The organism is Enterobacter cloacae complex sp. P2B (assembly GCF_014895985.1).
Classification (GTDB): domain Bacteria; phylum Pseudomonadota; class Gammaproteobacteria; order Enterobacterales; family Enterobacteriaceae; genus Enterobacter; species Enterobacter bugandensis.
Map to the genome: position 1 here is coordinate 114,542 of NZ_JADBQQ010000017.1, position 57,671 is coordinate 172,212.

A 57,671-nucleotide genomic window follows, 5' to 3' on the forward strand; every position below is an offset into this window, starting at 1 on the left:
GTCGATGATGCGGGAATCTTTTGCCACGCGGTAGATGTTGATTTTGATCGCCAGCACGTTCGGGTCGAACGAGGCCTGACGCAGCAGCTCCAGCACGTGTTCAAAGGTGTGGTACGGGTAGTAGAGCAGCACGTCGCGCTCGCGGATGGCGTCGAATCCGTTGCGGAACTTATCGAACCAGATATGACGCAGGCGCGGCAGCGGTTTGTTCACCAGATTGGCTTTGCCAACGTTCGGGAAGCCAATGAAGTCTTTAAAGTTGTGGTAACGGCCACCCGGCACGATGGAGTCATAGCGCGAAATGGTCAGCTTCTCGCGCAGCATCTCCACCATGGCGTCCGGCATGTCGCGCTGATAGACAAAGCGCACCGGCTCGGCCGTCAGGCGCTGTTTCAGGCTGGAGGACATCAGCTCCATCAGGCTGGCTTCCATCTCGTGCACCAGGTCATATTCGGCGTCACGGGTCATCTTCATCGAGTAGGCGTTTAACGCATCGTAATCGAAGAAGCCTTTGAAGATGTCGTCCAGGCAGTAGCGCAGGATGTTATCCAGCAGGATCATCGGCTTGCGTCTGCGCGGGGTTTCCGGCGGCAGGTTCACGAAGCGCGGCACCTTGTCGGACGGGATCTCCAGCAGGGCATAACGGATGGATTCACCGCGAATAATTTCCACCGCCAGGTAGGTGTAGTCATCCTTCAGGAATTGCACCAGATCGGTTTCGCGGTTGATGAGAATCGGGGTAATGTGCTGGCGCAGGTACTGTTTAAAGTAGTGGCGCAGCCAGTTTTGTTGGTTAACGGAAAGCTGACGTTCGTTAATCAGGAAGATTTGATTGCGCGCCATCTCCAGCAGCAGTTCGTTATACAGGCCGTCAAATTCCTGATCGGCTTTCAGCACGCGGGACTGGATTTTGCCCAGCAGATGCCGCGAGTGCGAGTTTAAGCCCTGTTCTTCGCTGATGATGATGCGTCTTTTCAGCTCGGCAAAGCGAACCTTGTAGAACTCATCCAGGTTGTTGGAATAAATGCCTAAAAAACGCATGCGTTCGATCAGCGGGTTACTTTTGTCTGCCGCTTCCTGGAGTACACGTTCGTTAAATGCTAACCAGCTTAGCTCTTTCTCGATATATAACTTTTCCTGACCCATTACAGCTCACACTCCAGTTCAATCACAGGACGTGGTAAATCCGTCTCGTCCTTATTATGGCGAGCATTTCCACGATATGTCCAACAGTGCCAGAAAAGTATGACAGTTATTTTTTTTGTTGGGGAATTTAGCGGGTTGGGGGAGGGAATATCGGGTAAGCGAAGCGCCACCCGACATAGCAAACTACTCTTCGGCCGCATAACTCTGCGGGGGCAACTTCACGCCGTCCAGCCAGGCTGCGCCGTCGCGCATTTCGAGACGCCCGTCGACAAACCAGCTTACCACCAGCGGGTAAATGGCGTGCTCCTGCGTCTGCACGCGTTCGGTCACGTCGTCTTCGTTGTCGCCGTCAAAGACCGGGACTTTCGCCTGCAGGATCACCGGGCCACCGTCCAGCTCGTCGGTCACGAAATGGACGGAGGTACCGTGCTCCTCGTCACCGTTTTCCAGCACCTGACGATGGGTATGCAGGCCGGGATATTTTGGCAGCAGGGAAGGGTGAATATTCAGCAGTCGACCGGCGTAGTGTTCGACGAAGGCCGGGCTCAGAATACGCATATAGCCCGCCAGCACCACGAGGTCGGGCGCGTAGGCGTCAATCTCCTGCACCAGCTCGCGGTCAAAGGCTTCACGTCCGGCGAACTGGCTGGCTTCCAGCGCGTGAGCGGGAATGTTCGCTTCCCGCGCGCGCTCAAGGCCGAACGCGTCGGCCTTGTTGCTGAAAACTGCCCGAATGGTGCCATTGATTTTCTTCTGTTTGCAGGCGTCAATGATGGCCTGCAAATTGCTTCCGTTGCCGGAAATGAGCACCACGATGTTTTTCATTCAATGACCACACGCTGTTCGGAATCGGAGGCTTTAATCGTACCGATTTTCCACGCGTTTTCACCTTTCTCGGTCAGCAGCTTAACCGCTTTATCCGCTTCGCTTGCCGGCAGGGCGATAACCATGCCCACGCCGCAGTTAAAGGTACGGTACATTTCGTGAGAGCTTACGTTGCCTGCATTCTGCAGCCAGTTAAAGACGGCTGGCCACTGCCATGAGGATTCGGCGATCACCGCCTGGGTGTTGTCCGGCAGCACGCGCGGGATGTTTTCCCAGAAGCCGCCGCCGGTCAGGTGAGCAATAGCGTGAACGTCAACGTTCTCGATAAGCTCCAGCACGTTTTTCACGTAGATGCGGGTTGGGGCCAGCAGGTGGTCGGCCAGCGGTTTACCGTCCAGCTCGGTGGTCAGCGGATCGCAGCCGCTTACTTCGAGGATTTTACGCACCAGAGAGTAGCCGTTAGAGTGCGGGCCGCTGGAGGCCAGCGCGATCAGCACATCGCCATCGGCCACTTTGCTGCCGTCGATAATTTCTGATTTTTCTACTACGCCGACGCAGAAGCCCGCGACGTCATAATCTTCGCCGTGGTACATGCCCGGCATTTCAGCGGTTTCACCGCCCACCAGCGCACAGCCGGACTGCAGACAGCCTTCGGCGATACCGTTAATGACGCTGGCTGCGGTATCCACATCAAGTTTGCCGGTCGCGTAGTAATCGAGGAAGAACAGCGGCTCTGCGCCCTGAACCACCAGGTCGTTCACACACATCGCAACCAGATCGATACCGATCGTGTCGTGACGTTTTAAATCCATCGCCAGGCGCAGCTTGGTGCCTACGCCGTCAGTACCCGAGACCAGAACAGGTTCACGATATTTTTGCGGCAGCGCGCACAGTGCGCCGAATCCACCCAGACCACCCATCACTTCCGGGCGGCGGGTTTTCTTCACCACACCTTTGATTCGGTCAACCAGCGCATTACCTGCGTCAATATCAACACCGGCATCTTTGTAGCTGAGAGAAGTTTTGTTGGTCACGGCTTAAATCCCCACGCGATTGCATAGCTAGTAAGAAAAATCGGCGCAATTCTAACAGTCCAGGCAAACGTTTGCGAGCCTATTCTGGACGTGGGGATCTTTTTTTCTGTATAGCCCGTAAATGCAGCCAAACTTGACTCCGTTCACGAAAATGAAACCGGTTTCGGCGATCTGCTTGCAACGAATATCCCCTTTGCACATCATCGAACTGAAACCGGTTTCTGTAATTGTTTTTGCAGAAAATAACGCAGAATGAGGGAAAGCGAATGTCAGGATTCAAAGCAGATTTTCTGTGGGGTGGGGCCGTTGCGGCGCACCAGCTTGAGGGCGGCTGGAAAGAGGGCGGTAAGGGCGTAAGCGTTGCCGACGTCATGACCGCGGGCGCCCACGGCGTGCCGCGTGAAATCACCAACGGCGTGCTGGAGGGGAAAAACTACCCTAACCATGAGGCTATCGATTTCTACCACCGTTATAAAGAAGACATCAAACTCTTTGCCGAGATGGGGTTCAAATGCTTCCGTACCTCTATCGCCTGGACGCGTATCTTCCCGAAAGGCGACGAGCTGGAGCCGAACGAGGCGGGCCTCAAATTCTATGACGATCTGTTCGACGAATGCCTGAAGTACGGCATCGAACCGGTTATCACGCTTTCCCACTTTGAGATGCCGTTCCACCTGGTGACGGAATACGGCGGCTGGCGCAACCGTAAGCTGATCGACTTCTTCGTGCGTTTTGCAAAGGTCGTTTTTGAGCGTTACCAGCACAAGGTGAAGTACTGGATGACCTTTAACGAGATCAACAACCAGGCTAACTTCCACGAAGACTTTGCGCCATTTACCAACTCCGGGCTGAAGTACGCGCCTGGTGAAGACCGCGAGCCGGTGATGTTCCAGGCGGCGCACTACGAACTGGTGGCCAGCGCCCTGGCGGTGAAGGCGGGCCGCGAGATTAACCCGTCGCTGCAGATCGGCTGCATGATTGCCATGTGCCCCATCTACCCGCTGACCTGTGCGCCGGACGACATGATGATGGCGATGAACGCCATGCACCGTCGCTACTGGTTTACCGACGTTCACGTGCGCGGCAAATATCCGCAGCATCTGCTCAACTACTTCGAACGTCGCGGCTTCGTGCTGGATATTACCGAAGAAGATAAGGCGGCGCTCACGCAGGGCTGCGTGGATTACATCGGGTTCAGCTACTACATGTCTTTCGCCACCAAAGCGACGGCAGATAACCCGGCGCTGGACTACGACGAGAGCAAGAGCCTGGTCTCCAACCCGTACGTGCAGAAATCCGACTGGGGCTGGCAGATTGATCCGGTCGGGCTGCGCTACTCCCTGAACTGGTTCTGGGATCACTATCAGCTGCCTCTGTTTATCGTTGAGAACGGCTTTGGCGCGATCGACGTGCAGGAGAGCGACGGCACGGTGAACGACCAGTACCGCATCGATTACCTTTCCGCACACATCCGCGAGATGAAAAAAGCGGTGGTGGAGGACGGCGTGGATCTGATGGGCTATACCCCGTGGGGCTGTATCGACCTGGTGTCTGCCGGAACGGGCGAAATGAAAAAACGCTACGGCTTTATCTTTGTCGATAAAGATAACGAAGGTAACGGCACCCTGAACCGCAGCAAGAAGAAATCGTTCGACTGGTATAAGCAGGTGATTGCGAGCAACGGCGACAACCTCTAATTGTCGGGTGGCGCTAACGCTTACCCGACCTACAATACACGTAGGCCAGCGTAAGCGCAGCGCCACCGGGCAAGACCCCGCACCCAAGCCGGAGCCCAGCCTCCGGTTTTTTTGTTTTTGATTGATATACGTCAAGCAAGTTGGGTATGGCGCAATCCGAAAAAAGCGGTATAATCCCGCGATTTTTTTGCGGATGCCACCTCAGAGGAGAAAGAGAATGAAGATTGTGGAAGTGAAACACCCACTCGTTAAACACAAGTTGGGCCTGATGCGTGAGCATGACATCAGCACGAAGCGTTTTCGCGAACTGGCTTCTGAAGTGGGCAGCCTGCTGACCTACGAAGCAACCTCCGATCTGGAAACGGAAAAAGTGACCATCGAAGGCTGGAACGGCCCGGTGCAGGTTGAGCAGATCAAAGGTAAGAAAATTACCGTAGTGCCTATCCTGCGTGCCGGTCTTGGCATGATGGAAGGCGTGCTGGAGCACGTACCGAGCGCGCGCATCAGCGTGGTCGGTATCTACCGTAACGAAGAGACGCTGGAGCCGGTACCTTACTTCCAGAAGCTGGTCTCTAACATCGACGAGCGCATGGCGCTGGTGGTTGACCCAATGCTGGCGACCGGCGGTTCAATGATCGCCACCATCGATCTGCTGAAAAAAGCGGGCTGCAGCAGCATTAAGGTGCTGGTTCTGGTTGCTGCTCCGGAAGGGATCGCGGCGCTGGAAAAAGCGCACCCGGACGTTGAGCTGTACACCGCCTCTATCGACCAGGGGCTGAACGAGCACGGGTACATCATCCCGGGGCTCGGCGATGCCGGCGATAAGATCTTTGGTACGAAATAATCGAATAATGATAAATAAGCCGACTTTGATAGTCGGCTTTTTTTTGAATAAAAACCAACAATACTACACAGAGGAAAACACTATGACGCGCCGTGCTATCGGGGTGAGTGAAAGACCGCCGCTTTTACAGACTATCCCGCTTAGTTTGCAGCACCTGTTCGCTATGTTTGGCGCAACCGTGCTGGTGCCAATCCTGTTTCACATTAACCCGGCTACCGTGCTGTTGTTCAACGGCATCGGTACGCTGCTGTACCTCTTTATCTGTAAAGGCAAAATCCCGGCGTATCTGGGGTCGAGCTTTGCTTTTATCTCGCCGGTGCTGCTGCTGTTGCCGCTGGGTTATGAGGTCGCGCTGGGCGGCTTTATCATGTGTGGCGTGCTGTTCTGCCTGGTCTCCTTCATTGTGAAGAAAGCCGGTACCGGCTGGCTGGACGTGATGTTCCCGCCTGCGGCGATGGGCGCCATCGTTGCCGTCATCGGCCTGGAGCTGGCAGGCGTGGCGGCGAATATGGCTGGTCTGCTGCCTGCTGATGGGCAGTCGCCGGACTCCAAAACCATTATCATCTCACTGGTGACGCTGGGCGTGACGGTATTTGGCTCCGTGCTGTTCCGCGGTTTTATGGCGATTATCCCGATCCTGATCGGCGTGCTGGCGGGCTACGCGCTCTCCTTCGTCATGGGCGTTGTGGATACCACCCCGATTGCCGAGGCGCACTGGTTCGCGCTGCCAACCTTCTACACCCCACGCTTTGAATGGTTCGCCATTTTCACCATTCTGCCTGCCGCGCTGGTGGTAATTGCGGAGCACGTTGGCCACCTGGTGGTGACGGCGAACATCGTGAAGCGCGACCTGATCCGCGACCCCGGTCTGCACCGCTCCATGTTTGCCAACGGTTTCTCCACCATCATCTCCGGTTTCTTCGGCTCCACGCCAAACACCACCTACGGTGAAAACATCGGCGTGATGGCGATTACCCGCGTCTACAGTACCTGGGTTATCGGCGGCGCGGCGATCATCGCCATTCTGCTCTCCTGCGTGGGCAAGCTGGCGGCAGCGATTCAGATCATTCCTGTGCCGGTGATGGGCGGCGTTTCTCTGCTGTTGTACGGCGTGATCGGTGCCTCCGGTATTCGCGTTCTGATTGAATCCAAAGTGGATTACAGCAAGGCGCAAAACCTGATCCTGACCTCCGTTATCCTGATCATCGGCGTGAGCGGCGCGAAGGTGCACATCGGTGCGGCCGAGCTGAAGGGCATGGCGCTGGCGACCATCGTGGGCGTGGGCCTGAGCCTGATTTTCAAGCTGATCTCGGTGATCCGCCCGGAAGAGGTGGTCCTGGACGCTGACGAAAGCGAAAAAGCCCCACACTGATCCATTAACTGGGCGAAGGATCGCCCGGTTCTCTCCTGGCGGGTTCCGTGTTAAACTCATCGTCGATTTTATGTAAGATCTCTGGTTGAGGTATTTCTGAACGGACCGGCACAGCTCTCTCTGCCACTCTATCTCCCTGACGACGAAACTTTTGCGAGTTTCTGGCCGGGTGATAACCCCTCTTTACTGGCTGCACTGCAAAACGTGCTGCGTCAGGATCACAGCGGATACATCTATATCTGGTCACGCGAAGGCGCGGGGCGCAGCCACCTGCTGCATGCCGCCTGTGCCGAGCTTTCGGCGCGCGGCGATGCGGTCGGCTATGTGCCGCTGGATAAACGTACCTGGTTTGTGCCTGAAGTGCTTGAGGGCATGGAACATCTCTCGCTGGTCTGCATCGATAATATCGAATGCGTGGCGGGGGACGAGCCGTGGGAAATGGCGATCTTTAACCTCTACAACCGCATTCTGGAGTCGGGCAAAACCCGGCTGCTGATCACCGGCGATCGTCCGCCGCGCCAGCTTAATCTTGGGCTGCCGGATCTGGCGTCTCGTCTGGACTGGGGACAAATCTACAAGCTCCAGCCGCTATCAGATGAAGATAAGCTGCAGGCGTTACAGCTGCGAGCAAAGCAGCGCGGCTTTGAGCTGCCGGAAGACGTGGGCCGTTTCCTGCTCAAGCGTCTGGACCGCGAGATGCGCACCCTGTTTGATACGCTCGATCAGCTCGATCGCGCCTCCATTACCGCCCAGCGCAAGCTGACCATTCCGTTTGTGAAAGATATTCTTAAGCTTTGAGTTTTTTGCCCGGTGGCGGCTACGCCTTACCGGGCCTACGAAAACCGCTCCCCTTGTAGGCCGGGTAAGGCGCAGCCGTCACCCGGCTAAAGATCCCCCAGCAAGTGCTCCACCAGCAGCGGAATCGGCCTTCCCGACGCCACGCTCCTGCCATTCTCGCGCCACAGCGCCGTGCCGCTGATGTCCAGATGCGCCCACGGGATCGTCTGCGGGCAAAAATGGTGCAGCAGCCACGCCGCCGACGCGCTGATTGCCGCGTTGTTTGTCGGGGTGTTGCACAGATCGGCAATCGCGCTGTCGGTCTGCTTTTTCAGCCGCGCGTCCAGCGGCAGGGACCACACTTCGTCACCGCTCCGCTTACCCGCCTGCGTCAGCGCGGCGCGCAGCGGCTCGTCCTGCGTCATCAGCCCGCTCAGCTCATACCCCAGCGCTTTCACCACCGCACCGGTTAAGGTCGCCATATCAATGATATAGCGCGCCTGCGGATGGCGCTGGCTGGCCCAGGCGATGGCATCCGCCAGCACCAGTCGGCCTTCGGCGTCGGTGTTGTTGATTTCAACCGTCATGCCGTTGCAGGCCGTTGCTACCGAGCCGGGCTGCATGGCGTCCGGTCCGATGGCGTTTTCCGCCAGCGCCAGCACGCCCATGATGCGTACGGGCAGCGCCAGCTCTGCTACGGTCAGCACCAGCCCCAGCACGTTGGCCGCACCGCACATGTCGTATTTCATGGTGTACATGCCTGCGCCTTCCTTCAGCCACAGGCCGCCGGTATCGAAGGTGATGCCTTTACCTACGTAGCAGCGCACCGGGCCGTCAGAAACGCCGTCATAATGAATAGCCAGCAGACGTGGCGGACAGGTCGCCCCTTTGCCGACGGCGTTCAGCAGCCCAAGACCTTGCTCAACAATAGCCTTTTCGTTCAGCACCTCGCAGCGCAGGGCAGGGTAGGCGGCACACAGTTTTTGCGCCTCTTCGACCATAAACTGCGGCGTACAGCGATCGGAGGGTATATCCGCCAGGCGACGCGCTGCGACCATGCCGTGAGCGATGGCCTGCTGCTGGCGGAAAATTGTTTCCAGCTTCGCCTGCTGTTCCGGCAGGCAGAGGGCGGTGATGTGCTTAATACGAACGCACTCACTGGTTTTTTTCAGCTGTAAATCGCTCAGCCTGTGCGCCTGATTAAAGAGAAAACGCAGCACCTGCGCCAGCACTACCTCGTCGATATTTGTTGCGTCCAGCACGATATCTGCGCTGACGGGAGAGGCAAACAGCGGTCGCAGGGCGGCAAGCAGGCCTTCAGTGAGCGCGTCATGCCAGAGCGCATCCGGCAGCAGGGTGATGCGCGCAAAGGGCGCGCAGCCAAAGCGGGTGTCTGCGATGCCGTCAGAGTCACGCATTTCCGCAACAAGCGCGGTTTGCGGCAACTGCGCACAGGAGACGCGGGCGATTAAATGGCTTCGCGGCTTCGCGTCAGAAAGCGCGGTGATAAACTGATACGCGATCATCATGACTCCTCAATCGGTGCGCGGATCCGCGCGGCGTAGGCCTGCATCCACTCTTCGTCCACGGCGTGATAGTGCGTTTTCTCCCGCTGGCGCTCGGTACGAAAAACGGTGATGGGCTGACGGGCCGTCGCCACCACAAACGAGAAGGTTTTGATGTTAGTGGCGGCGCCAAATTCGCCCCTGTTGTTCATGCACACCACGGAGAGATCGCCCACGCGACCGAAGCGCGACATCAGCTTGTCTTCCAGCTCGAACACCACGGAGTCTGCCGCCTGCTGCGGCGTCATACCCTGCGCCATGCGACGAACGATTTCGTAGCTCGTGCAGCCTTTCATCAGATCTTCACCGACGCCCGTAGCGGTGGCCGCGCCGGTTTCGCTGTCGCAGTAAAAGCCGGAGCCGATAATCGGCGAATCCCCAATGCGGCCGCGTTTTTTCATAAACAGGCCGCTGGTGGAGGTGGCAACGCTCATCGACCCCTGCTTATCGAGGCCGATAATGCCGACGGTGTCGTGTCCGTCGTACGGGCTTAAGCCCTTATCCAGCGTCTCGCGGCAGCGTTTGCGGTAGTGCTGTATAGCCCGTTCGGTAAGCATGCTTTTGTCGGCAAAGCCCTGACTTAGCGCCCATTCACGCGCGCCCTGGCCGACCAGCAGGCTGTTGTAGCGCTGGCGGCTGAGCGCGTGTGCCACGCGCACCGGGTTGGCGATATCCACCAGGTTCCCCACGGCACCGAACGCCAGCGTGTCGCCGTCCATGAATGCCGCGTCCAGCTCGACTTCGCCGTTTTCGGTCGGCAGTCCGCCGTAGCCGACGGATTTATAAAACGGAAAGTCTTCGACGGCGGCGACGGCATCAACCACCGCCGTAGCGACCGGTTTTCCCGCCGCCAGGGCAGACGCAGATTCCGTTACCCCTTCAAGCGCCATTCGCCAGGTTGCGATAATTCCCCACATGCTTTACTCCTGTTTTGCAAGGGTGGTGTCGGTTTGCGTAACGGTGGCAATTTCCGCCGCGCGGTACTGTTTGTCCACGATACGCATGAAAGGCAGGTACAGCATGGCGCCAATCAGCAGGTTGATCAGCTGCATCACGCTGCCGCTCAGGTGTCCGGTGACGATAAAACCGCTGATCACCGGCGGCAGCGTCCAGGGGATAAACACCCCGGTGGTGACGGCGACCGCGCCAATCTTCATCGCCGCATACTGCACGGTGACCAGCACCAGCGGCACCAGGTTGAACGGAATAAGCATGATCGGGTTCATGATCACCGGCAGGCCAAACAGAATCGGCTCGTTGATGTTAAACACCGACGCCCCGGCGCCGAGGCGCGCCACTTCGCGCATGTTTTTGCTGCGGGCGAAAATCAGCATCGCAATTACCAGCGACAGCGTGGCACCCGCGCCGCCCATCCAGATCATGTCAAAAAACTGTTCCGTGATAATGTGCGGCGGCGTCGTCCCCGCCTGGATCGCGGCGATGTTGTCGGTCTGGTTTTCCATCCACAGCGGACGAATGATGCCGTTAATCATCGAGCCGGAGTTAATGCCCACTGACCAGAGAATGGTGATGCTGAAGACGGTCATCAGCGCACCGAAATAGGAGGTGCCGTAGTGGCGCACCGGGGTAGCAACCACTTCATAAATAAACTGGTGGATGGTGTTGTAGTGAGTGTTTTCGAAGACGATGCGGATACCCAGTACCAGAATCATCACCAGCAGGGCGGGGATCAGCGCCGCGAACGACTCCTGCACCGCAGGAGGCACGCCGTCCGGCATTTTAATGACCAGATTTTTGCGCTTCAGCCAGCAGAACAGCTCCGTCCAGAGCAGCGAGCCGATCATCGCCACGAACAATCCTTTGCTGCCAATCCACTCCACCGGCATCACGGTAATCCCGCCGTTTTCCGCCACCTTAATAAACGGCGTCAGGATCAGAAACGCGACCAGCGCCAGAATGCCGCAGGAGATGCGGTCCTCGCCGTAGTGTTCCGCCAGGCGGAAGGCGACCAGGAAGCTGATGAACAGCGACATGGTAGAGAACACCGCGTTGAATGGAATTTCAATAATCGCGCTCCAGCTCTCACCAAAGGCCTGAGACATAAACTGCTGATAGGCCTGGTTAGGGAAGGAGGAGATAACCAGCAGAATGGAGCCGACGATAATAAACGGCATGAATGACACGTAGGCACCGCGAATGGCCCCGAGATGACGCTGCTGGGCCGTTTTCGCCGCCAGGGGCATCAGTTTTGCTTCAAGAAATCCCAGAACATTGTTCATTGTGAACTCCGTACAAGATTGAGGGGTGTTGTTTATGTTATGTCTGTGGATTATCAGTGAAGCGCGGCGAGCGAAAGGTGAAATCGGTCACAAAGCAATCGCCTGTGTTATATAAATCTCATATGATTAGTTAACGGAATTGTTGCGATGGAAATTAAACTTCACGCCAATGCGACCACCACGCCGCGTATCCGCCGCTATCTGCAACAGTCAGATAAAAGCGACAGAGAGCTTGCTCTTGAGCTGGGGATCTCGGTCACCACCGTCAGGCGCTGGCGCAACCGCGACCAGGTTTCGGATAACCACACCACGCCAAAAGTGATACACAAAGCGTTGAGACAGGAGCAGGTGGCGCTGGTGAATGCGCTGCGCGACATCTCAGGGGCGCCGTTAGATGAACTGCTGCAGATGGTTAACGACGTGCTGGGGATCCGCGTTTCAAGGGCAACGCTGAATCGCTATCTCAAACCGGCCTCCGCGAAGCTAAAAGGGGGGCCGTTGCAGGGAATAAAAGCGCTGAAGGCTGGCATGCGGCCGCATACGCTGATGCTCTATCATCTGCCTTTATCCCTGCACATGGACGATGGGGGTGAACAACACCTGCTCTGGGCGCGCGAACCGGTGAGCGGCTGGTGTTATGCCCGGCTCTATGCGGGACTGTCGCCCCAGTTGCTCAATACCTGGACGCGGGCGCTGCTTGATGACTGTCCGGCTGATATACAATCTATTGAGACTTTTGGTTTTGAGCTGACGGAGGCTGCAAAAGATGTGGCTGTAAAAACGCATCCCCAAAAACACAACGCGCTTCAGGTAGCGGTGCCATTAGGCGATGTTATTCCTCGCGTGAATGATGAACCGGCGGGAGAGGTGTTGATCGCGCTGTGCGAGTTTTATAACCGGGGCAAAACGCAGAAAAAGCTGGGAGAGAGTACGCCGCAGGCGTTTCTGGAAGCGCTGCGGCGTAGGGACTAGAGAATTTCGAGCACATCTTCCGGCGGACGGCCAATGCGCGCCTTGCCGTTCGCCACCACAATCGGGCGCTCAATCAGCTTTGGATTGTCGACCATCGCCTGTACCAGCTCAGCCTCGGTGAGGCGGTTGTCATCCAGATTAAGCGATTTATACAGATCCTCTTTCTGACGCATCAGTTCGCGCGCGCTGCCCATCCCCAGCATGTGCAGCAGCTCGCGGATCGTCTGCGCGTCCGGCGGCGTCTCCAGATACAGCACCACTTCCGGGTCGATGCCGTTAGATTTCAGCAGGCTGAGGGTGTCGCGGCTCTTGGAGCAGCGAGGGTTATGGTAAATTTGTACCGCGTCTGTCATGACTTCTCCTTTATTACATCTTCTCGTACGGCTTAAAGCGTTGTTGCAGGCCGCGCAGCTGGTCGATACGCGCGTCGTAGCGGGCCTGCTGCAGGCTGCCGAGCTTCACCTGCGAGCTGGCGCTGCTGAGCAGGGAAATAGCCTGATCGAGACGGCCCGCCAGCGCCAGCCCTTCAGCACGCGCCGCCAGTTCCTGATCGCGGTTACCCAGTTGCCCCTGCGCCTGAGCGAGCAGCTCCCAGCCGTTCTGGTCGTCTTTATTGTTAAACGTGTAGCGGTTCAGAATGGTTACGGCCTGCGCAGGCTGACCGCCCTGCAAGTAAGCGTTCGCCAGGTTAAGCTGCAGCACCGGGTTGGTCCGTATGTCTTTCGCCCCTTTCAGGCGGTTAATCGCATCAGTGGCTTTCTTCTGCCCCAGATCGATATCCGTCGAGAGATCGAGATACCACGGATTGTTCGGGTCGGCTGCCAGCAGCGGCTGCAGCGCTTTACGCGCCTCGTCGTATTTACTGGCTTCCATCGCCTGTAGCGCCTGACCATACTGCGCGGCATTTTTTTCCCGCACGTTGCCTTTCGCCAGGGTATCCAGCAGATCGCTGGTGAGCTGGTTACGTCCGGAGTTGTACATGCCGAGCGTTCTTACTTTCGCCATGTAGAAGTCCAGCGAAGACTGCACGACCACCGGGCGCATCTGGTTGGCACGGTTGCGTGCATCCGAGAGACGGCTTTCCGGCAGCGGGTGGGTGAGCAAAATTTCCGGCGGACGGGAAGAATACCGTGCCTGGTCGAGCAGTTTTTCCAGGAAGCTCGGCATGGCCTGCGGGTCAAAGCCGGAGCGCTGTAAAACCTGAATGCCGATGCGGTCAGCTTCCTGCTCGTTTTGCTGGGTGAAGCTGATCATCCCCTGACGCGTTCCCGCAAGCGTACCGGTCAGGGCCGCCATCCCGGCCTGCGGGCTGGCCATCGCCAGCAGAATAGAGCCCAGTGCGCCCACCCAGGTGAGCGGGGCGTTACGCTTCTGGTCTTCCATTGCACGCGCGAGGTGGCGCTGGGTAACGTGCGAAATTTCGTGCGCCATTACCGAAGCCAGCTGGCTTTCGTTGTCTGAGTAACGGAATAACGCCGAATGCAGCACCACGTTTCCGCCGAAGAAGGCGAAGGCGTTGATTTCGTCGTTATTAATCAAATAGAAGTGGAAGGGCGTTTTTACCGAGTCGGCGTGCGCCACCAGGCGCATCCCCAGCCCGTTAATGTACTGCACCAGCAAAGGGTCGTTGATCAGCGGGGCGCTGCCGCGCAGCTGGCGCACATAGTAATCACCCATCTGCATCTCTTGCCCGATAGAGAGCGTGCTTCCTGCCGTGGTGCCCATGTCCGGCAATGAATCGGACGAGTCAGCGAAAGCGGGCAACACCTGACCGACCGTCACTGCGGAAATCAGTGTTGCAACCAGTGTTTTTCTCAACTGCCTGAACATAACCACTGTCCTGTATGTTGGAGGTGCTAATTTGACCGATGAACCGGCATATCGTTCATCTCTGCTGCCCTGCGAGTGTAGCCGTGTTGCCGCATGAAGAAAATCCCATTCATCAGGCTTTTGCGGATTGTGACAGGGATACAAAAAGCGAAAGTCTTTTTTGTGACAGTTAGATACAATTCACCGTCTCACTCCCGCCAATCGATTCAGGGAAGGGTTGTATGCTCGAAATGTTAATGCAGTGGTATCGGCGTCGGTTCAGTGACCCGGAAGCCATTGCTTTGCTGGTTATTCTGGTTGCCGGGTTCGGTATTCTGTTCTTCTTCAGCGGCCTGCTCGCCCCTCTGCTGGTGGCGATTGTGCTCGCATACCTGCTGGAGTGGCCAACGGCGCGCCTGGAACATATCGGCTGTTCGCGCCGCTGGGCAACGAGTATCGTGCTGGTGCTGTTTGTCGGCATTCTGCTGCTGATGGCATTTGTGGTGATGCCGGTTGCCTGGCAGCAGGGGATCTACCTGATCCGCGATATGCCCGGCATGTTGAACAAGCTGTCTGATTTCGCCGCCACGCTGCCGCGTCGTTACCCCGCGCTGATGGATGCTGGGATCATAGATGCGATGGCCGAAAACATGCGCGCCCGCATCATGACGATGGGCGATTCGGTGGTGAAATACTCTCTGGCCTCGCTGGTGGGTCTGCTGACGCTGGCCGTCTATCTTGTGCTCGTGCCGCTAATGGTGTTCTTCCTGGTCAAGGACAAAGAGCAGATGCTGAACGCGGTACGCCGCGTGCTGCCGCGCAATCGCGGGCTGGCCGGGCAGGTCTGGCAGGAGATGAACCAGCAGATCACCAACTACATTCGCGGCAAGGTGCTGGAGATGATAGTCGTGGGAGTCGCCACCTGGATTGGCTTCCTGATCTTCGGCCTGAACTACTCGCTGCTGCTGGCGGTGCTGGTCGGATTTTCGGTTCTGATCCCGTATATCGGCGCGTTTGTGGTGACCATTCCGGTGGTGGGCGTTGCGCTGTTCCAGTTTGGTCTGGGTACGGAGTTCTGGAGCTGCTTTGCGGTATACCTGATTATTCAGGGGCTGGACGGTAACCTGCTGGTGCCGGTGCTGTTCTCCGAGGCCGTGAACCTGCATCCGCTGGTGATTATCCTGTCGGTGGTGATTTTCGGCGGGCTGTGGGGGTTCTGGGGCGTGTTCTTTGCCATTCCGCTGGCGACGCTGATTAAAGCGGTGGTACACGCGTGGCCGGATGTGCCTGCGGTGGAAGAGAAGTAGTTTTTGTGCGGCCTGATGCCCTCACCCCGACCCTCTCCCACAGGGAGAGGGGGAAAGCACTAAAAACGGCAACCTGGGTTGCCGTTTTGCTGTTTATCAGGCGCTTTGTTTCAGCCAATTCAACACCACGTCGTGGTGGTTGCTGGTTTTGAAGTCGTCAAACACATGTTCAACTTTACCGTCAGCGTCAATCAGGAAGCTGATGCGGTGAATGCCGTCGTAGGTTTTACCCATAAAGGTCTTTTCACCCCAGACGCCGAACTGCTCGCAGACATGGTGGTCTTCGTCGGAAAGCAGCGTGAAGTTCAGCAGCTCTTTTTCCGCAAATCGTGACAGCTTTTCTGGTTTATCCGTGCTGATTCCCAGCACTTCCACGCCGACTTTCTTCAACTCGTCCATGTTGTCGCGTAAGCCGCAGGCCTGTACGGTGCAGCCGGGGGTCATGGCTTTCGGGTAGAAATAGACCAGAACACGCTGTCCCTGGAAGTCGGTCAAATTTACTTGCTCACCGTCTTGATCCGGTAAGCTAAATTTCGGTGCGATGTCACCGGCTTTCAGTGGATTCATTACTCAACTCCATCCTGTTCGTGCTGCGAATAATTGACGACGCTTATACTGCCCTGCGCGTTTAATTCTGTACAGAGGGCTTTGAACGCTTGCTCGATATTTGACGCATCCTGCGAGGCAGGGCTGTGTGCGGTAATTTGAATAAAGAGCGTGGGAACGGTGCTTTCGTCGCCCGGCTGCGTGCGGGAGACGAGTTCCGCAATGTTCATCTGATGGCTGTCGAACAGCGCGGTAAAGCGCTCAATCAGATGCGGAGAATCAGGGACTTCAACCTGCACCCAGACGGTCGCGGGCATGGCCGGACGCGGGCGTGCGGTGGTGCGCTTCATGACGATCAGCAAATCCAGCTCCGCGCCTTTCAGCGGCAGGGTGGATTCAATAAGGGTAATGGCATTCCATGTTCCGGACAGCAGCATGATAAACGTGAACTCTTCGCCGAGCATCGCCAGGCGGCTGTCTTCGATGTTACAGCCGCAGCTGCTCACGTGACGGGTGATGGTGTTCACGATACCCGGCCTGTCGGCACCCAGCGCGGTGATAACCAGGTAATGTTGTGATGAGGTTGTCAAACCTGTTCTTCCTTTGCATGGTTAAGTCTTCCTAAGGAAAGCATAAAAAAAACGTGCATACAACCGCCAGAGGGCCTCAGGTCGCTTGCTTTTATTACAGTTCCAAACGTACCATTGAGGCTCTTGTTCGCACAGAGGATGGCTCATGTTCACGGGAAGTATTGTCGCGCTTGTTACACCGATGGATGAAAAAGGTAATGTCTGCCGGTCCAGCATGAAAAAGCTGATTGATTACCATGTCGCCAATGGAACCTCGGCGATCGTTTCGGTAGGGACTACCGGTGAATCTGCAACGCTGAGCCACGAAGAGCACGGCGATGTGGTTATGCTGACCCTGGAACTGGCTGACGGACGTATTCCGGTCATTGCGGGGACAGGTGCTAATGCGACCGCAGAAGCGATCAGCCTGACCAAACGTTTTAACGACAGCGGCATCGTGGGCTGTCTGACGGTCACCCCTTACTACAACCGTCCTACTCAGGAAGGTTTGTTCCAGCACTTCAAAGCCATCGCTGAACATACTGACTTGCCACAAATTCTGTATAATGTGCCGTCCCGTACCGGCTGCGATATGCTGCCGGAAACCGTTGGTCGTCTCTCGGAAGTAAAAAATATTATCGGTATTAAAGAGGCGACAGGGAACTTAAGCCGCGTTCATCAGATCAAAGAGCTGGTTTCAGACGACTTTATCCTGTTGAGTGGTGATGATGCGACCTCGCTGGACTTTATGCAGCTTGGTGGTCATGGCGTGATCTCCGTAACGGCAAACGTTGCGGCGCGCGATATGGCTGAAATGTGCAAACTGGCCGCAGCCGGTCACTATAATGAAGCGCGTGTCATTAATCAGCGTCTGATGCCGTTGCACAATAAATTATTTGTCGAACCCAATCCGATCCCAGTGAAATGGGCGTGTAAGGAGTTGGGGCTTGTAGCATCCGATACGCTGCGTTTGCCAATGACACCGATTACCGACCACGGTCGCGACATCGTCAGGGCAGCGCTGAAGCATGCCGGTTTGCTGTAAAGTTTAGGGAGATTTGATGGCTTATTCAGTACAGAAGTCGCGCCTGGCGAAGGTTGCGAGTGTTTCGCTTGTTATGCTGCTCGCTGCCTGTAGTTCAGACTCGCGCTACAAGCGCCAGGTGAGCGGTGATGAATCCTATCTGGATGCGACCCCGCTTGCTGAACTTCATGCACCGGCTGGTATGATCCTGCCGATTCAAAACGGCGATTATAATATTCCCGTGACCAACGGCAGCGGCCTGGTTGGTAAAGCGCTTGATATTCGTCCGCCAGCACAGCCTCTGGCGCTGGTAAGCGGGGCGCGTACCCAGTTCACCGGTGATACGGCGTCTCTGCTGGTTGAAAGCGCGCGCGGAAGCAATCTGTGGCCACAGGTCGTCAGCGTTATTCAGGCGAAGAATTACACTATTGATAAGCGCGATGACGCCAGCCAGACGTTAACCACTGACTGGATCGAGTGGAACCGTCTTGATGAAGATCAGCAGTACCGTGGACGCTATCAGGTCTCCGTGAAACCACAGGGTTACCAGCAGGCGGTTAACGTTAAGCTGTTGAACCTGGAGCAGGCGGGTAAACCGGTTGCGGATGCCGCCTCTATGCAGCGTTACAGCACTGAAATGCTGAACGTGATCGCCGCAGGTCTGGATAAGACCGCTACCGATGCCGCCAACGCCGCGCAGAACCGTAACGGCGTCACGTACGACGTTCAGAGCGGCGCGGATGACACCGGCCTGCCAATGCTGGTGGTGCGTGCACCGTTTAACCAGACCTGGCAGCGCCTGCCAGCGACGCTGGAAAAAGTGGGCATGAAAGTGACCGACAGCACCCGTTCAACCGGCAGCATGACGGCGACCTATAAGCCGCTGTCCGACAGCGCATGGCAGGAGCTGGGCGCCAAAGATCCTCAGCTTGCCTCCGGTGATTACAAGATTCAGGTAGGTGACCTCGATAACCGCAGCAGCCTGCAGTTTATCGATCCAAAAGGTCACACGCTGACCCAGGCGCAGAACGATGCGCTGGTCGCTGTCTTCCAGGCAGCATTCAGCAAATAAATACGAGGGCGGGTTAATCCCGCCCTTTTTATTTTCGTGCCACGCAAACGTGTGCGTGGCATAATATACCCCGTTTTGAACGCAAATTATCACACCAGGAGTAATGAAGATGCAGAAGCAAGCTGAGTTGTATCGTGGCAAAGCGAAGACCGTATACAGCACGGAGAACCCGGATCTGTTGGTGCTCGAGTTCCGCAATGATACGTCAGCAGGGGATGGCGCACGCATTGAGCAGTTCGATCGTAAAGGCATGGTGAACAACAAGTTCAACCACTTCATTATGACCAAACTGGCCGAAGCGGGTATCCCGACCCAGATGGAAGCGTTGCTGTCCGATACGGAATGTCTGGTGAAAAAACTGGATATGGTTCCGGTTGAGTGCGTGATTCGTAACCGTGCGGCAGGCTCCCTGGTGAAGCGTCTGGGCATTGAAGAAGGTATCGAGCTGAATCCACCTCTGTTCGACCTGTTCCTGAAAAACGATGCCATGCACGACCCAATGGTCAACGAATCCTACTGCGAAACCTTCGGCTGGGTGAGCAAAGAGAACCTGGCGCGCATGCAGGAACTGACCTACAAAGCCAACGACGTGCTGAAAAAGCTGTTTGATGACGCGGGCCTGATCCTCGTCGACTTCAAGCTGGAGTTTGGTCTGTTCAAAGGTGAAGTGGTGCTGGGCGACGAGTTCTCCCCGGACGGCAGCCGCCTGTGGGATAAAGAAACCCTGGATAAAATGGACAAAGACCGTTTCCGTCAGAGCCTGGGTGGCCTGATTGAAGCGTACGAGGCGGTAGCTCACCGTTTAGGCGTTAAGCTCGACTAAGTCCCTCAGTTGCCAAAGGATGTTCGCATCCTTTGGCGTCTTACCTTTGTTTCCTATGGTAATCTTGCCGTTAACCGCCTACGATCATAGCTATTATTAATGGAATAGTTCGAGGTGGTTATGCGCTGGCAAGGGCGTCGTGAAAGTGACAATGTAGAAGACAGACGCAGTGATGGTGGCGGCGGTCCTTCAATGGGCGGGCCCGGCTTCCGCTTACCCAGCGGCAAGGGCGGTATCATCCTGCTGATTGTGGTGCTGGTCGCAGGGTATTACGGGGTCGACCTTACCGGTCTGATGACCGGTCAGCCGCTGCAGCAGCAACAGCATTCTCAGCGCTCCATCAGCCCGAATGAAGATGAAGCGGCCAAATTTACCTCCGTTATTCTCGCCACAACTGAAGACACCTGGAGTCAGCAGTTCGAGAAGATGGGGCGCACCTACCAGCAGCCGAAGCTGGTGATGTACCGGGGCGCAACCCGCACCGGATGCGGTACCGGGCAATCTGTTATGGGGCCGTTCTATTGCCCGGCAGACGGCACCGTCTATATCGATCTCTCTTTTTACGATGACATGAAACGCAAGCTTGGCGCTGACGGTGATTTTGCCCAGGGCTACGTTATCGCGCATGAAGTCGGCCATCACGTGCAAAAGCTGCTGGGGATTGAGCCCAAAGTGCGCCAGCTTCAGCAGAACGCGTCTCAGGCCGAAGTGAACCGCCTTTCCGTCAAAATGGAACTGCAGGCGGACTGCTTCGCGGGCGTCTGGGGCCACAGCATGCAGCAGCAGGGCGTGCTGGAATCCGGGGATCTTGAAGAGGCATTAAACGCGGCTGAGGCCATCGGCGATGACCGTTTGCAGCAGCAGAGCCAGGGCCATGTCGTGCCGGACAGTTTCACTCACGGTACGTCACAGCAGCGCTACAGCTGGTTCAAGCGCGGCTTTGACAGCGGCGATCCGGCCCAGTGTAATACCTTCGGCAAAGCCATGTGATGGTGTCGTTTGAACATCTGACGCGCGAGCTTGAGCGTACCGGGCACCGCCGTCTGGTGGTGCTCACTGGCGATGAACAATGGACGTTGAGCCAGGCGGCTGGCCTGCGTGATGCCTTGCCGGGAGACTGGCTGTGGCTGGAGGAGAATCCCTCAAAAGCCGTTAGCGGGCTGCTGGGACGCGAATATCTGCACGCCGTTTTTGACGCGCGTGCCGGGTTTGATGTTTCAGCCTTTGCCGCACTCAGCGGGACGCTGCGCGCCGGAAGCCTGCTGGTGCTGCTGGTGCCGCCTCTCGCTGACTGGGCCGACAGGCCCGACGGCGATTCCGTGCGCTGGAGCGACAGCGCGGAACCCATCGCCACCCCGCGCTTCGTTCACCATTTTTGCCGGACCCTTGCCGCCGATGCGGATGCGATCGTCTGGCAACAGCATCGTCCTCTCTCTCTTCCCGCTGCGCCGGATTCGCCCGCCTGGCAGCCAGCCAGCGGCGAGCCGCAGCGCGAGCAGGCGGAGATCCTCGACGCGCTTCTGACCATGCCTGCGGGCGTCGCTGCCGTTACGGCACCGCGGGGGCGCGGAAAGTCAGCCCTCGCGGGGATGCTGCTCAACAGCATTCAGGGGAGTGCGGTGGTCACTGCACCGGCCAAAGGGGCAACGGATGTCATTGCGCGCTTCGCTGGCGAGCGTTTTCACTTTATGGCCCCGGATGCGCTGCTGGCCTCCACGACAGAAGCCGACTGGCTGATTGTTGATGAAGCCGCAGCCATCCCCGGCCCGCTGCTGGACAAGCTGGTGTCGCGCTTTCCCCGCGTGTTGCTGACCACCACGGTCCAGGGTTATGAAGGTACGGGCAGGGGGTTTCTGCTTAAGTTCTGCGCCCGGTTCAGCGGGCTGCGGCGCTATACCTTAACCACCCCCATTCGCTGGGCGGCCGGGTGTCCGCTTGAGCGGATAGTGGCGAATACGCTGCTGTTTGACGACGCGCTTATTGACCGTAAACCGGAAGGTGACGTGCGTTTACGGTCGCTAGAGCCGCGGATGTGGGAGAGCGACCCGGCGCGCGTGGCAAGCGTGTATGAACTGCTGTGTGCCGCGCACTACCGGACGTCCCCACTCGATTTACGCCGGATGATGGACGCCCCCGGCCAGCACTTTGCGGTTGCACACGCGGGTGCGGATATGGCGGGCGCGCTCTGGCTGGTGGAAGAGGGGGGATTGCCCCCCGATCTGAGCCGCGCGGTGTGGGCGGGCTTTCGTCGTCCTCGCGGGAACCTTGTGGCGCAGTCACTGGCGGCGCACGGCGGGTCGCCTCTTGCGGCGACGCTGAAGGGGCGGCGGATTAGCCGCATTGCGGTGCATCCCCACCGTCAACGGGAAGGCATCGGCCAGCGGCTTATTCGCAGCGTCAGCGGTGAAGATTATCTCTCGGTAAGCTTTGGCTATACCGACGAGCTGTGGCGTTTCTGGCGGCAGTGCGGCTTTGTGCTGGTGCGAATGGGCAGCCATCGGGAAGCCAGCAGCGGGTGCCATACGGCGATGGCCTTACTGCCGCATAGCGAGGCCGGGCACCACCTGTGCGCGCAGGAGCACCAGCGCCTGTGTCGTGATATGCGCGTTCTTTCAGCCTGGAACGGCGAAAAGATCCCGGTGACCGATGCCTGGGAAGCTACCCTTAATAGTGACGACTGGCTGGAGCTGGCGGGGTTTGCCTTTGCGCACCGGGCATTTTCAACCTCGGTTGCTGCCCTGACGCGGCTGGTGTTTGCTACAGACATGCCGCTCCCGGCGCTGCGCGGGAAAATAGAGGGTAAGACGGAGGAGAAGGGGCGAAAAGCGCTGCTGGCTAAACTGCGGAGTGAAACCGCGCAAGCGCTTGAGAGCCTTGATTATTCCCGCTGCCAGCAGCTGAAAGCCGACATTTTGCAATGGCAATTTTTTCAATGACTTCTTCAGTAAAGTGGCATGGTCATTACCCCGCAGAGGCGTAAAATCCTGCTCATCAATTAAGGAGACCGCCATGAAACACGACCATTTTGTTGTTCAAAGCCCTGACAAACCGGCTAAACAGTTACTGCTCCTGTTTCATGGCGTGGGCGATAATGCCGTCAATATGGGACAGATTGGCCGCTGGTTTGCGCCCGTTTTTCCGGAAGCTTTGATCGTCAGCATCGGCGGCGTGGAGCCGTGCGGTCCAGACGGACGGCAGTGGTTCCCGGTTCAGGGCGTGACGGAGGAGAACCGTCAGGCGCGCATTGATGCGATCATGCCCACGTTTATCGACATCGTGCGCTACTGGCAGCAGCAGAGCGGCGTAGGCGCTGACGCAACGGCGCTGATTGGCTTCTCGCAGGGGTCAATCATGTCGCTGGAAAGCGTAAAAGCGCAGCCCGGTCTGGCTTCACGCGTCATCGCTTTTAACGGGCGTTATGCAACGCTACCGACAAGCGCGACAACGCAGACCACCATCCATCTCATTCACGGTGGTGAAGATCGGGTGATTGAGCTTTCGCATGCGGTAGCTGCCCAGGAAGCGCTGGTGCGCGAGGGCGGGGATGTGACGCTGGATATTGTTGACGATCTGGGCCACGCGATCGACGATCGCAGCATGCAGTTTGCGCTCGACCATCTGCGCTATACCGTGCCGAAGCACTACTTTGATGAAGCGCTCAGCGGCGGTAAGCCGAATGATGATGATATTGTTGAATTTATGTGAGGTTATCCCCTCTCCACAGGAGAGGGGATATAGACCGATTACTTCTTCTGGTCTTTCTTCGGCCAGTCGTCGTCATCGTCCCACTTGTCGTTAAAATCACGGTGCGGCGGGAGATCCGGCTTATTCGCGAGAAACTTTTTGTGGTCAACGCGCTTAAGGTCTTTAATCACGTTCAGCAGTACGCCGACCAGAAACACCAGCACCAGAATCCACCAGTACTTTGCAAGCCAATCCATTCGCTATTCCTCTCTGAGCGCTCGTCAGGCGACGAGTTGCTCCATAATACGTTGATACATGCGGGCCAGCAGTTGTAAATCGGCTGCGTTCACACACTCGTTGATTTTGTGAATCGTCGCGTTAACCGGACCCAGTTCGACAACCTGTGCACCCATGCGGGCGATAAAGCGTCCGTCTGAGGTGCCGCCCGTCGTCAGCAGCTGCGGCTTAATTTCATTATAGTGCTCAATGGCGTTCACCACCGCATCCACCAGCTTGCCGCGCTGCGTCAGGAACGGCTGGCCGGAAAGCCACCAGTCAACGGTGTAGCGCAGGTTGTATTTTTCCAGCAGAGCGACAACGCGCGCTTTGATCGTCTCGTCGGTCAGTTCGGTACTGAAGCGGAAGTTGAACTGGACGAAGAAATCTCCCGGGATGACGTTGTTGCTGCCGGTTCCGGCCTTGACGTTGGCGATCTGCATGCTGGTCGGCGGGAAGAACTCGTTGCCTTTATCCCACTCGATGCCTACCAGTTCGTTCAGCATTGGCGCGGCGCGGTGGACCGGGTTATCGGCCAGATGCGGGTAGGCCACATGCCCCTGAACCCCATGTATGGTCAGGTTACAGGTCAGCGAGCCGCGGCGACCATTTTTGACGACATCACCCACCACTTCGGTACTGGACGGCTCGCCGACCAGACAGTAGTCAAGACGTTCATTGCGCGCCATCAGCGCCTCAACGACCTTCACGGTACCGTTATGGGCGCTGGCTTCTTCATCGGAGGTGATCAAGAACGCGAGACGGTTTTTGTGGTTCGGATGCTGAGCCACAAAGCGCTCTGCCGCCACAACCATCGCCGCCAGCGAGCCTTTCATGTCTGCCGCGCCGCGGCCGAAGAGCATGCCATCGCGGATGGTCGGCTCAAACGGCGGATTAATCCAGCGATCGGCGTCACCCGCGGGAACGACGTCAGTGTGCCCGGCAAAGGCCAGCGTTTCGCCCTGGCCACGCCACGCCCAGAAGTTCTGGGTGTCGCCAAAATCCATGCGCTCAACGGTAAAACCGATGGCGCGCAGGCGCTCAATCATTAATGCCTGACAACCTGCGTCGTCCGGGCTAAGGGAGGGACGGCGAATAAGCTGTTGAGTCAGCTCAATGACCGGGCATGACATACACTACACCTCTACGAAAAAGTCAGAATAAAGGGTTTCACTGAAACCCAGCAGCATAGGCTGACCTGGCTTGCAGAGCAATGGGCGTTTGATAATTGCCGGCATGTCGAGCATCAACTTTGCCGCGCTGTCGGCGTCTTTGATGCTGGCGCGCACGGATTCGTCCAGCTTACGCCAGGTGGTGCCGCGGGTGTTCAGCAGCGCTTCCCATCCCAGTTCGTTAATGGCGGTATGCAGAAATTCTGCATCAAGCCCGTCGGCACGATAATCGTGGAAGCGGTACTCGACGTTATTAGTTTCCAGCCAGCGGCGTGCTTTTTTGATGGTGTCGCAATTTTTAATGCCGTACATCACAACCATGTTGAATCCTTTTGCTCTTATGGCGATTAAACGTTCAGTAAATTCGAAGATATATCTTTAAGTGGAATATAACACACTCAGGAATGCTCTGGATTTACACTTCTTCTTAATTCAACTCACACTTGTACGCTGAATATACTTTCACCATTTAAGCATAGATGTCCACCGTGTTTAAATTCTGAATAAACTCAGCGCCTAAAATAAAACTCACCCGTTCGTAGGGTTATTTCAAAATATTGCTGGCCGTCACACAAAATTTAAACTCCTCCGTTCATATTTATCATAAATCCCCAACGGTGGCGGGGTACAATCACAGCGATTGGTTAAACAGTCTTCACAATGATGATACGTTTTCGTAGAATGCGCATAATAATAAGAGAGGTTGTTATGATTGAACGTGAACTGGGGAACTGGAAAGATTTTATCGAAGGCATGCTTCGTAAATGACATTCAGTAAGAATTGCAAGAGCACTAAAATAAGTAAAATAACCATAGTGTGAATTAATCACACAATAAAAAGGCGGCCGATTAAGCCGCCTTTTTTATGACTGCGGATTATTCCTGTCGCTCCCGGAGCGGGAAGCGACGACGCACCAGCACAAAGAACAGCGGCACAAAATAAATCGCCAGGATGGTGGCCGAAATCATCCCCCCCATGACGCCGGTACCCACCGCATGCTGGCTGCTTGAGCCTGCACCCGTGCTGGTTGCCATCGGCAGTACGCCAAAAATAAACGCCAGTGAGGTCATCAGGATCGGACGTAGGCGCTGGCGGCAGGCGTGCAGCGTGGCGGCCATCAGCTCGTGGCCTTTGGCATTCATCTCGTTGGCAAACTCAACGATCAGAATGGCGTTTTTCGCCGACAAGCCGATCACCGTAAGTAGCCCCACCTGGAAGTAAACGTCGTTCTCCAGGCCGCGCATCCAGGTCGCCAGCAGCGCACCGATAACCCCAAGCGGCACCACCAGCATGACCGAGAACGGAACCGACCAGCTCTCATACAGCGCGGCAAGGCAGAGGAAGACCACCAGCAAAGAAAGCGCATAGAGGGCAGGGGCCTGCGCTCCGGAGAGGCGTTCCTGGTAAGACATGGCCGTCCATTCCAGACCAAAACCGGCAGGCAACTGCTGCACCAGTTTTTCCATGGTGTCCATGGCGGTACCGGTGCTGACGCCCGGCGCGGCTTCCCCGACGATCTCAACCGCGGAATAGCCGTTATAGCGCTCCAGACGCGGCGAACCGCTCTCCCAGCGCGAGGTGGCAAAGGCCGAGAAGGGCACCATTCCGCCAGAATTATTGCGTACAAACCAGCGGTTAATATCATCCGGCAACATGCGGAACGGCGCGGCTGCCTGGACATACACTTTTTTCACGCGGCCGCGATCCATAAAGTCATTTACGTAGCTTGAGCCCCATGCGGTTTGCAGGGTGTCGTTGATATCGTCGATCGACACGCCCAGCGCCTGCGCCTTACGCTGGTCGATATCCACCTGAAGCTGCGGGCTGTCGTCAAGACCGTTGTGACGAACGCGGGTCAGGCCGGGATCTTTCCCTGCTAGTTCTAGCAGCTTATCGCGCGCGGCCATCAGGGCCGAGTGGCCCGCGCCGGCGTGATCCTGTAGCTCCATATCAAACCCGGCGGAACTGCCCAGGCCGCTGATCGCGGGCGGGCTGCTGGCAAAGACGCGCGCCTCTTTAATGCGGGCAAACGCTTTGGTCGCGCGTTCGATGATGGCGAACGAGGTTCCCGTTCTGGCGTCGCGTTCGTCCCAGTCTTTCAGGCGGACAAACATGCGGGCGACGTTCTGCCCGTTCCCGCCCGGGCCGGAGCCGACGGTAGAGAAGACCGAAACAACGTTATTTTTCTCTTTGGTGAAGAAGTACTGCTCAACGTTCTGAACCACCTTCAGCGTCTGCTGCTGGGTGGATCCGCTCGGGAGCTGCACCGAGGTGATGAACATCCCCCGGTCTTCCTGCGGCAGGAACGAAGTGGGAAGATGCAGGAACAGCCACACCATGCCGCCCAGCAGCACAACGTAAATCATCATCCAGCGCAGGCTGCGGTGTAGCACTTTGCCGACGGCAGATTCATACCGCTCGGCGTTGCGGTTGAACGTGCGGTTAAACCAGCCGAAGAACCCTTTCTGGCCATGATGTTCCCCTTTGTGCAGCGGCTTAAGGAGGGTGGCGCAGAGCGCGGGGGTGAGGATCAGCGCCACCAGCACGGAGAGCACCATCGCCGAGACGATGGTGATTGAGAACTGACGGTAAATCGCCCCGGTTGTACCGCCAAAGAAGGCCATCGGGATAAAGACCGCCGACAGCACCATCGCGATACCGACCAACGCCCCCTGAATTTGTCCCATCGATTTACGCGTCGCCTGACGCGGGGAAAGCCCCTCTTCGCTCATGATGCGCTCGACGTTTTCGACCACCACAATGGCATCGTCCACCAGCAGGCCAATCGCCAGCACCATGGCAAACATCGTCAGGGTGTTGATGCTGTAGCCGAACGCGTAAAGCACCGCAAAGGTGCCCAGCAGCACCACCGGGACGGCAATGGTGGGGATCAGCGTGGCGCGGAAGTTTTGCAGGAACAGGTACATCACCAGGAACACCAGGGCGATCGCTTCCAGCAGGGTTTTGACTACGTCCTCAATCGAGGCTTTAACGAAGGAGGTGGTTTCATAGGCGACTTTGTACTCCAGCCCGTGCGGAAAATACTGCGACAGCTCATCCAGACGGTCCAATACCAGCTTCGCCGTCGCCATTTCGTTTGCGCCGGAGGCCAGCTTAATTCCCAGTCCAGAGGCCGGGTTGCCGTTAAAGCGGCTCAGGTAATCGTATTTCTCCGCACCCATTTCCACCTTAGCAACGTCGCCCAGACGCACTTCTGAACCATCCTGATTCACGCGCAGGGTGATGTTGCGGAACTGGTCCGGGGTCTGAAGCAGAGATTGCGAATTAATGGTGGCGTTCAGGGCCTGTTTATCGACGGAAGGCGTGCCTCCCAGTTGCCCCACGGCAATTTGGGCGTTCTGTGCTTTGATGGCGTCCGTCACGTCGGTCGCCGTCATCTGATAGCTGTTCAGCTTGTTGGGATCGAGCCAGATACGCATCGAGTACTGTGAGCCATAGGCGTCGATATCCCCCACGCCGTTAATACGGCTGAGCGGGTCCTGAATATTACTGGCGACGTAGTCCGCAATGTCCTGTTTATCCATTGAGCCATCGGTGGAGACAAACGCGATGGTCAGAATGTTGGTATCACCGGTTTTACGCACGGTGACGCCCTGGTTCTGCACGGCCTGGGGCAGTTTACGCATGGCCGACTGCAGCTGGTTTTGTACCTGCTGCACCGCTTCGTCCGGGTCGGTGCCCGCCTCAAAGCTCAGGGTAACCGTAGCCTGTCCCGTGGCGCTGCTTTGGGAGGACATGTACATCAGATTATCCAGACCCGTCATGTTCTGCTCGATAACCTGCGTCACGGTATTTTCCAGCGTTTGTGCGGACGCGCCGGGGTAGTTTGCTGTGACACGCACGTTAGGCGGTGCCAGATCGGGATATTGCTCAACGGGAAGAGAAGTAATCGCCAGGACACCTGTCAGACACAACAGGATGGCAAGCACCCAGGCAAAAATGGGGCGATCGATGAAAAAATTCGCCATGAAAGTGTGACCTCGTTTTGCTGCACGTCATTATTGTTTATTGCCCGCATCACTTTAGCGGTAAGGCCCAGGCCAAACGTGGAGAAATAAAGGAGATAATGTAAATTATCATGCGCTTTTCCCGGCGCTTCACCCTTTACCGTTATTTACCTGTTAACGGCGCGGGTGCGGGGAACGTCACGCTGACTTGCGTGCCGCCGTTTTGCGGCTGCGAGAAGTGCAGCATTCCGCCGAGCCGTTGCGCGCGTTCTCGCATAATGTTCAGCCCGTAGTGTCCCGGCGGCTCGCTGGCCTCGCCAATCCCGATGCCGTTGTCGCGAATGCTGACGCTGTGCGTGCCGTCCACGGCGGTCACGCAGCTGACGGTGATCTCGCTGGCCTGCGCGTGCTTAATCGCATTCAGGACGGCCTCCCGCACGATCTGCAGCAAATGCACCTGCTTCTGCGCGTCAAGCGCCAGGGTGGAGAGGCGGCAGTCGAGGTGCAGCTTCGCCTGCGTCTGGCTCTGCAGGGCATCGAGAGACTCCTGCAGCGCCGCGGGTAAATTCGCATGGTTTAGCGTCAGGCGGAAGGTGGTCAGCAGCTCGCGCAGCTGCTGCCAGGCGTTGTTCAACTCGCGGGAGAAGTCGGTGATGATCGTCTGCGCGGAGGCATTTTCCGCCGGCACGGCGTGTTTAAGCAGCGTGAGCTGGATCCGCAGATAGGAGAGTACCTGCGCCAGCGAATCATGCAGCTCGCGGGCGATGGTGGCGCGCTCCTCCATCAGCAGCAGCTGCTGGTAATGCTTCTGCGCCTGGTTAAAGTACAGCCCACGTCCGAGCATGGTCGCCACGCTTCTCATCAGCGGAAGAGGAACGCTGCCCGTCTCGCTTTGCCAGCGCAGCTCGCCGTAGAGGGTATCCTGCATCAGCACCGGCAGGGTTTGCAGAGAAATGCCGCTCACCTCTGTTCCTTCACACAGCCGCCAGTCGTCGCTGGTGCGTAGCTCCAGGTAATTCATCTGCGTGTATTCATGCACAATCTGCAAAATATGCCGGAAGCACAGGCTGTCTATCTGCCCGGTATTCAGCGCCTGGGAGCATTTGAACAGCATGTCGAGCTGCTGGTGGGCTTCATGCAAATGCCGCGTCTTTTCCGCGACGGAGGCTTCGAGCGACCGATAGAGAGTATGTAGCTCGCCCGACATATGGTTGAAGGCGCGGGAGAGCTGGCCCAGCTCGTTGGGGAGCGCGGTGTCCGGCGCCGGGGTGGTAAATTCCCCTCGCTCAATGCGTTCGCTGGCGGCCACCAGGTTGTTCAGCGGCAACACCACCTGGCGACGGATGCGCCGCAGGGTAAACAGCGTCAGCAGCAGGATCCCGAGCGCGCCAGCCAGAGAGAGGAGCGTCACCGTCTGGATTTTATTTTCGGTGTAGTGCTGGAGGGCGAGCACAAAGGCATCAATACGGCCGACAAAATCCTCAATGTGAGCGTCATACCATGCGCTGTCGCCGCGGGCGATGTGCTTGTCCATATCCAGCCAGGCCACATGCAGCTGCTGATAGCGCGCCTTGACGTTGTCCGGGACGTACCAGCGGTTCAGCTTCTCCAGGGAAGGCGCGCTTAACGTTCGCTGCCAGTTCTCACGATGCGCCATAAGGGAGGGGCTGTTGCGCTGCATCTCGTAGCCGAGGCGGTAGCTCTGCATGCGCAGCGATCCCGCAATGTTGATAGCTTCGGCGTCACGCTGGCTGCTGGCAAGCGTCAGCAGCGCGACGGTGCTGGTCAGCACGGACAGGGCAATGATCGAAAAGAAAGCCCAGGCAAGGCTTCCGGAAACGGGGCGTTTAACGGTCACGGAACGGATCTCTGCATAAAATGGCTCAGCCACAGGTCATGGGCAGTTGTACATTGCCTGATAACGCGGTGGCGAGCAAATAGCTTATTCATACTAAAGATAAGGTTATTGATCCAAAAGCCGCTTTGGGCATTAACCTGAAATCTGGCGAGAAGTAACGCGCCGCCTGAGCCGACGGACGACAAAGCGGGCTTCACGGGGTAGTATAAACAGACTCATTTAGCCGTGGAGCCCGTATGTCCCTGAACATTACCGTTATCAAAGACAAAATCCTTTCTGAAAATTACTTTGTCCTGCGTAACATCACTTACGATTTAACCCGTAAGAACGGTGACGTGATTCGCCACAAACGCGAAGTCTACGACCGGGGCAATGGCGCAACCATTCTGCTGTATAACCGTGAAAAGCAAAGCGTAGTGCTGATTCGCCAGTTTCGGGTCGCGACCTGGGTCAACGGCAATGCGGACGGGCGCCTGATTGAAACCTGCGCCGGCCTGCTTGATGACGATGAGCCGGAAGTCTGCATCCGCAAGGAGGCCGTTGAGGAGACCGGTTTTGAAGTGGGCGAGGTGCAAAAAGTCTTTGAGCTTTTCATGTCCCCTGGCGGGGTGACCGAGCTGGTCCATTTCTTCATTGCGGAATACACCGATGCCCAGCGCACGCATCGCGGCGGCGGCGTGGAGGATGAAGACATTGAAGTGCTGGAAATGCCTTTCACCCAGGCCGTTGAGATGGTGAAAAGCGGCGAGATCCGCGACGGTAAAGCGGTGATCCTGTTACAGTATCTGCAAACCAGCGGCTTAATGAACCCTAAACCGATGTCGTGATAAGGTGTATTTCAGATAAATCTATCCGATAAATCCGATTGAGCCCGCCCGCCCTGGGCACGAAGATACGCCCCAGATTGACCTTTTCGTTTCCGGGGCTGTGCCATTCATGCGCTACTGCGTTTTGCTTCTCTTCTTTTTCTGCGTGCTACCCGCGCCTCTGGTGTGGGCTGCGCCCGCGCAGCAGTCTTTTTCAGACTGGCAGGTTACCTGCAACAACCAGAATTTTTGTGTTGCCCGGAATACCGGCGAGCATCGCGGTCTGGTCATGACGCTGAGCCGTAGCGCAGGCGCGAAAACGGACGCCAGCCTGCGCATCGATCTCGGCGGGCTTTCGGCCCCGCCGGTTAAAGAGCCTGACATTGCCCCGCGCCTGCTGCTCGACAACGTTCCGTTAAAGCTCAATTCGCAGCACTGGCAGTTAACCCCCTGGCATCTCAAAACTGACGATGCGGGTACCATCACCACGTTTCTGAAAAACATTCAGGAAGGGCAGGCGCTGACCCTGCGCGGGGGGAAGCAGACGATCTCGCTGGTCGGTCTGAAGGCGGCGCTGCTGTTTATCGACGCCCAGCAGAAGCGCGTTGGCAGCGAAACGGCATGGATTAAAAAAGGAGATAGCCCGCCGCTGAGCGTGCCTCCTGCACCGGCATTAAAAAAGGTGGCCGTGGTGAACCCGACGCCGACGCCGCTGACGCATAGCGAGCTGAACGATCTGCTGGATTATGGGACGTGGCGGATGAACAATAGCCAGTGCTCGCTGGATCCTAACCGTCGTGAAGTACGCGTCACTGCATTAACGGATGACAAAGCGCTGTTGATCGTCAGCTGTGAAGCGGGGGCCTATAACACGGTCGATCTGGCGTGGCAGGTCTCACGTAAAAAACCGTTCGCCGCCCGTAGCGTCAGGTTACGTCTGCCGTTCACCCCCTCCAGCCAGAGCAGCGACATGGAGCTGATGAACGCCCGCTTCGATGAGAAAACGCGCGAGCTGACGACGCTGGCGCTGGGACGCGGTATTGGAGACTGCGGGATCCAGACGCGCTGGCGTTTTGACGGCCAGCGCTTCCGCCTGGTGCGCTATGCGGAAGAGCCAAGCTGCGATAGCTGGAATGGGCCAGACGCCTGGCCCACGCTGTGGATCACTCGCTAGTTTTGCCGGATAGCGCTGTCGCACTACAACACGCTCAGCGCTTTCTCCACCACGTTCTCAACGGTAAAGCCGAAATACGGGAACAGTTTGTCGGCAGGAGCGGATTCACCGTAACCCCGCATGCCCACAATTGCCCCTTTCAGCCCCACGTACTTATACCAGTAGTCGGCAATACCCGCTTCCACCGCCACGCGCGCCGCAACGCTGGAAGGCAGCACCGATTCCCGATACGCCTCGTCCTGGGCGTCAAAAATATCCGTTGAAGGCAGAGATACCACGCGCACCGCGTGACCTTCGGCGATCAGCTTCTCCGCCGCTTTCACCGTGATTTCCACCTCGGAACCGGTGGCAATCAGGATCACGTCCGGCTTACCGCCGCTGTCCTTGAGAATATAGCCGCCGCGGGCGATGTTTTTTACCTGCTCCGGCGTGCGCTCGATCTGCGCCAGGTTCTGGCGCGACAGGATCAGCGCCGTAGGTCCGTTATGACGCTCAACGGCCAGCTTCCAGCCCACCGCGGCTTCGACCTGATCGCACGGACGCCAGGTGCTGAAGTTTGGCGTCAGGCGCAGGCTTGCCAGCTGCTCTACCGCCTGGTGCGTTGGGCCATCTTCCCCCAGCCCGATGGAGTCGTGGGTGTAGACCATGATCTGCCGGGCCTTCATCAGCGCCGCCATACGCGCCGCGTTTCGGGCGTACTCGACGAACATCAGGAAGGTGGCGGTGTAAGGCACGAAGCCGCCGTGATGGGCGATGCCGTTAGCAATCGCGGTCATCCCGAACTCGCGCACGCCGTAGTGGATGTAGTTCCCGGCAATGTCTTCCTTCAGGGATTTAGAGCCTGACCAGATGGTCAGGTTGCTTGGCGCCAGATCCGCCGAGCCGCCGAGCAGCTCAGGCAGGAGAGGGCCAATCGCGTTCAGGGTGTTTTGCGATGCCTTACGGGTAGCGATTTTCGCCGGGTTGGACTGCAGATTTTCTATCAGCGCCTGGGTTTTATCGTCCCAGTCTTCCGGCAGGCCACCGCTCATGCGGCGGGAAAACTCGGCGGCCAGCTCCGGGTGCGCTTTTTTGTAGGCGGCAAATTTTTCGTTCCAGGCCTGCTGCGCTTTTTCACCCGCTTCGCGCGCGTCCCATGCTCTGTAGATCTCTTTCGGGATCTCAAACGGCGGATATTTCCAGCCCAGTTTCTGGCGGGTCAGCGCCACTTCCTCTTCGCCCAGCGCCGCGCCGTGCGCCTCTTCTTTGCCCGCTTTGTTCGGCGAGCCGAAGCCAATGGTGGTACGGCAGATAATCAGGGACGGTTTGTCCTTCACGCTCTGCGCTTCCTGAATCGCTTTTTTTACCGCTTCCGGATCGTGGCCGTCAATCTCGTGCACCACGTGCCAGTGATAGGCCTCGAAGCGTTTTGCCGTGTCGTCGGTAAACCAGCCCTCGGTTTCGCCGTCGATGGAGATGCCGTTGTGGTCATAGAAGCCAATCAGCTTGCCGAGCCCCAGCGTGCCCGCCAGCGAGCAGACCTCGTGGGAGATCCCCTCCATCAGGCAGCCGTCACCCATAAAGACGTAGGTGTAGTGATCGACAATCTCGTGGTCGGGCTGGTTGAACTGCGCGGCCAGCGTACGCTCGGCAATTGCCAGGCCGACGGCATTCGCCAGCCCCTGGCCCAGCGGGCCGGTGGTCGTTTCCACGCCCGGCGTATAGCCGATCTCCGGGTGGCCCGGCGTTTTGGAGTGCAGCTGGCGGAAGTTTTTTAACTCCTCAAGCGGCAGGTCGTAGCCGGAAAGGTGCAGCAGGCTGTAGAGCAGCATCGAGGCGTGGCCGTTGGAAAGAATAAAACGGTCGCGGTCGTACCAGGTTGGGTCAGTGGGGTTGTGCTTCAGGAAGTCGTTCCACAGCACTTCGGCAATATCGGCCATCCCCATCGGGGCGCCAGGGTGGCCGGAATTGGCTTTTTGTACGGCATCCATGCTGAGGGCGCGAATGGCGTTGGCGAGCTCTTTACGGGACATAGTTCACTCCGTGGCAAGGTTAAAGTTTGGCGGCGAGAAGATCTTCGAGTTTGCGCTGGTCGACGGCGAACTGGCGGATGCCGTCCGCCAGTTTTTCCACGGCCATAGGGTCCTGATTATGCTCCCAGCGGAACTCCGCTTCGGTCATGGCTTTCGGTTTTGGCAGTACGGTAGAGGTCGGCACCAGCTTGCGGATCACCGTTTCGTCGCTCTCCTGCAGCTTTTTCAGCAGGTCAGGGGAGATGGTCAGACGGTCACACCCTGCGAGCGCCAGGATCTGCTCGGTGCGGCGGAAGCTGGCCCCCATCACAATGGTCTCGTAGCGGTGTTGCTTGTAATAGTCGTAGATATTACGCACCGACTTCACGCCCGGATCCTCTTCCACCACGTACGGGTCCATCGGCTGTTTCGCCTGATACCAGTCGTAGATGCGCCCGACAAACGGCGAGATCAGGAACACGCCCGCTTCGGCACAGGCGCGCGCCTGGGCAAAGGAGAACAGCAGCGTCAGGTTGCAGTGGATCCCCTCTTTTTCCAGAACCTCTGCCGCGCGGATGCCTTCCCATGTGGACGCGAGCTTGATCAGAATGCGTGACTTATCGATCCCCTGTTCCTGGTAGAGCTCCACCAGGCGGCGCGCTTTGTTGATACTCTTTTCCTGATCGAATGAGAGGCGGGCATCTACTTCGGTCGACACGCGCCCCGGAATGCTTTTCAGAATTTCCGCACCAAAATTAACCGCCAGCTTGTCGCTGGCTTCAGCAACCTGCTGCTCCTGCGTTTTCCCGCGCTGTTTACCGTAGGCAATCGCGTCGTCAATCAGATGGCTAAAATGGGCAAGCCCCGCCGCTTTCAGAAGCAGCGAAGGGTTGGTGGTCGCGTCCTCTGGCTGATAGTGGCGAATCGACTCGATATCGCCGCTGTCTGCAACCACGGTGGTGAATTTTTTGATGCCGTCTAGCTGGTTCATAAATAATTACTCCTTGGAAATAAAAGAGTTAGATGAGTGCGTTAGTTCACACTTCTGAGAAAATCATGATGGACTTAGCAAAAAAGCATAGCAGACGGGGCAGGCATTGCTTTTGAGACGGGTAACATGGCTGTTATAAATTGATAACAATTTTTAATGTGTGATGGTGAGAGTTTGGCAGCCTTCAAAGTTTATGCGCTGCTCAGCGGCGATACTATCTGACCGATACGTAAAAGGAATAACAAGATGGACGATCAGTTAAAACAGAGTGCCCTCGATTTTCACGAGTTCCCTGTCCCCGGTAAAATTCAGGTCTCCCCAACCAAGCCGCTGGCGACCCAGCGCGATCTGGCGCTGGCCTACTCGCCGGGCGTGGCTGCGCCGTGTCTGGAGATCGAAAAAGATCCGCTGGCGGCCTACAAATACACCGCGCGCGGTAACCTTGTCGCTGTTATCTCTAACGGTACGGCGGTGCTGGGCCTGGGCAATATTGGTGCCCTGGCCGGTAAACCGGTGATGGAAGGGAAGGGCGTACTGTTCAAGAAATTCGCCGGTATCGACGTGTTCGATATCGAAGTGGACGAACTCGATCCCGATAAGTTCATCAACGTGGTGGCCGCGCTGGAGCCGACCTTCGGCGGGATCAACCTGGAAGACATCAAAGCGCCGGAATGTTTCTATATCGAGCAGAAGTTGCGCGAGCGTATGAACATTCCCGTGTTCCATGACGACCAGCACGGCACGGCGATTATCAGTACCGCTGCCATTCTCAACGGCCTGCGCGTGGTGGAGAAAAATCTCTCCGACGTTCGCATGGTGGTCTCCGGTGCGGGCGCGGCGGCCATCGCCTGTATGAACCTGCTGGTGGCGTTGGGCATGCAGAAACACAATATCGTGGTCTGCGACTCTAAGGGCGTTATCTACAAAGACCGCGAGCCGAACATGGCGGAAACCAAAGCGGCCTACGCGGTTGAAGACGACGGCAAGCGCACGCTTGAGGACGTGATTGACGGCGCGGATATCTTCCTCGGCTGTTCAGGCCCGAAAGTGCTGACCCAGGAAATGGTGCAGAAAATGGCGCGCGCGCCGATGATCCTGGCGCTGGCGAACCCGGAACCGGAAATCCTGCCGCCGCTGGCGAAAGCGGTGCGCGAAGACGCCATTATCTGTACCGGCCGTTCGGACTACCCGAACCAGGTGAACAACGTGCTCTGCTTCCCGTTCATCTTCCGCGGGGCGCTGGACGTTGGCGCGACGGCGATCAACGAAGAGATGAAGCTTGCCGCCGTTCACGCCATCGCCGAGCTGGCGCACGCTGAGCAGAGCGAAGTGGTCGCCTCCGCGTACGGGGATCAGGATCTGAGCTTTGGCCCGGACTACATCATTCCAAAACCGTTCGATCCGCGCCTGATTGTCAAAATTGCGCCAGCCGTTGCCAAAGCGGCGATGGACTCCGGCGTGGCGACGCGTCCGATTCAGGATTTCGACGCGTACGTCGATAAGCTCACCGAGTTCGTCTACAAAACTAACCTGTTTATGAAGCCGATCTTCTCTCAGGCTCGCGCAGACGCGAAGCGCGTGGTGCTGGCGGAAGGGGAAGAGGCGCGCGTGCTGCACGCCACCCAGGAGCTGATCACCTTAGGGCTGGCGAAGCCGATCCTGATTGGTCGTCCGAGCGTGATCGAGATGCGCATTCAGAAGCTGGGCCTGCAGATTAAGCCGGGCGTCGACTTCGAGATCGTTAACAACGAATCCGATCCGCGCTTCAAGGAGTACTGGAACGAATATTACGCGATCATGAAGCGTCGCGGGATCACCCAGGAACAGGCGCAGCGGGCGGTGATCAGCAATACTACGGTCATCGGCGCGATCATGGTCCATCGCGGCGAGGCAGATGCGCTGATCTGCGGCACCATCGGCGATTACCACGAGCATTTCAGCGTGGTGCAGGAGATCTTCGGCTATCGCGACGGCGTCCATACCGCCGGGGCGATGAACGCGCTGCTGCTGCCGAGCGGCAACACCTTTATTGCCGATACCTACGTGAACGACGATCCAACCCCGGACGAACTGGCGGAGATCACCGTGATGGCCGCCGAGACCGTGCGTCGCTTTGGTATTGAGCCGAAAGTGGCGCTGCTGTCGCATTCAAACTTTGGTTCGTCTAAATCCGCGGCGGCGTGCAAAATGCGCCAGACTCTGGAACTGGTGCGCGAGCGTGCGCCGGAGCTGATGATTGACGGGGAAATGCACGGTGATGCCGCGCTGGTGGAGAGCATCCGCAACGAACGTATGCCGGACAGCCCGCTGAAGGGATCGGCGAACATTCTGATTATGCCGAACGTGGAAGCGGCGCGTATCAGCTACAACCTGCTGCGCGTCTCCAGCTCTGAAGGGGTGACCGTAGGACCGGTGCTGATGGGCGTGGCGAAGCCGGTGCATGTGTTAACGCCGATTGCCTCCGTGCGCCGTATCGTGAATATGGTGGCGCTGGCGGTGGTTGAGGCGCAGACGCAGCCGCTGTAAGGGCGCGTGTGCTTACCCGACCTGGGGATTGAGTAGGCCGGATAAGCGCAGCGCCATCCGGCAGTTAAATCCAGTCGCGTACTTTAAGGAACTCACTCAAGGCAGCCTCCGGGCTGCCTTCTTTTGGCTCGTAGCTGTACTCCCAGCGCACCAGCGGCGGCATCGACATCAGAATCGACTCCGTGCGTCCGCCGGTCTGCAGGCCGAACAGCGTCCCGCGATCCCACACCAGGTTGAACTCCACGTACCGCCCGCGACGATAAAGCTGGAACTCACGCTCGCGCACGCCGTAGTCGGTGTTTTTACGGCGTTCGACAATCGGCAGGTACGCATCGGTGAACCCTTCACCCACCGCGCGCATAAAGCTAAATGCCGTATCAAAATCCGGCGTGTTGAGATCGTCAAAGAACAGCCCGCCGATGCCGCGCTGCTCGTCGCGGTGCTTCAGGTAAAAATAATCGTCGCACCACTTTTTATATTTCGGGTAAACGTCCTCGCCAAACGGCAGGCAAAGGTCCCGCGCGGTGGTGTGCCAGTGCACGGCATCCTCTTCGAAGCCGTAGTAGGGCGTCATGTCGAAACCGCCGCCAAACCACCAGACCGGATCGGCTCCTGGCTTCTCCGCGATGAAAAAGCGCACGTTGGCGTGGCTGGTCGGAACAAACGGGTTATGCGGGTGGATTACCAGCGAGACGCCCATCGCTTCGAAGCTGCGGCCCGCCAGCTCAGGGCGGTGCGCGGTAGCGGACGCGGGCATGGCGTCGCCGTGAACGTGGGAAAAATTCACGCCCGCCTGTTCGAAGATGCCGCCGTTACGCAGCACGCGGCTGCGCCCGCCGCCGCCCGCTTCGCGCTGCCAGCTATCTTCCTGGAATTCACCGCCGTCTGCGGCGGCCAGTTTCCGGCAAATCTCATCCTGCAGCTGCAGCAGGAACGTTTTGACCAGCTGTGCATTAGGTTTCATCAGCGTTTCCTGGAGTGCGCTTTCTGGTTATCGAACCAGTTGAAGTAACTGATAATGCCGGAGGCGATGGCGTTGGCGATCTTCTGGCGAAACGCCGTGGTGCCGAGCAGGCGCTCTTCTTCCGGATTGGTAATAAAGGACGTTTCCACCAGCACGGACGGGATAGACGGTGACTTCAGCACCACAAACGCCGCCTGTTCGGTGCTTTTACTGTGCAGACGGTGCACCGGCTTAATCCGCTTGAGGATATGCGAGCCGAGCGTCAGGCTGTTTTTGATGGTGTCCGTTTGCACGAGATCGAACAGCACCTGCTGCAAGAGATGATCTTTATCCGTGGCCTTCTTCCCGGCCACTTCATCCGCCCGGTTTTCGCGATCGGAAAGGTATTTCGCCATGGCGCTACTGGCGCCGCGGTTGGAGAGGGCAAACACCGACGCGCCCGCGGCGGAAGGGTTTGTGAAGCCATCCGCGTGGATCGACATAAACAGATCCGCGCCGTGCTTATGGGCGATCTCGACGCGGTCATACAGCGGAATAAACGTGTCGCCCGTACGCGTCAGGCGGGCGTCAATGCCGTTGCTGCGTAAAATCGATCGCACATTTTTTGCAATTGCCAGCACGACGTGTTTTTCTTTCGAACCGTTTCGGCCAATGGCACCGGTGTCGATTCCGCCGTGGCCCGGATCGAGCATCACCAGACGCTTTGCGCCCGGCTTTTTGGTTTTCGGTTTGCTGTGTCCGTTACTGGTTTTGAGCGTGCTCTCGTCTTTTGCCTGAGCCTGCTTAGCGATGCCCGTTAACGTTAAGGCCGCCAGCCCCGCTTTGAGAACCTGACGACGCGATGTGAGTGCTTTTAATGGTTTGAATGTGCTCATGCGGCCTGAATACTGAAAAATGGGGTCCTGGTGTTATATCGTATCGTGTTTCCCGTTACGACAGTCCTTATTGAGAATTGTTTTACTTTTCATTTCAATACGTGACAAAGTGACATTATGCCAAATTTTGGCGAGATTTTCCCCGGTTATTGGCTAAACGCCCCGTTCACGCCATAATCACTGTTTTTAAACCCGAAAAGGCGGTTAATACCATGGAGATACGCGTTTTTCGCCAGGAAGATTTCGAAGAGGTGATCACCCTTTGGGAGCGCTGCGATCTGCTGCGTCCGTGGAACGATCCGGAAATGGATATCGAACGTAAGGTGAATCACGACGTTAGCCTGTTTCTGGTCGCGGAAGTGAACGGCGAGGTGGTCGGGACGGTAATGGGTGGGTATGACGGCCACCGCGGCTCGGCCTATTATCTGGGCGTCCACCCGGAATACCGGGCGCGCGGCATCGCCAACGCGCTGCTCAATCGTCTGGAAAAGAAACTCATCGCCCGCGGCTGCCCAAAAATCCAGATCATGGTGCGGGAAGATAACGACGTGGTGCTGGGCATGTATGAGCGTCTGGGCTACGAGCACGCCGACGTGCTGACGCTGGGTAAGCGCCTGATCGAAGATGAAGAGTACTGAGATCCACCCGGCTGACTATGACGCGCAGGGCCGCGTCAGGCTGCCGTTTTTGTTCTGGTGCGTTTTGCTCCTCCAGGCCCGTACCTGGGTACTGTTTGTGATGGCCGGTGCGTCGCGCGGGCAGGGCGATACGCTGCTGAATCTCTTTTATCCCGACCATGATGCCTTCTGGCTCGGCTTACTGCCGGGCGTACCGGCGGTGGTGGCTTTTTTGTGCAGCGGTCGACGGCATGTAATCCCGCGTCTGTGGCGTGCGCTTCGCTGGCTGCTGATCCTCGCCCAGATCGCGCTGCTGTTCTGGCAACCCGTGCTCTGGTGGCTGGGTGAACCGCTTTCCGGTATCGGCATCGCGCTGGTGGTGGCGGATATTGTGGCGCTGATGTGGCTGCTGACGAATCCCCGCTTACGCGCCTGTTTTACGCATGAGTCAGATTAGCGCGGCACTTTTTGCCGATGCCGCACTCCAACAAGCGTTGATTTAATTAGAAAGGACGTTTCAATGAAATCGCTGCGTTTACTTTTATGCGCTCTCCCGCTGGCGTTAACCGGCTGTTCGACGCTCTCCTCCATTAACTGGTCCGCCGCGTATCCGTGGAACTGGTTTGGCTCTTCCACCGAAGTGACCGAGCAGGGCGTGGGAAAAATTACCGCGTCAACGGCGCTCGATCAGGACGCCATTCAGGATGCCCTGAGCAGTGACTATCGCCTGCGTAGCGGGATGAAAACCGAGAATGGCAACATTGTGCGTTACTTTGAAGCGCTAAAGGGTGACAAGCTGGCGCTGGTGATTAACGGTGATAAAGGGACGGTGAACCGCATTGCCGTGCTGGACGAAGATATTCCGACCGCCAGCGGCGTAAAGGTGGGCACCCCATTTAGCGATCTTTATAAACAGGCCTTTGGCAACTGCAGCAGCGCCCCTTCAGACGATGGCGTGGCGGTGGAATGTAAGGCGGAAGGCAGCCAGCACATCAGCTATGTCTTCACCGGAACCTGGAGCGGTCCGGAAGGATTGATGCCCTCTGACGACACGCTGAAGAGCTGGAAAGTGAGCAAAATACTCTGGAAGCAGTAATTTGCGCCTGAACAAACCGCCTCGCTGAAATCCGGGTATAATAGCCGCCATCAATGCCACGCTGACGTGGCATCTTTATTTCAGGAGGAGCGATGTCTCAGGTTCAGAGTGGCATTTTGCCAGAACATTGCCGCGCGGCGATTTGGATTGAAGCCAATGTTAAAGGGGACGTGGATGCCCTGCGCGCGGCCAGCAAAGTTTTCGTTGATAAACTGGCCACCTTCCAGGCCAAATTCCCGGACGCCCATCTGGGTGCCGTTGTCGCTTTCGGCAATAACGTCTGGCGTCAGCTGAGCGGCGGCGAAGGCGCGGAAGAGCTGAAGGACTTTATCCCTTACGGCAAAGGCCTGGCGCCAGCCACCCAATACGACGTGCTGATCCACATCCTCTCTCTGCGCCACGACGTGAACTTCTCCGTTGCTCAGGCGGCGGTTGAAGCGTTTGGCGACAGCATCGACGTGCAGGAAGAGGTTCACGGCTTCCGCTGGGTGGAAGAGCGCGATCTGAGCGGCTTCGTTGACGGCACCGAAAACCCTGCGGGTGAAGAGGTTCGTCGCGACGTGGCGGTCATCAAAGACGGCGTGGACGCGGGCGGCAGCTACGTGTTCGTTCAGCGCTGGGAGCACAACCTCAAGCAGCTTAACCGCATGAGCGTGCACGACCAGGAGATGATGATTGGCCGCACCAAAGAAGCCAACGAAGAGATCGACGGCGATGCGCGCCCGGTGACCTCGCACCTGTCCCGCGTTGACCTTAAGGAAGACGGCAAGGGGCTCAAAATTGTTCGTCAGAGCCTGCCGTACGGCACGGCAAGCGGCACGCACGGCCTCTACTTCTGCGCCTACTGCGCGCGGTTGCACAATATTGAGCAGCAGCTGCTGAGCATGTTCGGTGACACTGACGGCAAGCGCGACGCCATGCTGCGCTTCACCCGCCCGGTCACCGGCGGCTACTATTTTGCGCCGTCCGTTGAGCGCCTGCTGGCGCTGTAAAACGCTCCCCATACGTAGGCCGGGTAAGCGTTAGCGCCACCCGGCAATTTTCCCCGCACCCTTATTCCCTTTTCTGCTTGTAAATCACCAAACGGTATATAAAACCGTTACTCCTTTCATCCCCGTTATAAATATTATGACTATAAGATAGTCATCACATTTATAAGGGTGCGCAATGGCCGTTACTGTACTGAAAAAAGGAACTCTGGCGCTGGCAGGTTTACTGCTGGTGGCCCAGGCGCAGGCGACCGAGCTGCTGAACAGCTCGTATGATGTCTCCCGCGAGCTGTTTGCCGCCCTTAACCCACCGTTCGAGCAGCAGTGGGCGAAAGAAAACAATGGCGATAAGCTGACCATCAAGCAGTCCCACGCCGGTTCATCCAAGCAGGCGCTGGCGATCTTGCAGGGGCTGAAAGCAGATGTCGTGACCTACAACCAGGTGACTGACGTGCAGATCCTGCACGACAAGGGCAAGCTGCTCCCGGCTGACTGGCAGAGCCGCTTGCCAAACAATAGCTCGCCGTTCTACTCCACCATGGGCTTCCTGGTGCGTAAGGGCAACCCGAAGAACATCCACGACTGGAGCGACCTGGTGCGTTCCGACGTGAAGCTGATTTTCCCGAACCCAAAAACCTCAGGTAACGCGCGCTACACCTATTTAGCCGCGTGGGGCGCGGCAGACAAGGCTGACGGTAAGGATAAAGCGAAGACCGAGCAGTTCATGACCCAGTTCCTGAAAAACGTCGAAGTGTTTGATACCGGCGGCCGCGGCGCGACCACGACCTTCGCCGAGCGTGGTCTGGGCGACGTGCTGATCAGCTTTGAATCCGAAGTGAACAATATTCGCAAGCAGTACGAAGCGCAGGGCTTCGAGGTGGTTATTCCGAAAACCAACATCCTGGCCGAGTTCCCGGTGGCGTGGGTGGATAAAAACGTGCAGGCGAACGGCACCGAGAAAGCGGCAAAAGCCTATCTCAATTACCTGTACAGCCCGCAGGCGCAGACCATCATTACCGACTACTACTACCGCGTGAACAATCCGGACGTGATGAACAAGCTGAAAGATAAATTCCCGCAGACCGCACTGTTCCGCGTGGAAGATCATTTCGGCTCCTGGCCTGAGGTGATGAAAACGCACTTTGCCAGCGGCGGTGAGTTAGACAAACTGCTGGCGGCGGGGCGTAAGTAATGTTTGCAGTCTCGACTAAACGCGTGCTGCCGGGCTTTACCTTAAGCCTCGGGACCAGCCTGCTGTTCGTCTGCCTGATCCTGCTGTTGCCGCTCAGCGCGCTGGTGATGCAGCTTGCTCAGATGAGCTGGGCGCAGTACTGGGACGTAGTCACCAACCCGCAGGTGGTGGCGGCCTATAAGGTGACGCTGCTGTCGGCGTTTGTTGCCTCCATTTTTAACGGCGTGTTTGGCCTGCTGATGGCGTGGATCTTAACCCGCTATCGCTTCCCGGGCCGTACGCTGCTTGATGCCCTGATGGATCTGCCGTTTGCGCTGCCGACGGCGGTTGCGGGCTTAACCCTCGCGTCGCTCTTCTCCGTGAACGGGCTGTACGGCGAGTGGCTGGCGAAATTTGACATCAAGGTGACCTATACCTGGCTCGGGATCGCGGTGGCGATGGCCTTTACCAGTATCCCGTTTGTGGTGCGTACCGTGCAGCCGGTACTGGAAGAGCTGGGTCCGGAATACGAAGAAGCGGCGGAAACGCTGGGCGCCACGCGCTGGCAGAGCTTCCGCAAAGTGGTTCTGCCGGAGCTCTCTCCGGCGCTGATGGCGGGCGTCGCGCTGTCCTTTACCCGCAGCCTGGGTGAGTTTGGCGCGGTGATTTTTATCGCCGGGAACATCGCCTGGAAAACGGAAGTCACCTCGCTGATGATTTTCATCCGCCTGCAGGAGTTTGATTATCCGGCGGCGAGCGCGATTGCCTCGGTGATCCTGGCGGCCTCGCTGCTGCTGCTGTATTCGATAAACACTCTGCAAAGTCGCTTTGGTCGACGTGTGGTAGGTCACTGATGGCGGAAGTTACGCAATTGAAGCGATACGATGCGCCCCGCATCAACTGGGGTAAATGGTTTCTGATTGGCGTGGGCGTGCTGGTGTCCGCCCTCATTCTCGTCGTGCCGACGTTTTATATCTTCGTCCAGGCGTTCAGCAAGGGGCTGATGCCCGCGCTGGAGAACCTGGCGAACCCGGACATGCTGCACGCCATCTGGCTGACGGTGCTGATTGCGCTGATCACCGTGCCGGTGAACCTGGTCTTCGGTACGCTGCTGGCCTGGCTGGTGACGCGCTTTAACTTCCCGGGACGTCAGCTGCTGCTGACCCTGCTGGATATTCCGTTTGCCGTGTCGCCTGTTGTTGCCGGTCTGGTTTACCTGCTCTTTTACGGCTCCAACGGCCCGCTGGGCGGCTGGCTGGATGAACATAACCTGCAGATCATGTTCGCCTGGCCGGGCATGGTGCTGGTGACGATCTTCGTGACCTGCCCATTTGTGGTACGTGAGCTGGTGCCGGTGATGTTAAGCCAGGGGAGCAACGAAGACGAAGCGGCGGTGCTGCTTGGCGCATCCGGCTGGCAGATGTTCCGCCGCGTGACGCTGCCGAACATCCGCTGGGCGCTGCTTTACGGCGTGGTGCTGACCAACGCCCGCGCCATCGGTGAGTTTGGTGCGGTGTCGGTGGTATCCGGCTCGATTCGCGGTGAAACGCTGTCACTGCCGCTACAGATTGAATTACTGGAACAGGACTACAACACCGTCGGTTCCTTTACTGCCGCAGCGTTGCTGACGCTGATGGCGATTTTGACCCTGTTTTTGAAGAGTGTGGTGCAGTGGCGTTTAGAGAATCAGGAAAAACGTCAGCATCAGGAGGGAAATCATGAGCATTGAGATTGCCAATATTAAGAAGTCTTTTGGTCGCACCCAGGTGCTGAATGATATCTCACTGGATATCCCTTCCGGACAAATGGTGGCGCTGCTGGGGCCGTCTGGCTCGGGTAAAACCACGCTGCTGCGGATCATCGCCGGGCTTGAGCACCAGACCAGCGGGCACATCCGCTTCCACGGCACCGACGTGAGCCGCCTGCACGCCCGCGATCGTAAAGTCGGCTTTGTCTTCCAGCATTATGCGCTGTTCCGCCACATGACCGTTTTCGACAATATCGCCTTTGGCCTGACGGTGCTGCCGCGTCGTGAACGCCCGGATGCAGCAACCATTAAGGCGAAAGTAACCAAACTGCTGGAGATGGTGCAGTTGGCGCATCTGGCGGACCGTTTCCCGGCGCAGCTTTCCGGCGGGCAGAAGCAGCGCGTGGCGCTGGCGCGCGCGCTGGCCGTTGAGCCGCAAATACTGCTGCTGGATGAACCCTTCGGCGCACTGGATGCGCAGGTGCGCAAAGAGCTGCGTCGCTGGCTGCGCCAGCTGCATGAAGAGCTGAAATTCACCAGCGTCTTCGTGACCCACGATCAGGAAGAGGCGATGGAAGTCGCGGATCGCGTGGTGGTCATGAGCCAGGGTAACATTGAGCAGGTTGACGAGCCGGAACAGCTCTGGCGCGAGCCGGCGACCCGCTTCGTGCTGGAGTTTATGGGCGAGGTGAACCGCCTGCAGGGCACCATTCGCGGTGGACAGTTCCACGTCGGCGCGCACCGCTGGCCGCTGGGCTACACCTCCGCGCATCAGGGGCCGGTCGATCTGTTCCTGCGCCCGTGGGAAGTGGACGTCAGCCGCCGCACCAGCCTGGATTCCCCGCTGCCGGTGCAGGTGCTGGAAGCTAGCCCTAAAGGACACTACACCCAATTGGTGGTACAGCCGCTGGGCTGGTATACCGAGCCGCTGACCGTGGTCATGCGCGACGACGTCCCGCCGCACCGGGGTGAGCGCCTGTTTGTCGGGCTGCAGCATGCGCGCATCTATCACGGTAAGGAGCGCATTGAGACGCGCGAGGATATTGCTCTGGCGGAGTCAGCCTGATAGGTTATTGAGTATGTTTTTCGCCCGGTGGCGTGATGCTTACCGGGCTTTTTATTGAGTAAAAATCGTGAATACACTCGAACACACCATCGGCAACACCCCTCTGGTCAAACTTCAGCGCATGGGATGTGCCAACGGCAGCGAAATCTGGGTCAAACTCGAAGGCAACAACCCGGCAGGGTCGGTGAAAGACCGTGCGGCGCTGTCGATGATTGTCCAGGCCGAGAAACGCGGTGAAATTAAGCCAGGCGATGTGCTGATTGAAGCCACCAGCGGCAACACCGGTATCGCGCTGGCAATGATTGCGGCGCTGAAAGGCTACCGCATGAAGCTGCTGATGCCGGACAACATGAGCCAGGAGCGCCGCGCCGCGATGCGCGCCTACGGGGCCGAGCTGATTCTGGTGACCAAAGAGCAGGGGATGGAAGGGGCGCGCGACTTAGCGTTAGCGATGGCCGAGCGCGGCGAAGGTAAACTGCTCGATCAGTTCAATAACCCGGACAACCCGTACGCGCACTACACCACCACCGGGCCGGAAATCTGGCAGCAAACCGGCGGGCGCATCACCCATTTTGTCTCCAGCATGGGCACCACCGGCACCATTACCGGCGTGTCGCGTTTTTTGCGCGAGCAGGAGAAACCGGTCACCATTGTTGGTCTGCAGCCGGAAGAGGGGAGCAGTATTCCGGGCATTCGCCGCTGGCCTGCGGAGTATATGCCGGGCATCTTTAATGCGCAGCTGGTGGATCGGGTGCTGGATATTCATCAGCGCGAGGCGGAGAATACCATGCGTGAACTGGCCGTGCGTGAAGGCATCTTCTGCGGGGTCAGCTCGGGGGGCGCGGTAGCGGGGGCGTTGCGCGTGGCGCAGGCAAATCCCGGTGCGGTCGTGGTGGCGATTATCTGCGATCGCGGCGATCGCTATTTGTCTACCGGCGTCTTTGGTGAAGAGAGTTATTCGCAGGGGGCGGGGATTTAAGCGTCATGGAGATGATTCTATTCCGGGATAACACCCGGGCGCAGCAAACCGACATTGTCGCGGTGCAGTCGCAGGTGGTTTACGGCAGCGTGGGGAACAGCATTGCTGTGCCAAATATTCGTACCCACCGGCTGAACGTGACCGCCGTGCCGACGGTGCTGTTTAGCAACACGCCGCACTACGACACCTTCTACGGCGGGGTGATCCCCGACGAGTGGTTCAGCGGCTACCTGAAGGCGCTGGAAGAGCGCGAGATCCTGCGCGAGCTTAAAGCGGTCACTACCGGCTATATGGGCAGCGCCAGCCAGATCGCGCTGCTGGCGCAGTGGCTGAGGGCGGTCAAAGCGCAGCATCCTGACCTGCTGGTGCTGGTCGACCCGGTTATCGGCGATATCGACAGCGGAATGTACGTGAAGCCGGATATCCCGGAAGCGTACCGGGAACACCTGCTGCCGCTGGCGCAGGGGATTACGCCAAACGTCTATGAACTGGAAGTGTTAAGCGGTAAGCCGTGCCGGACGCCGGAAAGCGCTATTGCCGCCGCGCAGGGGTTGCTTTCTGACACTCTGAAATGGGTGGCGATCACCAGCGCGCCGGTGGCCGATGACCCGCAAAACATCCACGTGGTGCTGGTGACGCGTGAGGGCGTGACCGTCAGCGCGCATCCGCGCGTAGAAACCGATCTGAAAGGGACGGGGGATCTGTTCTGTTCAGAACTGGTGAGCGGAATTGTTGAGGGGAAAACCGTTGCCGACGCCATTCGCATGGCCGGCGATCGGGTGACTGACGTGATGCTTTATACCCAGTCGAAAGGCTACGACGAGCTTATCCTCCCTGCATAAACAAAAATGGCGCCCGAAGGCGCCATTTTTCTGTGCGGCAAGAATTACTTCTTGATGCGGATAACCGGGGTTTCGCCCACGGTGACGCTGCCAGACAGTTTGATCAGTTCTTTGATTTCGTCCATGTTGGAGATAACAACCGGCGTCAGGGTAGACTTGGCTTTTTCTTCCAGCAGTGGCAGATCGAATTCAATCACCGGGTCGCCAACTTTAACACGCTGGCCTTCTTCCGCGATACGCTTGAAGCCTTCGCCTTTCAGTTCAACGGTGTCGATACCGAAGTGAACGAACAGTTCGATACCGCTATCAGATTCGATAGAGAACGCATGGTTGGTTTCAAAAATTTTACCGATGGTGCCGTCAACTGGAGCAACCATTTTGTTGCCAGTTGGTTTGATAGCAATGCCATCACCAACGATTTTCTCAGCAAACACTACATCCGGCACGTCTTCGATGTTGACGATCTCGCCGGAGAGCGGAGCAACAATCTCAATAGTTCCGGAGTCTTTCTTATCATCAGAAACCAGAGATTTCAGTTTATCGAACAAACCCATGATCTTCTCCTAAGCAGTAATTTGGGCCGCATCTCGTGGATTAGCAGATTGTTTTTTCTTCAATGAACTTGTTAACCAGCGTCATTAACTCGTCCGTTGTCGGTTGAGCAAGAGCCTGCTCTGCTAACACCTTCGCATCTTCGAAGTTCGTGTTACGGATAATCTTCTTAATGCGCGGGATGGAAATGGCGCTCATAGAGAATTCGTCCAGACCCATACCCAGCAACAGAAGTGTAGCACGTTCGTCGCCTGCAAGCTCACCACACATGCCAGTCCATTTACCTTCTGCATGAGAAGCATCAATAACTTGCTTGATCAAGTTCAGTACGGACGGTGACATTGGCTGGTAGAGATGTGAAATCATATCATTACCACGGTCAACTGCCAGGGTGTACTGCGTTAAATCATTGGTACCGATACTAAAGAAATCAACTTCTTTGGCTAAATGACGCGCAATGGTCGCCGCTGCTGGTGTTTCCACCATCACGCCGATCTCAATTGACTCGTCAAATGCTTTACCTTCGTCGCGCAGTTCCTGTTTGTAGATTTCAATCTCTTTCTTCAGTGCACGCACTTCTTCAACAGAGATGATCATCGGGAACATGATGCGCAGCTTACCGAAAGCGGAGGCACGCAGGATAGCGCGAACCTGGTCACGCAGGATCTCTTTACGATCCATCGCGATACGCACGGCACGCCAGCCCAGGAACGGGTTCTCTTCTTTCGGGAAGTTCATGTACGGCAGCTCTTTGTCGCCACCGATGTCCATGGTACGGACGATAACCGCCTGTGAGCCACACGCTTCTGCGACGGCTTTATACGCAGCAAACTGCTCTTCTTCCGTAGGCAGCGCGTCGCGGTCCATGAACAGGAATTCTGTACGATAGAGACCAACACCTTCCGCACCGTTGCGCTCAGCGCCATCAACGTCGCGTACGGTACCGATGTTTGCGCACACTTCTACCTGATGGCCGTCCAGGGTGATGGCTGGCAGGTCTTTCAGCTTAGCGAGTTCCGCTTTTTCAGTCGCAACCTGCTCCTGAACCGCGCGCAGTTTTTCGATCTCTTCGTTAGTTGGGTTGACGTAAACCAGATTGTTTACGGCATCCAGAATCAGATAGTCGCCGTTTTTCACCTGAGAGGTGACGCTACCGGTGCCCACGATGGCAGGCAGTTCCAGAGAACGCGCCATGATTGAGGTGTGGGAGGTACGGCCACCCGCGTCGGTGATGAAACCGAGAACCTTTTTCAGGTTCAGCTGTGCGGTTTCAGACGGGGTGAGGTCAGCGGCAACCAGGATCACTTCATCCTGAATCGCGCTCAGGTCGATAATGGCCAGGCCCAGGATGTTGCGCAGCAGGCGCTTACCGATGTCACGTACGTCAGCCGCACGCTCTTTCAGGTATTCATCATCCAGCTCTTCCAGGGCAGTTGCCTGACCTTCGATAACTTCATGCGCAGCCGCGTCGGCCGTCATGCCTTTATCTTTAATCAGGGCTATGATTTCCTGCTCCAGCTCCTCATCTTCGAGCAGCATGATATGCCCTTCGAAGATGGCTTCTTTTTCTTCACCGAAAGTTTCGCCAGCTTTAGTTTTGATCGCTTCCAGTTGCGCAGATGCCTTGGCACGACCGCTCAGAAAACGTTCAACTTCCTGATCAACCTTGTCGGCAGAAATTTTTTTCCGGTCGATGACGATCTCGTCTTCTTTCAGCAGCAGTGCTTTGCCGAAAGCGATACCCGGGGATGCTAAAATGCCTGAAATCATAACCCTACCTTACTTGTGACTGATATTTAAAAGAACCCGGAAACTTACTCGAGCTCAGCCATCAGTTTAACCAGATGCTCAACTGCTTTCTGCTCGTCTTCACCTTCAGCAGAGATGGTAACAACGGTGCCCTGAGTCAGGCCCAGAGTCTGCAGTTTGAACAGGCTTTTTGCGCTAGCGCTTTTGCCGTTGGAAGTTACAGTGATTTCAGAAGTGAAGCCTTTCGCTTCTTTAACAAACTGAGCAGCAGGGCGGGTGTGCAGACCGTTCGGAGCGGTAATGGTAACTTCTTGCTGGAACATTGTATTTCCCCAACTTATAGGTTTAGTGTTGTGGAACTAAAGTCTAGCCTGGCGGCTTAACTTTAGCCTGTATTGTTAGCGCTGACGTTTCAATCGTCATTAAACATTATGCAGCGAAAGGAAGACTTGAACCAAATCATAAAATCGATTCAGCAAGGGTATTTCGTTCACTGATTAATTTCACGCTTCAAAATAATTGCTGGTTTAAATACCAGACACATCGGGGTGAAGCAATGCCAGGAGGGGCAAAAGTCTGAAGCAGGTCACAAAAAAGCACCCGAAAAGGTGCTTTTTTACGCGTTATTAACATACTGGCACTACTGTTGCAGCTCTTTTTCCGTGAACAGATCGGCAAACAGCGCGGTGCTCAAGTAACGCTCACCCGAGGAAGGAAGGATAACCACAATATTCTTATTGGTAAAGGCTTCATCTTCCTGAAGTTTGAGCGCTGCCGCAACGGCCGCACCGGAAGAGATACCCGCCAGAATGCCTTCTTCATCCATCAGACGACGCGCGGTAGAGATGGCTTCTTCGTTCGTGATGGCAACGACTTTATCGATCAGCTTCAGATCCAGGTTACCCGGAATGAAGCCAGCGCCAATCCCCTGAATTTTATGCGGGCCGGGCTTCAGCTCTTCCCCCGCCAGCGCCTGGGTGATAACCGGTGAGTCAGTCGGCTCAACGGCAACGGTAATCAGGTCATTTTTACCCTTTGTGCCTTTAATATAGCGTGACACGCCGGTCAGCGTACCGCCGGTACCCACGCCGGAGATAAAGACGTCAACCTGGCCGTCGGTATCTTCCCAGATTTCCGGGCCGGTGGTCTTCTCGTGAATTTCCGGGTTAGCCGGGTTGCTGAACTGCTGCAGCAGCAGGTATTTCGCCGGATCGCTGGCCACAATCTCTTCGGCTTTCTGAATGGCACCCTTCATGCCCTTCGCGCCTTCGGTCAGCACCAGGTTCGCGCCCAGCGCTTTCAGCAGCTTACGACGCTCGATGCTCATGGTTTCAGGCATGGTCAGCGTGAGCTTGTAGCCGCGCGCGGCAGCAACATAGGCCAGTGCGATCCCGGTATTGCCGCTGGTCGGTTCTACCAGCTCAACGCCAGGTTTCAGTACGCCACGTTTTTCAGCATCCCAAATCATGTTTGCACCGATACGGCATTTTACGCTGAAGCTCGGGTTACGTGATTCGACCTTCGCCAGGATGCGTCCATTACCGATACGGTTCAGTCGAACCAGGGGCGTATGACCGATAGTCAGCGAGTTGTCTTCATAAATCTTACTCATGGCCTGTCCTTAACTGTATGAAATTGGGATACCAACCCAGCATACCTGCTAAGCAGGTAGGGGGAAGTAAGGAATTCGCATATCTATATACTGCAAGGAAATAATGGGGATCAGTATGGAATAAGGGGCGGCATAAGCCACCCCTGTTTTACACATTTTTGCATTATTTCCATAACGCGTGCTTAGCACGGTAGCAGTCCACCCACATTGCCGTTGCGCCGCAAACGGCAACCGGCATGATGAACAGATTCAGGACTGGAATCAGGGTAAACAGGCTGGTCAGCGCCCCAAACTGCATATTGGCAACCTTCTGGCTGCGCAGGGCGGTGCGCATCTCTTTAAACGGCACCTTGTGGTTATCAAACGGATAGTCGCAGTACTGGATGGCCAGCATCCAGGCGCTGAAGAGGAACCACAGCACCGGTGCCACCGTCTGGCCAATGCCGGGCACAAAATAGAGGATAAGCAGCACAATCGCGCGGGGCAGGTACCAGGCAAACTTCTGCCACTCGCGCTTCATAATGCGAGGGAGATCTTTCATGATCCCCCATATGCCGGTGTCCGGCGGTGTTGCACCGGTAAGGCGCGCTTCCAGCTGTTCCGCCAGCAAACCGTTAAACGGTGCGGCTATCCAGTTTGCAATCGTTGAGAAGAAGTAGCCAAACACCAGCAGCACGGAAATCACCGCCACCGGCCATAGCAGGTAGTTAAGCCACTGCAGCCAGTCTGGCACATGGCTCATCAGCGACGGGATCCAGCTCTCCAGCTTTGTGAACAGCCACCAGAACGCGCCGCCCATCAGAATAATGTTGATCAACAGCGGCAGAATGACGAAGCGTCGAATCCCCGGCAGGGAGACCAGTTTCCAGCCCTGAGAAAAATACCAGACGCCGCTGCGCGTGGGGGAAGAAGATGTTGAAACCATAGTCAGGCTGTACTCCTTTTTACACAACCAGTGGAATTGCCCGCCTATATTATCCACTTACGAACCAATGACCAGTTCGGAAATGTTCGAAAAACCAGCAAAAAGCACGATTTCCTTCATCTTTATGCTGTGAATGCTCTGCACACACTTGCACTTGACGTAAACGGCAAATACTCTTAGTGAGTAAATGTTTGCCGTGGTGGCAAGGTGTTAGAACAACAGAGAATATAATGATGCAGGATTTGCGTCTGATATTAATCATTGTTGGCGCGATCGCCATAATCGCTTTACTGGTACATGGTTTCTGGACCAGCCGTAAAGAGCGTTCCTCGATGTTTCGCGATCGCCCACTGAAGCGCATGAAGTCCAGTCGTGATGATGATGACACTGAAGATGACATCACCGGTAGCGACGACGACGGCGTGGGTGAAGTTCGTGTTCATCGGGTCAATACTGCGCCCGGCGCGGCTCATGGGGAGCATGAAGCCCCCCGCGCTCCGCAGCACCAGTATCAACCGCCGTATGCCTCTGCCCAGCCGCGCCAGCCAGCGCCGCAGCCAGTGGAAGAACCTGTACGTCAGCCGCCGCAACCGCCTGTCCAACAGCAGCCCGCTGCGCCACAGCCGGTTCAACAGCAACCTGTGCAGCAGCCCGTGCAACAGCAACCTGCTCAGCAGCCGCAGCAGCCTGTTCATGTACAGCCTGCGCCGCAGCCCGCTCCGGCTCCGCACGTTGAGCCAGAGCCGGTCGCCGAGCCTGAACCGGTTGTTGAAAAGCCGCAGCGTAAGGAAGCGGTGATCATCATGAACGTGGCCGCGCATCACGGCAGCCATCTCAACGGTGACGTGTTGCTCAACAGTATTCAACAGGCAGGCTTCAAGTTTGGCGATATGAATATTTTCCATCGCCACCTGAGCCCTGACGGTAGTGGTCCGGCGCTGTTTAGCCTGGCCAATATGGTCAACCCAGGCACCTTTGACCCGGAAATGACCGGTGATTTCGTGACGCCAGGTGTCACTATCTTTATGCAGGTGCCGTCCTACGGCGACGAGCTGCAAAACTTCAAGCTGATGCTGCAGTCCGCTCAGCACATCGCTGATGAAGTGGGTGGTGTGGTGCTCGACGATCAGCGTCGAATGATGACCCCGCAGAAGCTGCGCGAGTATCAGGACCGCATCCGCGAAGTAAAGGAAGCCAACGCGTAATTGTCGCGTTTACTTCAACTCCTCCTCAACCCCCGCCTGTCGGGGGTTTTTTCTCATTGATGGTGCGATATGGACTCAATCGAACAACAACTCACTGAACTGCGAACCACGCTTCGCCATCATGAATATCTCTATCATGTTATGGACGCACCGGAAGTGCCGGATGCGGAGTATGACCGGCTGATGCGCGAGCTGCGCGAGCTGGAGGCGCAGCACCCGGAACTGATTACGCCAGATTCTCCGACCCAGCGCGTCGGCGCCGAGCCGCTGGGGGCTTTCAGCCAGGTGCGTCACGAAGTGCCGATGCTGTCGCTGGACAACGTCTTTGATGAAGAGAGCTTCCTCGCGTTTAACAAGCGCGTGCAGGACCGTCTGAAAAGCAGCGATTCCCTCACCTGGTGCTGCGAGCTGAAGCTCGACGGCCTGGCGGTCAGTCTTCTCTATGAAAACGGCGTGCTGGTGCGTGCCGCCACGCGTGGCGACGGTACGACGGGTGAAGACATCACCACCAACGTGCGAACCATCCGCGCGATCCCGCTGAAGCTGCAGGGAGACAACATTCCCGCGCGTCTGGAAGTGCGCGGCGAGGTGTTCCTGCCGCAGGCGGGATTCGAGAAAATTAACGAAGAGGCGCGTCGCACCGGCGGGAAAGTGTTTGCTAACCCGCGTAACGCGGCGGCAGGCTCTCTGCGCCAGCTTGACCCGCGCATCACCGCGAAGCGACCGCTTACTTTCTTCTGCTACGGCGTCGGTATTCTGGAAGGTGGTGAGTTACCGGATACGCACCTCGGGCGTCTGCTGCAGTTTAAAGCCTGGGGCCTGCCGGTGAGCAACCGCGTTCAGCTCTGCGACTCGCCGGAAGCGGTGCTGGCGTTCTACCACAAAGTGGAAGAGGACCGTCCGACGCTCGGCTTTGATATCGATGGCGTTGTCATCAAGGTCAATTCGCTGGCGCTGCAGGAGCAGCTGGGCTTTGTGGCGCGTGCACCGCGCTGGGCGGTGGCGTTTAAATTCCCTGCCCAGGAGCAGATGACCTTTGTCCGCGACGTGGAGTTTCAGGTGGGCCGTACGGGCGCTATTACCCCGGTCGCTCGACTGGAGCCGGTGCAGGTCGCAGGCGTGCTGGTGAGTAACGCTACGCTGCACAACGCCGATGAAATCGAACGCCTCGGCCTGCGCATCGGTGACAAAGTGGTGATTCGCCGCGCGGGCGATGTTATCCCGCAGGTGGTGAACGTTGTTGAGTCAGAACGTCCTGATGATACGCGCGAGGTCGTTTTCCCGACCCACTGCCCGGTATGCGGCTCTGACGTAGAGCGTGTGGAAGGCGAAGCGGTGGCCCGCTGTACGGGCGGCCTGATCTGCGGCGCGCAGCGTAAAGAGTCGCTTAAGCACTTTGTTTCCCGTCGCGCAATGGACGTTGACGGCATGGGCGACAAGATTATCGATCAGCTGGTTGAGAAAGAGTATGTCCATACGCCAGCGGATCTGTTCAGGCTCACGGCGGGCAAACTGACCGGTCTGGATCGCATGGGGCCGAAGTCAGCCCAGAACGTGGTTAACGCGCTGGAAGCAGCGAAAGAGACGACCTTCGCCCGCTTCCTGTACGCGCTGGGCATTCGTGAAGTCGGCGAAGCGACGGCGGCAGGTTTAGCCGCGTACTTTGGTACGCTGGAGGCGCTGGAAAAGGCAAGCATCGACGAGCTGCAGAAAGTGCCGGACGTCGGCATCGTCGTCGCCACGCACGTCTTTAACTTCTTTGCCGAAGAGAGCAACCGCGAGGTCATCGGCAAGCTGCTGGAAGAGGGCATTAAATGGCCTGCGCCGGTGGTGGTCAACGCCGAAGAAATTGATAGCCCATTTGCCGGTAAAACCGTGGTGCTAACCGGTAGCCTTAGCCAGCTTTCACGCGACGATGCAAAAGCGCGTCTGGTGGCGCTGGGGGCCAAAGTGGCGGGCAGCGTGTCGAAGAAAACCGACCTGGTGATTGCCGGCGAAGCTGCGGGTTCGAAGCTGGCGAAAGCCCAGGAGCTCGGCATTGAGGTTATCGACGAAGCGGAAATGATGCGCCTGTTAGGAGAGTAACGTGGAGAAAGAGCAGCTCGTTGAGATCGCCAATACGGAAATGCCGTTCGGTAAATATAAGGGCCGCAGGCTGATCGATTTGCCGGAGGAGTACCTGCTGTGGTTCGCCCGCAAGGACGAATTCCCCGCCGGGCGTCTGGGCGAGCTGATGGCTATCACGTTACTGATCAAAACCGAGGGGCTGACCCAGCTGGTGCAGCCCCTGAAGCGTCCTTAAGCCTTCGCGGCGCGGGTCTCTTCCTGCGCCAGCTTTTCCGTCTGGCGCTTGTAGCGACGCGCCAGCACCGCGCAGACCATCAGCTGGATCTGATGGAAAATCATCAGCGGCAGCACCATCATCCCGATCACCGAGGTGGGGAACAGAATGTTCGCCATCGGGATGCCGTTCGCCAGGCTCTTTTTGGAGCCGCAGAAGACGATAGTGATCTCATCGGCTTTGCTGAAGCCGCATTTGCGCGCCACAAAAACGTTCACCGCAATGACAATTGCCAGCAGAACGAGGCTGACCACCACGATAAACAGCAGCGAGCCTGCGCCCACCTTATGCCAGATCCCGTTTACGACCGCTTCGCTGAAGGCGGAATAGACCACCAGCAGAATCGACGACTGGTCGGTTTTGGAGATCCATTTCTTATGCTTCGCCACGAACGCCCCGGTCCACGGACGCGAGAGATGGCCCAGGACAAACGGCAGCAGCAGCTGCAGGCAGATTTTGCCGACTTGCTCAAGGTTACCTTCCGCGCCGTGCATGTTCATCAGCAGGCCCACCAGCAGCGGGGAGACGAATATCCCTAACAGGCTGGATGCCGAAGCGGAGCAGACCGCGGCTGCAACGTTCCCTCCGGCAAGAGAGGTAAAGGCAATGGCAGACTGCACGGTGGCCGGGAGAATACAGAGATACAGGAAACCGGTGTAGAGCGCCGGATCGACGTTAACCGGTGCCCACCAGGCAAACAGCACCCCGAGGATCGGGAACAGAATAAACGTGCTGCACATCACCCAGAGGTGCAGTCGCCAGTGGCTACCGCCAGCGATAATCGCTTCGCGGGAGAGCTTTGCGCCGTGCATAAAGAACAGCAGTGCGATGGCGGCTGTCGTCAGTCCCTCAAAAAGAGGGACGAAACCGCC

At 57.2% G+C, this 57,671-nt stretch carries 54 protein-coding genes (2 of these 54 running past the window's edge); 29 read left to right on the top strand and 25 right to left on the bottom strand.

Features of this window, described 5'->3' with window-relative positions; all coding sequences use genetic code 11:
• From ppk1 to purM, 3 genes are all read right to left on the bottom strand, one after another.
• Positions 1-1,146: the 5' portion of a polyphosphate kinase 1 gene (gene ppk1, locus IM313_RS15580; protein WP_028014033.1), read on the bottom strand. 915 nt of this gene lie to the left of the window's left edge; only the first 1,146 of its 2,061 coding nucleotides appear in the window; it begins with the start codon at positions 1,144-1,146; the stop codon falls past the left edge of the window.
• Positions 1,147-1,329: 183 nt separating this feature from the next.
• Complete coding sequence (gene purN, locus IM313_RS15585) at positions 1,330-1,971, bottom strand: phosphoribosylglycinamide formyltransferase (protein ID WP_192971217.1); 642 nt, start codon at positions 1,969-1,971, stop codon at positions 1,330-1,332.
• The gene (gene purM, locus IM313_RS15590) at positions 1,968-3,005 is read right to left on the bottom strand and encodes a phosphoribosylformylglycinamidine cyclo-ligase (protein WP_192971218.1); all 1,038 of its coding nucleotides are present in this window, start codon (positions 3,003-3,005) and stop codon (positions 1,968-1,970) included. Before purM ends, purN begins: the two co-directional genes overlap by 4 nt.
• A gap of 266 nt (positions 3,006-3,271) precedes the next feature.
• Between purM and IM313_RS15595 the strand changes: the two genes are divergently transcribed.
• The 4 genes from IM313_RS15595 (at position 3,272) to IM313_RS15610 (ending at position 7,716) form a co-directional block, all read left to right on the top strand.
• Positions 3,272-4,702 (top strand): 6-phospho-beta-glucosidase, encoded by a 1,431-nt coding sequence (locus IM313_RS15595; RefSeq protein ID WP_192971219.1) that lies wholly within the window; start codon positions 3,272-3,274, stop codon positions 4,700-4,702.
• A gap of 217 nt (positions 4,703-4,919) precedes the next feature.
• Complete coding sequence (gene upp, locus IM313_RS15600) at positions 4,920-5,546, top strand: uracil phosphoribosyltransferase (protein ID WP_008501641.1); 627 nt, start codon at positions 4,920-4,922, stop codon at positions 5,544-5,546.
• Positions 5,547-5,628: 82 nt separating this feature from the next.
• Entirely contained in the window at positions 5,629-6,918 is a 1,290-nt protein-coding gene (uraA, locus tag IM313_RS15605; RefSeq protein WP_017692944.1) for a uracil permease, read from the top strand.
• Between the two features lie 96 nt (positions 6,919-7,014).
• On the top strand, positions 7,015-7,716 hold the full coding sequence (locus IM313_RS15610; protein WP_211438414.1) for a DnaA inactivator Hda: 702 nt from the start codon (positions 7,015-7,017) through the stop codon (positions 7,714-7,716).
• 86 nt (positions 7,717-7,802) lie between these two features.
• Here the strand turns inward: IM313_RS15610 and IM313_RS15615 are convergent, their stop codons facing one another.
• Genes IM313_RS15615 through celB form a run of 3 tightly spaced genes read right to left on the bottom strand, consistent with a single transcriptional unit; the run spans position 7,803 to position 11,500 of the window.
• Positions 7,803-9,221, bottom strand: a complete 1,419-nt coding sequence (locus tag IM313_RS15615) for a M17 family metallopeptidase (RefSeq protein ID WP_192971376.1) — start codon at positions 9,219-9,221, stop codon at positions 7,803-7,805.
• Positions 9,221-10,177, bottom strand: coding sequence for a N(4)-(beta-N-acetylglucosaminyl)-L-asparaginase (locus IM313_RS15620; protein ID WP_192971220.1), 957 nt, complete (start codon positions 10,175-10,177; stop codon positions 9,221-9,223). Before IM313_RS15620 ends, IM313_RS15615 begins: the two co-directional genes overlap by 1 nt.
• Positions 10,178-10,180: 3 nt before the next feature.
• Positions 10,181-11,500 carry a PTS cellobiose transporter subunit IIC gene (gene celB / locus IM313_RS15625; protein ID WP_045261167.1) on the bottom strand — a complete coding sequence of 440 codons (1,320 nt, stop codon included), beginning with the start codon at positions 11,498-11,500 and terminating at the stop codon, positions 10,181-10,183.
• 147 nt (positions 11,501-11,647) lie between these two features.
• Between celB and IM313_RS15630 the strand changes: the two genes are divergently transcribed.
• Positions 11,648-12,472: an XRE family transcriptional regulator gene (locus IM313_RS15630; protein WP_192971221.1), complete on the top strand. Its 825-nt coding sequence runs from the start codon at positions 11,648-11,650 to the stop codon at positions 12,470-12,472.
• Here the strand turns inward: IM313_RS15630 and arsC are convergent.
• Together arsC and bepA are read right to left on the bottom strand one after the other, a co-directional pair.
• Entirely contained in the window at positions 12,469-12,825 is a 357-nt protein-coding gene (arsC, locus tag IM313_RS15635) for an arsenate reductase (glutaredoxin) (protein WP_047368071.1), read from the bottom strand. The two genes, IM313_RS15630 and arsC, sit on opposite strands and share 4 nt — an antisense overlap.
• 13 nt (positions 12,826-12,838) lie before the next feature.
• Positions 12,839-14,302 (bottom strand): beta-barrel assembly-enhancing protease, encoded by a 1,464-nt coding sequence (bepA, locus tag IM313_RS15640; RefSeq protein ID WP_192971222.1) that lies wholly within the window; start codon positions 14,300-14,302, stop codon positions 12,839-12,841.
• Between the two features lie 221 nt (positions 14,303-14,523).
• On the opposite strand from bepA, the gene IM313_RS15645 reads away from it, so the two are divergent.
• Positions 14,524-15,588 (top strand): AI-2E family transporter, encoded by a 1,065-nt coding sequence (locus tag IM313_RS15645; protein WP_028014023.1) that lies wholly within the window; start codon positions 14,524-14,526, stop codon positions 15,586-15,588.
• Between the two features lie 96 nt (positions 15,589-15,684).
• Here IM313_RS15645 and bcp read toward each other — a convergent pair whose 3' ends face one another.
• Both bcp and IM313_RS15655 read right to left on the bottom strand, forming a co-directional pair.
• Entirely contained in the window at positions 15,685-16,155 is a 471-nt protein-coding gene (gene bcp, locus IM313_RS15650) for a thioredoxin-dependent thiol peroxidase (protein ID WP_192971223.1), read from the bottom strand.
• Positions 16,155-16,724, bottom strand: a complete 570-nt coding sequence (locus IM313_RS15655) for a glycine cleavage system transcriptional repressor (protein ID WP_028014022.1) — start codon at positions 16,722-16,724, stop codon at positions 16,155-16,157. Before IM313_RS15655 ends, bcp begins: the two co-directional genes overlap by 1 nt.
• Before the next feature lie 145 nt (positions 16,725-16,869).
• Here IM313_RS15655 and dapA point away from each other — a divergent pair, with 145 nt between their 5' ends.
• The 6 genes from dapA (at position 16,870) to ypfH (ending at position 23,327) form a co-directional block, all read left to right on the top strand.
• Positions 16,870-17,748 (top strand): 4-hydroxy-tetrahydrodipicolinate synthase, encoded by an 879-nt coding sequence (gene dapA / locus IM313_RS15660; protein ID WP_028014021.1) that lies wholly within the window; start codon positions 16,870-16,872, stop codon positions 17,746-17,748.
• A gap of 16 nt (positions 17,749-17,764) precedes the next feature.
• On the top strand, positions 17,765-18,799 hold the full coding sequence (bamC, locus tag IM313_RS15665; protein ID WP_028014020.1) for an outer membrane protein assembly factor BamC: 1,035 nt from the start codon (positions 17,765-17,767) through the stop codon (positions 18,797-18,799).
• 109 nt (positions 18,800-18,908) lie between these two features.
• On the top strand, positions 18,909-19,622 hold the full coding sequence (gene purC / locus IM313_RS15670; protein ID WP_023332985.1) for a phosphoribosylaminoimidazolesuccinocarboxamide synthase: 714 nt from the start codon (positions 18,909-18,911) through the stop codon (positions 19,620-19,622).
• Between the two features lie 120 nt (positions 19,623-19,742).
• Positions 19,743-20,612 (top strand): neutral zinc metallopeptidase, encoded by an 870-nt coding sequence (locus IM313_RS15675; protein WP_041908778.1) that lies wholly within the window; start codon positions 19,743-19,745, stop codon positions 20,610-20,612.
• On the top strand, positions 20,612-22,558 hold the full coding sequence (locus IM313_RS15680) for a tRNA(Met) cytidine acetyltransferase TmcA (RefSeq protein WP_192971377.1): 1,947 nt from the start codon (positions 20,612-20,614) through the stop codon (positions 22,556-22,558). The genes IM313_RS15675 and IM313_RS15680 overlap by 1 nt, the downstream gene beginning before the upstream one ends.
• A 73-nt stretch (positions 22,559-22,631) precedes the next feature.
• A complete protein-coding gene (gene ypfH / locus IM313_RS15685) occupies positions 22,632-23,327 on the top strand; it encodes an esterase (RefSeq protein ID WP_028014017.1) in 696 nt (231 codons plus the stop codon).
• A 38-nt stretch (positions 23,328-23,365) separates the two neighbouring features.
• Here the strand turns inward: ypfH and IM313_RS15690 are convergent, their stop codons facing one another.
• The 3 genes from IM313_RS15690 to IM313_RS15700 are packed head-to-tail and all read right to left on the bottom strand — an operon-like array spanning position 23,366 to position 25,075.
• Positions 23,366-23,563 carry a YpfN family protein gene (locus tag IM313_RS15690; protein ID WP_013098222.1) on the bottom strand — a complete coding sequence of 66 codons (198 nt, stop codon included), beginning with the start codon at positions 23,561-23,563 and terminating at the stop codon, positions 23,366-23,368.
• Positions 23,564-23,587: 24 nt separating this feature from the next.
• Positions 23,588-24,715: a succinyl-diaminopimelate desuccinylase gene (gene dapE / locus IM313_RS15695; RefSeq protein ID WP_028014016.1), complete on the bottom strand. Its 1,128-nt coding sequence runs from the start codon at positions 24,713-24,715 to the stop codon at positions 23,588-23,590.
• A gap of 3 nt (positions 24,716-24,718) precedes the next feature.
• Entirely contained in the window at positions 24,719-25,075 is a 357-nt protein-coding gene (locus IM313_RS15700; RefSeq protein WP_028014015.1) for an ArsC family reductase, read from the bottom strand.
• 387 nt (positions 25,076-25,462) lie between these two features.
• Here IM313_RS15700 and ypfM point away from each other — a divergent pair, with 387 nt between their 5' ends.
• Positions 25,463-25,522 (top strand): protein YpfM, encoded by a 60-nt coding sequence (gene ypfM, locus IM313_RS15705; protein WP_015572204.1) that lies wholly within the window; start codon positions 25,463-25,465, stop codon positions 25,520-25,522.
• Between the two features lie 108 nt (positions 25,523-25,630).
• On the opposite strand, the gene acrD is transcribed toward ypfM, so the two are convergent.
• Together acrD and narQ are read right to left on the bottom strand one after the other, a co-directional pair.
• Positions 25,631-28,744, bottom strand: a complete 3,114-nt coding sequence (gene acrD, locus IM313_RS15710; protein ID WP_041908782.1) for a multidrug efflux RND transporter permease AcrD — start codon at positions 28,742-28,744, stop codon at positions 25,631-25,633.
• A gap of 142 nt (positions 28,745-28,886) precedes the next feature.
• Positions 28,887-30,581 carry a nitrate/nitrite two-component system sensor histidine kinase NarQ gene (gene narQ / locus IM313_RS15715; RefSeq protein WP_028014013.1) on the bottom strand — a complete coding sequence of 565 codons (1,695 nt, stop codon included), beginning with the start codon at positions 30,579-30,581 and terminating at the stop codon, positions 28,887-28,889.
• A gap of 236 nt (positions 30,582-30,817) precedes the next feature.
• Between narQ and nudK the strand changes: the two genes are divergently transcribed.
• Complete coding sequence (gene nudK, locus IM313_RS15720) at positions 30,818-31,408, top strand: GDP-mannose pyrophosphatase NudK (protein WP_041908784.1); 591 nt, start codon at positions 30,818-30,820, stop codon at positions 31,406-31,408.
• 109 nt (positions 31,409-31,517) lie between these two features.
• Complete coding sequence (locus tag IM313_RS15725; protein WP_047364145.1) at positions 31,518-32,561, top strand: DUF1176 domain-containing protein; 1,044 nt, start codon at positions 31,518-31,520, stop codon at positions 32,559-32,561.
• Positions 32,562-32,584: 23 nt separating this feature from the next.
• Here IM313_RS15725 and tkt read toward each other — a convergent pair whose 3' ends face one another.
• Positions 32,585-34,573, bottom strand: coding sequence for a transketolase (gene tkt / locus IM313_RS15730; RefSeq protein WP_192971224.1), 1,989 nt, complete (start codon positions 34,571-34,573; stop codon positions 32,585-32,587).
• Between the two features lie 19 nt (positions 34,574-34,592).
• Positions 34,593-35,543: a transaldolase gene (gene tal / locus IM313_RS15735; RefSeq protein WP_192971225.1), complete on the bottom strand. Its 951-nt coding sequence runs from the start codon at positions 35,541-35,543 to the stop codon at positions 34,593-34,595.
• A gap of 246 nt (positions 35,544-35,789) precedes the next feature.
• Between tal and maeB the strand changes: the two genes are divergently transcribed.
• Entirely contained in the window at positions 35,790-38,069 is a 2,280-nt protein-coding gene (maeB, locus tag IM313_RS15740; protein ID WP_028014008.1) for an NADP-dependent oxaloacetate-decarboxylating malate dehydrogenase, read from the top strand.
• Positions 38,070-38,133: 64 nt separating this feature from the next.
• On the opposite strand, the gene hemF is transcribed toward maeB, so the two are convergent.
• Both hemF and amiA read right to left on the bottom strand, forming a co-directional pair.
• Positions 38,134-39,033, bottom strand: coding sequence for an oxygen-dependent coproporphyrinogen oxidase (hemF, locus tag IM313_RS15745; protein ID WP_047368064.1), 900 nt, complete (start codon positions 39,031-39,033; stop codon positions 38,134-38,136).
• Entirely contained in the window at positions 39,033-39,908 is an 876-nt protein-coding gene (gene amiA / locus IM313_RS15750; protein WP_028014006.1) for an N-acetylmuramoyl-L-alanine amidase AmiA, read from the bottom strand. Before amiA ends, hemF begins: the two co-directional genes overlap by 1 nt.
• A 212-nt stretch (positions 39,909-40,120) precedes the next feature.
• Between amiA and IM313_RS15755 the strand changes: the two genes are divergently transcribed.
• The 10 genes from IM313_RS15755 (at position 40,121) to pdxK (ending at position 48,415) form a co-directional block, all read left to right on the top strand.
• The gene (locus IM313_RS15755) at positions 40,121-40,546 is read left to right on the top strand and encodes a GNAT family acetyltransferase (RefSeq protein ID WP_003861292.1); all 426 of its coding nucleotides are present in this window, start codon (positions 40,121-40,123) and stop codon (positions 40,544-40,546) included.
• Entirely contained in the window at positions 40,533-40,982 is a 450-nt protein-coding gene (locus IM313_RS15760) for a DUF2919 domain-containing protein (RefSeq protein ID WP_192971226.1), read from the top strand. The genes IM313_RS15755 and IM313_RS15760 overlap by 14 nt, the downstream gene beginning before the upstream one ends.
• A gap of 63 nt (positions 40,983-41,045) precedes the next feature.
• Positions 41,046-41,621: an RpoE-regulated lipoprotein gene (locus IM313_RS15765; protein ID WP_048957147.1), complete on the top strand. Its 576-nt coding sequence runs from the start codon at positions 41,046-41,048 to the stop codon at positions 41,619-41,621.
• 92 nt (positions 41,622-41,713) lie between these two features.
• On the top strand, positions 41,714-42,613 hold the full coding sequence (locus IM313_RS15770; protein WP_047368060.1) for a Dyp-type peroxidase: 900 nt from the start codon (positions 41,714-41,716) through the stop codon (positions 42,611-42,613).
• A 175-nt stretch (positions 42,614-42,788) separates the two neighbouring features.
• A complete protein-coding gene (locus IM313_RS15775) occupies positions 42,789-43,802 on the top strand; it encodes a sulfate ABC transporter substrate-binding protein (RefSeq protein WP_048959906.1) in 1,014 nt (337 codons plus the stop codon).
• Positions 43,802-44,635: a sulfate/thiosulfate ABC transporter permease CysT gene (cysT, locus tag IM313_RS15780; RefSeq protein ID WP_004123378.1), complete on the top strand. Its 834-nt coding sequence runs from the start codon at positions 43,802-43,804 to the stop codon at positions 44,633-44,635. Before IM313_RS15775 ends, cysT begins: the two co-directional genes overlap by 1 nt.
• The gene (gene cysW / locus IM313_RS15785) at positions 44,635-45,510 is read left to right on the top strand and encodes a sulfate/thiosulfate ABC transporter permease CysW (protein WP_192971227.1); all 876 of its coding nucleotides are present in this window, start codon (positions 44,635-44,637) and stop codon (positions 45,508-45,510) included. Before cysT ends, cysW begins: the two co-directional genes overlap by 1 nt.
• A complete protein-coding gene (gene cysA, locus IM313_RS15790) occupies positions 45,500-46,594 on the top strand; it encodes a sulfate/thiosulfate ABC transporter ATP-binding protein CysA (RefSeq protein WP_008501607.1) in 1,095 nt (364 codons plus the stop codon). Before cysW ends, cysA begins: the two co-directional genes overlap by 11 nt.
• Before the next feature lie 67 nt (positions 46,595-46,661).
• On the top strand, positions 46,662-47,573 hold the full coding sequence (gene cysM, locus IM313_RS15795; RefSeq protein ID WP_028013998.1) for a cysteine synthase CysM: 912 nt from the start codon (positions 46,662-46,664) through the stop codon (positions 47,571-47,573).
• 5 nt (positions 47,574-47,578) lie between these two features.
• Complete coding sequence (gene pdxK, locus IM313_RS15800; RefSeq protein ID WP_028013997.1) at positions 47,579-48,415, top strand: pyridoxine/pyridoxal/pyridoxamine kinase; 837 nt, start codon at positions 47,579-47,581, stop codon at positions 48,413-48,415.
• Between the two features lie 44 nt (positions 48,416-48,459).
• On the opposite strand, the gene crr is transcribed toward pdxK, so the two are convergent.
• The 5 genes from crr to cysZ all read right to left on the bottom strand — a co-directional run bounded on the left by crr (position 48,460) and on the right by cysZ (position 53,253).
• Positions 48,460-48,969, bottom strand: coding sequence for a PTS glucose transporter subunit IIA (gene crr, locus IM313_RS15805; RefSeq protein WP_003861316.1), 510 nt, complete (start codon positions 48,967-48,969; stop codon positions 48,460-48,462).
• Between the two features lie 40 nt (positions 48,970-49,009).
• Positions 49,010-50,737 (bottom strand): phosphoenolpyruvate-protein phosphotransferase PtsI, encoded by a 1,728-nt coding sequence (gene ptsI / locus IM313_RS15810; protein WP_008501604.1) that lies wholly within the window; start codon positions 50,735-50,737, stop codon positions 49,010-49,012.
• Between the two features lie 44 nt (positions 50,738-50,781).
• Complete coding sequence (gene ptsH, locus IM313_RS15815; RefSeq protein WP_000487600.1) at positions 50,782-51,039, bottom strand: phosphocarrier protein Hpr; 258 nt, start codon at positions 51,037-51,039, stop codon at positions 50,782-50,784.
• 317 nt (positions 51,040-51,356) lie between these two features.
• Positions 51,357-52,328, bottom strand: coding sequence for a cysteine synthase A (gene cysK, locus IM313_RS15820; protein ID WP_192971228.1), 972 nt, complete (start codon positions 52,326-52,328; stop codon positions 51,357-51,359).
• 163 nt (positions 52,329-52,491) lie between these two features.
• Positions 52,492-53,253, bottom strand: a complete 762-nt coding sequence (gene cysZ / locus IM313_RS15825; protein WP_192971229.1) for a sulfate transporter CysZ — start codon at positions 53,251-53,253, stop codon at positions 52,492-52,494.
• A gap of 230 nt (positions 53,254-53,483) precedes the next feature.
• Here cysZ and zipA point away from each other — a divergent pair, with 230 nt between their 5' ends.
• The 3 genes from zipA to IM313_RS15840 all read left to right on the top strand — a co-directional run bounded on the left by zipA (position 53,484) and on the right by IM313_RS15840 (position 56,760).
• A complete protein-coding gene (gene zipA / locus IM313_RS15830; RefSeq protein ID WP_048999323.1) occupies positions 53,484-54,458 on the top strand; it encodes a cell division protein ZipA in 975 nt (324 codons plus the stop codon).
• A gap of 69 nt (positions 54,459-54,527) precedes the next feature.
• A complete protein-coding gene (gene ligA / locus IM313_RS15835; RefSeq protein WP_028013993.1) occupies positions 54,528-56,543 on the top strand; it encodes an NAD-dependent DNA ligase LigA in 2,016 nt (671 codons plus the stop codon).
• A gap of 1 nt (position 56,544) precedes the next feature.
• Entirely contained in the window at positions 56,545-56,760 is a 216-nt protein-coding gene (locus IM313_RS15840; protein ID WP_003861328.1) for a DUF3820 family protein, read from the top strand.
• Here the strand turns inward: IM313_RS15840 and IM313_RS15845 are convergent.
• Positions 56,757-57,671, bottom strand: partial view of a bile acid:sodium symporter family protein gene (locus tag IM313_RS15845; RefSeq protein WP_192971230.1) — the 3' portion only. It continues 81 nt past the right edge of the window; the window shows 915 of its 996 coding nt (coding positions 82-996); its start codon lies beyond the right edge, outside the window; the stop codon is at positions 56,757-56,759. The two genes, IM313_RS15840 and IM313_RS15845, sit on opposite strands and share 4 nt — an antisense overlap.

Coding starts and splice junctions, on each gene's coding strand:
- cysT (WP_004123378.1), top strand. CDS start 43,802: ATGTTTGCAGTCTCGACTAAACGCGTGCTGCCGGGCTTTACCTTAAGC.
- dapA (WP_028014021.1), top strand. CDS start 16,870: ATGTTCACGGGAAGTATTGTCGCGCTTGTTACACCGATGGATGAAAAA.
- acrD (WP_041908782.1), bottom strand. CDS start 28,744: ATGGCGAATTTTTTCATCGATCGCCCCATTTTTGCCTGGGTGCTTGCC.
- IM313_RS15700 (WP_028014015.1), bottom strand. CDS start 25,075: ATGGTTGTGATGTACGGCATTAAAAATTGCGACACCATCAAAAAAGCA.
- ptsI (WP_008501604.1), bottom strand. CDS start 50,737: ATGATTTCAGGCATTTTAGCATCCCCGGGTATCGCTTTCGGCAAAGCA.
- zipA (WP_048999323.1), top strand. CDS start 53,484: ATGATGCAGGATTTGCGTCTGATATTAATCATTGTTGGCGCGATCGCC.
- cysA (WP_008501607.1), top strand. CDS start 45,500: ATGAGCATTGAGATTGCCAATATTAAGAAGTCTTTTGGTCGCACCCAG.
- crr (WP_003861316.1), bottom strand. CDS start 48,969: ATGGGTTTGTTCGATAAACTGAAATCTCTGGTTTCTGATGATAAGAAA.
- tkt (WP_192971224.1), bottom strand. CDS start 34,573: ATGTCCCGTAAAGAGCTCGCCAACGCCATTCGCGCCCTCAGCATGGAT.
- IM313_RS15725 (WP_047364145.1), top strand. CDS start 31,518: ATGCGCTACTGCGTTTTGCTTCTCTTCTTTTTCTGCGTGCTACCCGCG.
- celB (WP_045261167.1), bottom strand. CDS start 11,500: ATGAACAATGTTCTGGGATTTCTTGAAGCAAAACTGATGCCCCTGGCG.
- IM313_RS15615 (WP_192971376.1), bottom strand. CDS start 9,221: ATGATCGCGTATCAGTTTATCACCGCGCTTTCTGACGCGAAGCCGCGA.
- pdxK (WP_028013997.1), top strand. CDS start 47,579: ATGGAGATGATTCTATTCCGGGATAACACCCGGGCGCAGCAAACCGAC.
- IM313_RS15755 (WP_003861292.1), top strand. CDS start 40,121: ATGGAGATACGCGTTTTTCGCCAGGAAGATTTCGAAGAGGTGATCACC.
- nudK (WP_041908784.1), top strand. CDS start 30,818: ATGTCCCTGAACATTACCGTTATCAAAGACAAAATCCTTTCTGAAAAT.
- cysW (WP_192971227.1), top strand. CDS start 44,635: ATGGCGGAAGTTACGCAATTGAAGCGATACGATGCGCCCCGCATCAAC.
- dapE (WP_028014016.1), bottom strand. CDS start 24,715: ATGTCATGCCCGGTCATTGAGCTGACTCAACAGCTTATTCGCCGTCCC.
- ligA (WP_028013993.1), top strand. CDS start 54,528: ATGGACTCAATCGAACAACAACTCACTGAACTGCGAACCACGCTTCGC.
- IM313_RS15595 (WP_192971219.1), top strand. CDS start 3,272: ATGTCAGGATTCAAAGCAGATTTTCTGTGGGGTGGGGCCGTTGCGGCG.
- amiA (WP_028014006.1), bottom strand. CDS start 39,908: ATGAGCACATTCAAACCATTAAAAGCACTCACATCGCGTCGTCAGGTT.
- maeB (WP_028014008.1), top strand. CDS start 35,790: ATGGACGATCAGTTAAAACAGAGTGCCCTCGATTTTCACGAGTTCCCT.
- IM313_RS15680 (WP_192971377.1), top strand. CDS start 20,612: ATGGTGTCGTTTGAACATCTGACGCGCGAGCTTGAGCGTACCGGGCAC.
- hemF (WP_047368064.1), bottom strand. CDS start 39,033: ATGAAACCTAATGCACAGCTGGTCAAAACGTTCCTGCTGCAGCTGCAG.
- bepA (WP_192971222.1), bottom strand. CDS start 14,302: ATGTTCAGGCAGTTGAGAAAAACACTGGTTGCAACACTGATTTCCGCA.
- IM313_RS15690 (WP_013098222.1), bottom strand. CDS start 23,563: ATGGATTGGCTTGCAAAGTACTGGTGGATTCTGGTGCTGGTGTTTCTG.
- IM313_RS15775 (WP_048959906.1), top strand. CDS start 42,789: ATGGCCGTTACTGTACTGAAAAAAGGAACTCTGGCGCTGGCAGGTTTA.
- uraA (WP_017692944.1), top strand. CDS start 5,629: ATGACGCGCCGTGCTATCGGGGTGAGTGAAAGACCGCCGCTTTTACAG.
- IM313_RS15620 (WP_192971220.1), bottom strand. CDS start 10,177: ATGTGGGGAATTATCGCAACCTGGCGAATGGCGCTTGAAGGGGTAACG.
- ptsH (WP_000487600.1), bottom strand. CDS start 51,039: ATGTTCCAGCAAGAAGTTACCATTACCGCTCCGAACGGTCTGCACACC.
- bcp (WP_192971223.1), bottom strand. CDS start 16,155: ATGAATCCACTGAAAGCCGGTGACATCGCACCGAAATTTAGCTTACCG.
- purC (WP_023332985.1), top strand. CDS start 18,909: ATGCAGAAGCAAGCTGAGTTGTATCGTGGCAAAGCGAAGACCGTATAC.
- IM313_RS15630 (WP_192971221.1), top strand. CDS start 11,648: ATGGAAATTAAACTTCACGCCAATGCGACCACCACGCCGCGTATCCGC.
- cysK (WP_192971228.1), bottom strand. CDS start 52,328: ATGAGTAAGATTTATGAAGACAACTCGCTGACTATCGGTCATACGCCC.
- IM313_RS15765 (WP_048957147.1), top strand. CDS start 41,046: ATGAAATCGCTGCGTTTACTTTTATGCGCTCTCCCGCTGGCGTTAACC.
- ypfH (WP_028014017.1), top strand. CDS start 22,632: ATGAAACACGACCATTTTGTTGTTCAAAGCCCTGACAAACCGGCTAAA.
- cysZ (WP_192971229.1), bottom strand. CDS start 53,253: ATGGTTTCAACATCTTCTTCCCCCACGCGCAGCGGCGTCTGGTATTTT.
- IM313_RS15675 (WP_041908778.1), top strand. CDS start 19,743: ATGCGCTGGCAAGGGCGTCGTGAAAGTGACAATGTAGAAGACAGACGC.
- IM313_RS15760 (WP_192971226.1), top strand. CDS start 40,533: ATGAAGAGTACTGAGATCCACCCGGCTGACTATGACGCGCAGGGCCGC.
- IM313_RS15770 (WP_047368060.1), top strand. CDS start 41,714: ATGTCTCAGGTTCAGAGTGGCATTTTGCCAGAACATTGCCGCGCGGCG.
- tal (WP_192971225.1), bottom strand. CDS start 35,543: ATGAACCAGCTAGACGGCATCAAAAAATTCACCACCGTGGTTGCAGAC.
- IM313_RS15645 (WP_028014023.1), top strand. CDS start 14,524: ATGCTCGAAATGTTAATGCAGTGGTATCGGCGTCGGTTCAGTGACCCG.
- arsC (WP_047368071.1), bottom strand. CDS start 12,825: ATGACAGACGCGGTACAAATTTACCATAACCCTCGCTGCTCCAAGAGC.
- upp (WP_008501641.1), top strand. CDS start 4,920: ATGAAGATTGTGGAAGTGAAACACCCACTCGTTAAACACAAGTTGGGC.
- bamC (WP_028014020.1), top strand. CDS start 17,765: ATGGCTTATTCAGTACAGAAGTCGCGCCTGGCGAAGGTTGCGAGTGTT.
- purN (WP_192971217.1), bottom strand. CDS start 1,971: ATGAAAAACATCGTGGTGCTCATTTCCGGCAACGGAAGCAATTTGCAG.